General features: G+C 66.8%; 52 protein-coding genes (2 of these 52 cut by a window edge). 23 read left to right on the top strand and 29 right to left on the bottom strand.

The window, feature by feature from the left end; translation table 11 throughout:
* The 3 genes from QRM96_RS15435 to QRM96_RS15425 form a co-directional block, all read left to right on the top strand.
* Positions 1-17 carry the 3' portion of a metallophosphoesterase family protein gene (locus QRM96_RS15435; RefSeq protein WP_285320156.1) on the top strand. It extends 1000 nt beyond the left edge of the window, so only the last 17 of its 1017 coding nucleotides appear in the window; the start codon falls outside the window, past its left edge; its stop codon occupies positions 15-17.
* 96 nt (positions 18-113) lie between these two features.
* Entirely contained in the window at positions 114-1151 is a 1038-nt protein-coding gene (locus QRM96_RS15430) for an AAA family ATPase (protein ID WP_285320155.1), read from the top strand.
* Between the two features lie 420 nt (positions 1152-1571).
* A complete protein-coding gene (locus tag QRM96_RS15425; RefSeq protein ID WP_285249239.1) occupies positions 1572-2414 on the top strand; it encodes an esterase/lipase family protein in 843 nt (280 codons plus the stop codon).
* 93 nt (positions 2415-2507) lie between these two features.
* Here QRM96_RS15425 and QRM96_RS15420 read toward each other — a convergent pair whose 3' ends face one another.
* Positions 2508-3233 carry a hemerythrin domain-containing protein gene (locus QRM96_RS15420; protein ID WP_133832062.1) on the bottom strand — a complete coding sequence of 242 codons (726 nt, stop codon included), beginning with the start codon at positions 3231-3233 and terminating at the stop codon, positions 2508-2510.
* Between the two features lie 127 nt (positions 3234-3360).
* Complete coding sequence (locus tag QRM96_RS15415) at positions 3361-4950, bottom strand: alkaline phosphatase D family protein (protein ID WP_285320154.1); 1590 nt, start codon at positions 4948-4950, stop codon at positions 3361-3363.
* 202 nt (positions 4951-5152) lie between these two features.
* Between QRM96_RS15415 and QRM96_RS15410 the strand changes: the two genes are divergently transcribed.
* From QRM96_RS15410 to QRM96_RS15400, 3 genes are all read left to right on the top strand, one after another.
* Positions 5153-5860: a hypothetical protein gene (locus QRM96_RS15410; protein ID WP_285320153.1), complete on the top strand. Its 708-nt coding sequence runs from the start codon at positions 5153-5155 to the stop codon at positions 5858-5860.
* A gap of 109 nt (positions 5861-5969) precedes the next feature.
* On the top strand, positions 5970-8717 hold the full coding sequence (gene mgtA, locus QRM96_RS15405) for a magnesium-translocating P-type ATPase (RefSeq protein ID WP_285320152.1): 2748 nt from the start codon (positions 5970-5972) through the stop codon (positions 8715-8717).
* Between the two features lie 95 nt (positions 8718-8812).
* Complete coding sequence (locus QRM96_RS15400; protein WP_285320151.1) at positions 8813-10489, top strand: GAF domain-containing sensor histidine kinase; 1677 nt, start codon at positions 8813-8815, stop codon at positions 10487-10489.
* Positions 10490-10508: 19 nt separating this feature from the next.
* Here QRM96_RS15400 and QRM96_RS15395 read toward each other — a convergent pair whose 3' ends face one another.
* Positions 10509-11192, bottom strand: a complete 684-nt coding sequence (locus QRM96_RS15395) for a response regulator (protein WP_285320150.1) — start codon at positions 11190-11192, stop codon at positions 10509-10511.
* Positions 11193-11444: 252 nt separating this feature from the next.
* On the opposite strand from QRM96_RS15395, the gene QRM96_RS15390 reads away from it, so the two are divergent.
* Positions 11445-12149, top strand: a complete 705-nt coding sequence (locus QRM96_RS15390) for a hypothetical protein (protein WP_285320149.1) — start codon at positions 11445-11447, stop codon at positions 12147-12149.
* A 59-nt stretch (positions 12150-12208) separates the two neighbouring features.
* Here QRM96_RS15390 and QRM96_RS15385 read toward each other — a convergent pair whose 3' ends face one another.
* The gene (locus tag QRM96_RS15385) at positions 12209-13474 is read right to left on the bottom strand and encodes a flavin-containing monooxygenase (protein WP_285320148.1); all 1266 of its coding nucleotides are present in this window, start codon (positions 13472-13474) and stop codon (positions 12209-12211) included.
* Between the two features lie 2 nt (positions 13475-13476).
* Entirely contained in the window at positions 13477-13878 is a 402-nt protein-coding gene (locus QRM96_RS15380) for a TfoX/Sxy family protein (protein ID WP_285320147.1), read from the bottom strand.
* A 353-nt stretch (positions 13879-14231) separates the two neighbouring features.
* Here QRM96_RS15380 and QRM96_RS15375 point away from each other — a divergent pair, with 353 nt between their 5' ends.
* The gene (locus QRM96_RS15375; RefSeq protein WP_009372930.1) at positions 14232-14435 is read left to right on the top strand and encodes a cold-shock protein; all 204 of its coding nucleotides are present in this window, start codon (positions 14232-14234) and stop codon (positions 14433-14435) included.
* Positions 14436-14640: 205 nt separating this feature from the next.
* Here the strand turns inward: QRM96_RS15375 and QRM96_RS15370 are convergent, their stop codons facing one another.
* Both QRM96_RS15370 and QRM96_RS15365 read right to left on the bottom strand, forming a co-directional pair.
* On the bottom strand, positions 14641-15075 hold the full coding sequence (locus QRM96_RS15370) for a YdeI/OmpD-associated family protein (RefSeq protein ID WP_285320146.1): 435 nt from the start codon (positions 15073-15075) through the stop codon (positions 14641-14643).
* Between the two features lie 134 nt (positions 15076-15209).
* Positions 15210-16475 carry an MFS transporter gene (locus tag QRM96_RS15365; RefSeq protein WP_285320192.1) on the bottom strand — a complete coding sequence of 422 codons (1266 nt, stop codon included), beginning with the start codon at positions 16473-16475 and terminating at the stop codon, positions 15210-15212.
* A 387-nt stretch (positions 16476-16862) separates the two neighbouring features.
* Between QRM96_RS15365 and QRM96_RS15360 the strand changes: the two genes are divergently transcribed.
* Both QRM96_RS15360 and QRM96_RS15355 read left to right on the top strand, forming a co-directional pair.
* On the top strand, positions 16863-17816 hold the full coding sequence (locus QRM96_RS15360) for a plastocyanin/azurin family copper-binding protein (RefSeq protein WP_018761997.1): 954 nt from the start codon (positions 16863-16865) through the stop codon (positions 17814-17816).
* 190 nt (positions 17817-18006) lie between these two features.
* Complete coding sequence (locus tag QRM96_RS15355; RefSeq protein WP_285320145.1) at positions 18007-18831, top strand: SDR family NAD(P)-dependent oxidoreductase; 825 nt, start codon at positions 18007-18009, stop codon at positions 18829-18831.
* A 22-nt stretch (positions 18832-18853) separates the two neighbouring features.
* On the opposite strand, the gene QRM96_RS15350 is transcribed toward QRM96_RS15355, so the two are convergent.
* The 4 genes from QRM96_RS15350 to QRM96_RS15335 all read right to left on the bottom strand — a co-directional run bounded on the left by QRM96_RS15350 (position 18854) and on the right by QRM96_RS15335 (position 24238).
* The gene (locus tag QRM96_RS15350) at positions 18854-19525 is read right to left on the bottom strand and encodes a hypothetical protein (protein WP_285320144.1); all 672 of its coding nucleotides are present in this window, start codon (positions 19523-19525) and stop codon (positions 18854-18856) included.
* Positions 19526-19888: 363 nt separating this feature from the next.
* Complete coding sequence (locus QRM96_RS15345) at positions 19889-21607, bottom strand: phospholipase C (RefSeq protein WP_285320143.1); 1719 nt, start codon at positions 21605-21607, stop codon at positions 19889-19891.
* Between the two features lie 61 nt (positions 21608-21668).
* Positions 21669-22685 carry a DUF6454 family protein gene (locus tag QRM96_RS15340; protein ID WP_285320142.1) on the bottom strand — a complete coding sequence of 339 codons (1017 nt, stop codon included), beginning with the start codon at positions 22683-22685 and terminating at the stop codon, positions 21669-21671.
* A gap of 140 nt (positions 22686-22825) precedes the next feature.
* Positions 22826-24238 carry an aminotransferase-like domain-containing protein gene (locus QRM96_RS15335; protein ID WP_285320141.1) on the bottom strand — a complete coding sequence of 471 codons (1413 nt, stop codon included), beginning with the start codon at positions 24236-24238 and terminating at the stop codon, positions 22826-22828.
* Here QRM96_RS15335 and QRM96_RS15330 point away from each other — a divergent pair.
* Positions 24237-25166 carry a DMT family transporter gene (locus tag QRM96_RS15330; RefSeq protein WP_285320140.1) on the top strand — a complete coding sequence of 310 codons (930 nt, stop codon included), beginning with the start codon at positions 24237-24239 and terminating at the stop codon, positions 25164-25166. The two genes, QRM96_RS15335 and QRM96_RS15330, sit on opposite strands and share 2 nt — an antisense overlap.
* 17 nt (positions 25167-25183) lie before the next feature.
* Complete coding sequence (locus tag QRM96_RS15325) at positions 25184-25807, top strand: FMN-binding negative transcriptional regulator (protein ID WP_285320139.1); 624 nt, start codon at positions 25184-25186, stop codon at positions 25805-25807.
* Between the two features lie 12 nt (positions 25808-25819).
* Here QRM96_RS15325 and rlmC read toward each other — a convergent pair whose 3' ends face one another.
* Positions 25820-26947 carry a 23S rRNA (uracil(747)-C(5))-methyltransferase RlmC gene (gene rlmC / locus QRM96_RS15320; RefSeq protein WP_285320138.1) on the bottom strand — a complete coding sequence of 376 codons (1128 nt, stop codon included), beginning with the start codon at positions 26945-26947 and terminating at the stop codon, positions 25820-25822.
* Positions 26948-27158: 211 nt separating this feature from the next.
* Between rlmC and QRM96_RS15315 the strand changes: the two genes are divergently transcribed.
* Together QRM96_RS15315 and QRM96_RS15310 are read left to right on the top strand one after the other, a co-directional pair.
* A complete protein-coding gene (locus QRM96_RS15315; RefSeq protein WP_502934895.1) occupies positions 27159-28589 on the top strand; it encodes an amino acid permease in 1431 nt (476 codons plus the stop codon).
* On the top strand, positions 28586-29362 hold the full coding sequence (locus tag QRM96_RS15310; protein ID WP_285320137.1) for an IclR family transcriptional regulator: 777 nt from the start codon (positions 28586-28588) through the stop codon (positions 29360-29362). The genes QRM96_RS15315 and QRM96_RS15310 overlap by 4 nt, the downstream gene beginning before the upstream one ends.
* Here the strand turns inward: QRM96_RS15310 and QRM96_RS15305 are convergent.
* Positions 29359-30117, bottom strand: a complete 759-nt coding sequence (locus QRM96_RS15305; protein WP_285320136.1) for an IclR family transcriptional regulator — start codon at positions 30115-30117, stop codon at positions 29359-29361. The two genes, QRM96_RS15310 and QRM96_RS15305, sit on opposite strands and share 4 nt — an antisense overlap.
* Positions 30118-30206: 89 nt before the next feature.
* On the opposite strand from QRM96_RS15305, the gene mmuM reads away from it, so the two are divergent.
* Together mmuM and QRM96_RS15295 are read left to right on the top strand one after the other, a co-directional pair.
* Positions 30207-31151, top strand: coding sequence for a homocysteine S-methyltransferase (gene mmuM, locus QRM96_RS15300; protein ID WP_285320135.1), 945 nt, complete (start codon positions 30207-30209; stop codon positions 31149-31151).
* Between the two features lie 85 nt (positions 31152-31236).
* Entirely contained in the window at positions 31237-31587 is a 351-nt protein-coding gene (locus QRM96_RS15295) for a DUF3846 domain-containing protein (RefSeq protein ID WP_285320134.1), read from the top strand.
* A gap of 1 nt (position 31588) precedes the next feature.
* Here the strand turns inward: QRM96_RS15295 and QRM96_RS15290 are convergent, their stop codons facing one another.
* On the bottom strand, positions 31589-32140 hold the full coding sequence (locus QRM96_RS15290; RefSeq protein ID WP_018761976.1) for a dihydrofolate reductase family protein: 552 nt from the start codon (positions 32138-32140) through the stop codon (positions 31589-31591).
* Between the two features lie 220 nt (positions 32141-32360).
* On the opposite strand from QRM96_RS15290, the gene QRM96_RS15285 reads away from it, so the two are divergent.
* Positions 32361-32801: a hypothetical protein gene (locus QRM96_RS15285; RefSeq protein ID WP_109863506.1), complete on the top strand. Its 441-nt coding sequence runs from the start codon at positions 32361-32363 to the stop codon at positions 32799-32801.
* A gap of 11 nt (positions 32802-32812) precedes the next feature.
* On the opposite strand, the gene QRM96_RS15280 is transcribed toward QRM96_RS15285, so the two are convergent.
* Together QRM96_RS15280 and QRM96_RS15275 are read right to left on the bottom strand one after the other, a co-directional pair.
* The gene (locus tag QRM96_RS15280) at positions 32813-34984 is read right to left on the bottom strand and encodes a putative bifunctional diguanylate cyclase/phosphodiesterase (RefSeq protein ID WP_231369869.1); all 2172 of its coding nucleotides are present in this window, start codon (positions 34982-34984) and stop codon (positions 32813-32815) included.
* A gap of 172 nt (positions 34985-35156) precedes the next feature.
* Complete coding sequence (locus QRM96_RS15275; protein WP_018761973.1) at positions 35157-35426, bottom strand: GlsB/YeaQ/YmgE family stress response membrane protein; 270 nt, start codon at positions 35424-35426, stop codon at positions 35157-35159.
* 203 nt (positions 35427-35629) lie between these two features.
* On the opposite strand from QRM96_RS15275, the gene QRM96_RS15270 reads away from it, so the two are divergent.
* Complete coding sequence (locus tag QRM96_RS15270; protein ID WP_285320133.1) at positions 35630-36493, top strand: HAD hydrolase family protein; 864 nt, start codon at positions 35630-35632, stop codon at positions 36491-36493.
* Positions 36494-36496: 3 nt separating this feature from the next.
* On the opposite strand, the gene QRM96_RS15265 is transcribed toward QRM96_RS15270, so the two are convergent.
* Positions 36497-37864 carry a UDP-glucose dehydrogenase family protein gene (locus tag QRM96_RS15265; RefSeq protein ID WP_285320132.1) on the bottom strand — a complete coding sequence of 456 codons (1368 nt, stop codon included), beginning with the start codon at positions 37862-37864 and terminating at the stop codon, positions 36497-36499.
* Positions 37861-39015 carry a glycosyltransferase family 4 protein gene (locus QRM96_RS15260; RefSeq protein WP_285320131.1) on the bottom strand — a complete coding sequence of 385 codons (1155 nt, stop codon included), beginning with the start codon at positions 39013-39015 and terminating at the stop codon, positions 37861-37863. The genes QRM96_RS15265 and QRM96_RS15260 overlap by 4 nt, the downstream gene beginning before the upstream one ends.
* A 255-nt stretch (positions 39016-39270) precedes the next feature.
* Between QRM96_RS15260 and QRM96_RS15255 the strand changes: the two genes are divergently transcribed.
* Complete coding sequence (locus QRM96_RS15255) at positions 39271-39738, top strand: PRC-barrel domain-containing protein (protein ID WP_018761969.1); 468 nt, start codon at positions 39271-39273, stop codon at positions 39736-39738.
* 380 nt (positions 39739-40118) lie between these two features.
* The gene (locus QRM96_RS15250; RefSeq protein WP_018761968.1) at positions 40119-41435 is read left to right on the top strand and encodes a cell division protein PerM; all 1317 of its coding nucleotides are present in this window, start codon (positions 40119-40121) and stop codon (positions 41433-41435) included.
* Between the two features lie 16 nt (positions 41436-41451).
* On the opposite strand, the gene QRM96_RS15245 is transcribed toward QRM96_RS15250, so the two are convergent.
* Complete coding sequence (locus QRM96_RS15245) at positions 41452-41883, bottom strand: hypothetical protein (protein ID WP_285320130.1); 432 nt, start codon at positions 41881-41883, stop codon at positions 41452-41454.
* A gap of 39 nt (positions 41884-41922) precedes the next feature.
* Here QRM96_RS15245 and purN point away from each other — a divergent pair, with 39 nt between their 5' ends.
* Entirely contained in the window at positions 41923-42498 is a 576-nt protein-coding gene (gene purN / locus QRM96_RS15240; protein ID WP_018761966.1) for a phosphoribosylglycinamide formyltransferase, read from the top strand.
* A gap of 9 nt (positions 42499-42507) precedes the next feature.
* Here the strand turns inward: purN and QRM96_RS15235 are convergent, their stop codons facing one another.
* Positions 42508-43860, bottom strand: coding sequence for an MFS transporter (locus QRM96_RS15235; RefSeq protein WP_018761965.1), 1353 nt, complete (start codon positions 43858-43860; stop codon positions 42508-42510).
* A 143-nt stretch (positions 43861-44003) separates the two neighbouring features.
* Between QRM96_RS15235 and purH the strand changes: the two genes are divergently transcribed.
* The gene (gene purH, locus QRM96_RS15230; RefSeq protein ID WP_018761964.1) at positions 44004-45689 is read left to right on the top strand and encodes a bifunctional phosphoribosylaminoimidazolecarboxamide formyltransferase/IMP cyclohydrolase; all 1686 of its coding nucleotides are present in this window, start codon (positions 44004-44006) and stop codon (positions 45687-45689) included.
* A 109-nt stretch (positions 45690-45798) separates the two neighbouring features.
* On the opposite strand, the gene QRM96_RS15225 is transcribed toward purH, so the two are convergent.
* The gene (locus tag QRM96_RS15225) at positions 45799-45972 is read right to left on the bottom strand and encodes a hypothetical protein (protein ID WP_285320129.1); all 174 of its coding nucleotides are present in this window, start codon (positions 45970-45972) and stop codon (positions 45799-45801) included.
* Positions 45956-46918, bottom strand: a complete 963-nt coding sequence (locus tag QRM96_RS15220) for a trypsin-like serine peptidase (RefSeq protein ID WP_018761962.1) — start codon at positions 46916-46918, stop codon at positions 45956-45958. Before QRM96_RS15220 ends, QRM96_RS15225 begins: the two co-directional genes overlap by 17 nt.
* Before the next feature lie 325 nt (positions 46919-47243).
* Here QRM96_RS15220 and QRM96_RS15215 point away from each other — a divergent pair, with 325 nt between their 5' ends.
* Positions 47244-49463: an NADP-dependent isocitrate dehydrogenase gene (locus QRM96_RS15215; RefSeq protein ID WP_018761961.1), complete on the top strand. Its 2220-nt coding sequence runs from the start codon at positions 47244-47246 to the stop codon at positions 49461-49463.
* 88 nt (positions 49464-49551) lie between these two features.
* Here QRM96_RS15215 and QRM96_RS15210 read toward each other — a convergent pair whose 3' ends face one another.
* From QRM96_RS15210 to QRM96_RS15180, 7 genes are all read right to left on the bottom strand, one after another.
* Complete coding sequence (locus QRM96_RS15210; RefSeq protein WP_285320128.1) at positions 49552-50043, bottom strand: hypothetical protein; 492 nt, start codon at positions 50041-50043, stop codon at positions 49552-49554.
* Positions 50040-51236: a serine/threonine-protein kinase gene (locus tag QRM96_RS15205; protein ID WP_285320127.1), complete on the bottom strand. Its 1197-nt coding sequence runs from the start codon at positions 51234-51236 to the stop codon at positions 50040-50042. The genes QRM96_RS15210 and QRM96_RS15205 overlap by 4 nt, the downstream gene beginning before the upstream one ends.
* Before the next feature lie 272 nt (positions 51237-51508).
* Positions 51509-52468: an LPXTG cell wall anchor domain-containing protein gene (locus QRM96_RS15200; RefSeq protein WP_285320126.1), complete on the bottom strand. Its 960-nt coding sequence runs from the start codon at positions 52466-52468 to the stop codon at positions 51509-51511.
* A gap of 91 nt (positions 52469-52559) precedes the next feature.
* Positions 52560-53366 (bottom strand): hypothetical protein, encoded by an 807-nt coding sequence (locus tag QRM96_RS15195; protein WP_285320125.1) that lies wholly within the window; start codon positions 53364-53366, stop codon positions 52560-52562.
* Between the two features lie 270 nt (positions 53367-53636).
* The gene (locus QRM96_RS15190; protein ID WP_018761957.1) at positions 53637-54707 is read right to left on the bottom strand and encodes a Gfo/Idh/MocA family protein; all 1071 of its coding nucleotides are present in this window, start codon (positions 54705-54707) and stop codon (positions 53637-53639) included.
* A gap of 119 nt (positions 54708-54826) precedes the next feature.
* Entirely contained in the window at positions 54827-55534 is a 708-nt protein-coding gene (locus tag QRM96_RS15185; protein WP_018761956.1) for an ABC transporter ATP-binding protein, read from the bottom strand.
* A 2-nt stretch (positions 55535-55536) separates the two neighbouring features.
* On the bottom strand, positions 55537-56424 hold the 3' portion of the coding sequence (locus tag QRM96_RS15180; RefSeq protein WP_285320124.1) for an ABC transporter permease. It continues 546 nt past the right edge of the window; the window shows 888 of its 1434 coding nt (coding positions 547-1434); its start codon lies beyond the right edge, outside the window; it ends in the stop codon at positions 55537-55539.

Below are 56424 nucleotides of genomic sequence, written 5' to 3'. Positions count from 1 at the left end.
CGCGGTCGGCACCCTGATCTGTCCGCCAGGCAGAACCCCGCGCGTGCTCCCCATCCTCCAGCGCACCCATGACCCATCCGCCCCGGTGGCGAATCGAGGTCTACAGTGGAGGCATGGCTCTCAGCCGCAATCCGCTCGATGACCTGCGTGAAACCATCGGCCACCTCGCCGATCAACTCAAGCTGCCCGGTTCGGAACGCGTCGACGACCTCGTCGGCGATCTTATGGGTGCCAGGCCCGGGCCGGCGCGGCCGCTGTCCGAGCTGCAAGCCGAGCTCGATGCGTTGGTGGGACTGGAGACCGTCAAGGAACAGGTGCGTGCCCTGGTCGCGCTGCTCCAGGTCCAGGCACGCCGCAAGGCGCACGGCCTGCCGGAAGTGGCCACCTCTCAGCACCTGGTGTTCCTCGGAAACCCGGGTACGGGCAAAACCACCGTGGCGCGGCTCCTGGCCGAGATGTACCGGGCGGTTGGCCTGCTGCAGAAGGGCCACCTGGTCGAGGTGGACCGTTCGGGCCTGGTGGGGCAATACGTCGGCCAGACCGCGATCAAGACGGACCGGGTGATCCGGCGCGCACTGGACGGCGTCCTGTTCATCGACGAGGCCTATGCGCTGGCCCCGGAGGACGGCCGGATGGACTTCGGCCCGGAAGCCATCGAGGTCCTGCTCAAACGCATGGAGGACCACCGCCACCGCCTGGTGGTGATCGTGGCCGGGTACCCGCGGCTGATGGAGGCTTTCCTGCTCTCCAACCCCGGACTCCGCTCCCGGTTCGCCCGCGAGATCACGTTCCCGGACTACTCCGTGGACGCACTCCTGGCCATCTTCAGCCAGATGCTGGCCCAGCACGAGTACATCCTGGAGCCGGACGCGGACCAGATGCTGCGCCGCATCTTCACCGGGCTCCACGCCGGCGAAGACTCCGGCAACGCACGGTTCGCCCGCACGCTGTTCGAGCAAGCGCTCAACAGGCAGGCGCTGCGGCTCTCCCTGGACGAGGACCAAAGCCTCGACGCGCTCGACCGGGAGGCCGTCATGACGCTCACCGCTGACGACCTCGTCCAGGCCGCGATGGCGTTGGGCGAGGAGCCGGAACCGGAACCGACGCCGCCACCCGAGCAGCCACGCTGGAAACGCTGGCTGTTGGCCTGACGCAGTTTCAGCCCCGCCTGGATCCCGGCCGCCCTGAATCCGCCAGCCCTCGAGATCGCCGGAGCGGTGCGTGCCCGCCGGAACGTTCCGGCGAGTTCGCACCGCTCCGGCGACCCGGACACCCCTCCGGCGATCTCGGCGCCGGCCGCAAAACTGCACATTTGTGCAAACGCCCCTGAGAGCCCGTCCACGCCGCGATAAGACCAAAAATAGCTACTAACCAGTAACAATACCTGTGCCGTGGGTCACATCAGGTGTACATGGCCGCGCTGCAGGAACGGGATTTTGGCCGCACATCCGTGCAGTTCCGCTGTGCCGGGAAGGCATCGCTGCAAGCATGGAAAACCTCAGCCGGGCCTCATGGGTCCCCCAAAACCGTGAGGCCCGGCGCCCCGCAGACAGACGAACAAAGAGGTTTCCATGTCCTTCCTAACCCGGGCCCTGTCCGTTGCAGCAGCCGCTGTCCTTGCCTCCTCCCTGGTGGCAGTCCCTGCCCAGGCCGTTGATGTCTCCCCGCCGGGCGCCAACGACTGGACCTGCAAGCCATCTGCAGAGCATCCCTATCCGGTCATCCTTGTTCCCGGCACGTTCGAGAGCATGGAGAAGAACTGGTCCACCATGTCGCCCTACCTCAAGAGCCAGGGCTACTGCGTCTTCGCCCTCAACTACGGCGCCACCAACGGTGTTTACGCCACCGCTCCAGTCAAGGATTCCGCCAAGGAACTCGCCCCGTTCGTGGACTCTGTCCGCTCCGCCACCGGCGCCAAGCAGGTGGACCTGGTGGGCCACAGCCAGGGCGGCATGATGCCCCGTTACTACATGGGGTTCCTCGGCGGCGCCAAGTACGTCCACCAGCTCGTCGGCATCGCCCCGTCCAACCACGGCACCAAAGGCGTGATCCTTCCGCCGCCGGACCTGGTTCCCACTCCTGACTACACGGCCGCCGGCTGCGCCGCCTGCGCCGACCAGCAGGCAGGCTCGCCGTTCATGCAGGAACTCAACTCCATCGGCGATACCGTGGCCGGTCCCGCCTACACGGTCATCTCCACCACCCACGACGAGGTGGTCATCCCGTACAACAGCCAGTACCTCAGCGGTTCGGCGCGGCAGGTCACCAACATCACCATCCAGGACAAGTGCCCGGCGGACGTCATCGAACACGACCAAACGCCCAATGATCCCGTGGTCCACCAGCTCGTGGGCAACGCCCTGGGCCAACCGTCCGGCCCCGCTGACCCGGCGTTCCAGCCCGTTTGCCTCTAACCCCTGAAGCAACGCCTGACCCCTGAAGCAATTGACGACGGCGGGCGGCCGGCACCCACGCCGGCCGCCCGCCGTCGTGCCCGGCAAAGAGGCCTAAAGCGTCGGGGGAATGGGCCGTCCCGGAAAGAGCGCGGCATACTGTTTCCGGTACATCCGCCGCCCAACCAGCTTGTAGGCAAGCCGGACGGGTGCGGGGATTTCCTTGAACAGTTCAACCTGGTCTTCCCGCGGATTCGTCGCAAGCACCATGCCGAGGTACCCCACCAGGAATTTCTTGTCGAGTTCCTGGATCCCGTGTTGCCCCACCGCGGCAGCTTCCTTCTCCGTCATCACCCTGTCCGCAACCGGCATCATCTCCGTGACCTCGCGGCGCAGATGTACATTGAGGACGCCGGACAGGTCTTCATAGCGGGCCGCGAGTTCCGCGCCGGACTCCTCATCCGCCGTCTGCATCCAGCGCAGCCGGACCGGCTCTATGGCCTGCAGCCTCTGCGTGACCTGCCTGTGCTGCTCGAGCATCTGCCCCACATGAAGTGCGCATGCCGGTGCCCGCTCCTTCAGTTGCGGGTACATCAGGAGGTCTTCGCCTTCGTGGTGGATATGCAGCACCTTGTCGAAGTTGCCCAGCACTTCGCCCACGTAGGCTGCCCGCGCAGTGTCGCCGGGGGCGGCGGAGCGCACCAGTCCCGGTGCCTCGCCGTAGGCCCAGAGGAAGAAGCGGTGGATGCGGCGCATGGCAGCGGTTCCGGTGCACAGCACCGGTCCGGGCGGCAGCGGAGCTGCGGTCTCACCGGGCTGCATGGTGAAGAAGTCGGTCATGAGCGTGGCCCTTTCCAGTCTCGCGAGACTAAGGACCTCTCCCCGCGAGCATCCTAGTCCTGCGCCCCGGCGCACACAATGCGCACCGCAACGGGCTCCAGGCGGCGACGGCGTAGTTTGGGACCCGTCAGGCCCGCGCCTGCAACCCGGGAACGCCGTCGCGGATTTCGAAGGAGGCTTTCGTGGACACCGGTGCGCCGGGCGTGGTCACGTGGTCCAACACCCGGAAGTCCGCGGTGATCGCGTCCCTGGTGATGCGGCTGGCCACGTAGCCGCGGTTGTCGTTGTAGAACTTCAGGTGCGGGTTCCAGGCCATGGTGGCATCCGTGGTGGAGCCGGTGCCGTCACCGGTGGAGGTGATCGAGGTGCACACCAGTTCCGAACCCACCACGGGGGAGGCGGGGTCCTTGTAGTCCACTTTGACGTCGTTGGCCCAGTTGCGGTGCACATCGCCCGTCAGCACCACGGCGTTGCGGACGTTCGCGTCCACCCACCCCTGGGTGATGCGGCGGCGGGAGGCGGCGTACCCGTCCCAGCCGTCCATGGAAACGTCGTCGATGTCCGGGGCCTTGTTCCGGTCGCGCTCCGCGAAGAAGACCTGCTGGCCCAGAATGTCCCAGCGCTGGGTGGAACTGCGGAACCCGTCCAGCAGCCACTTTTCCTGCTCGGCGCCGGTGATGGTCCGGTCCTCGGCAAGCCGTTCGGCCACATTCTTCTGCCAGCCGTCGCCTGCCAGCTGGTCGTCCCGGTACTGCCTGGTGTCCATCATGTGGAAGTTGGCGAGCTGGCCCCACTGGACCCTGCGGTAGATCTTCATATCCGGTCCGGCCGGCAGCGAGGACGGGCGCAGCGGCATGTTCTCGTAGTACGCCTGGAACGCGGCGGCGCGGCGCTGGCGGAAATGCTCCACGCTGTCATTGAGCTGGCCGGCGTCCTTGTTCTCCGGAACGTCGTCCGCCCAGTTGTTGTCCACCTCGTGGTCATCCCAGACCACCAGCCACGGCGCGGCGGCATGCGCAGCCTGGAGGTCGCCGTCGGCCTTGTACTGCGCGTGCCGCTGGCGGTAGCTTGCCAGCGAGACCGTCTCCGGGCCCTCGTGGTCGCGCGGGTTGCCGCCGCCGATCACGTAGCTGTCCTTTTTGTACTCGTACAGGTAGTCGCCCAGGTGCAGCACCAGGTCCGGGTGGTCCTCCGCCAGGCGCCGGTACGCGGTGAAGTAGCCGTGCTCGTACTGCGCGCAGCTGGCGAACGCCATGGCCAGCGCCGCGGGGGTCTCGTGCAGGGCCGGGCTGGTGAGGGTCCGTCCCACCGGGCTGACGTGCTTGCCGGTGCGGAACCGGTAGAAGTATTCGCGGCCCGGCTTCAGGCCCCGCAACTCCACGTGCACCGAGTGTGCGGTCTCGATCCTGGCCTGCTCCACGCCGCGGGCCACCACGCTGCGCATGCCTGCGTCCTCCGCAACTTCCCATTGCACGGCCACCGGCCGGGACGGCATGCCGCCCAGCCCGTCCTCCGCTACCGGGTTGACGGCCAGCCGGGTCCACAGGACGAAGCCGTCCGGCCAGGGCTCGCCCGACGCGATGCCGAGCATGAAGGGGTCGGTGCGGAGTCCGGCGTCGTCCGCGGTGGAAACGGCGACGGCGGCACCCGGCAATGCGGCGACCAGGCCGGCCCCGAGGCCGGCGGAGATAAGGGATCGGCGGGAAATGTTGTCCATGGCTCCCACCGTATTTCGAGCCCTTGTACAGGATTTTAGGAGCATATGAATGGCTGGTTAACGGCATGACAAGAAATGACAGCTAGTTCGGGCGGATCTCGGAAGGAGCCGCCGGACTTTAGTCCCTGTTCTGGAGTAACCCCCGGGAGTACCGTCGAAAGTGGATCCTGCGACTGCGGGAACCGCGTTAGTAGGGGGCATCATGGCCAAGGCCGGGCTTTCGGTTCTCAGTGTTTTGGGGCTTACCGCCTCGATCATGCTGACAGGGTGCTTTGGCCCGCCGGCCCCGTCCCCCAGCACCAGTTCCGCGGCACCAAGTACGACGACGGCCCCCACCCCGAGTGCCACGGCAAGCCCTTCCGCCGCGCCAACCTCCACAGCCGCCACCACAACGCCCGCCACGACGGCGGCCGCGCCGGGCACCACCGCCGCCGCGCCGCCGTCGTCCGCCCCTGCCAGCCCGACGGCTACGCAGGAACCCAGCCCAACCGGCCTCCCGGAGCAGGTGGGCCCGCTGACCATCTACTACGTGGCCGTCGATGACAACGGTGTGTCCGGTCCCAAGATCGGCTGCGGCGACAGCCTGGTGGCCACCACCACCGGGCCCGTCCGCTTCACGGACCAGGTGGGCCCCAGCGTTGGGACCCTGCTCGCGAACAAGAGCCGGGACGTGGGCATGTCCGGACTGATCAACGCGCTGTACCAGTCGAACCTGACGTACGTGGCCGGTGAGCTGGACGGCAGCACCATCACCATCTGGCTGACCGGGCAGTTCATGCTGGGCGGCGTGTGCGACATCCCGCGGGCGAAGGCCCAACTGGAGTACACCGCCATGGCCGCCTCCGGTGCCACCAGCGCGCAGGTGTTCGTCAACGGCCGCCCCATCGATGAGGTCCTCAGCCTTAAGTAGCACCGTCAGCCCCGACCGCTTAAAGGCACAGGAGCACGTGCAGCGCCACTGTCGGCCCGGCGTCGTACTCTTGGATCCATCCACTACCTAAGTGTGCGAACGGACCCAGATGCCAGAGCTGAACGTGCAGGAGCGGACATCCCTCCTGCTGCCCATTACCGAGGCAGCGGGCCTGACGACGGACCAGGCACTCGCACGGCTGGGATCCGGTCCGGGTGGGCTCACCGGTGAGGAAGCGGAACGGCGCCTGGCGGAGATCGGGCCCAACGCCGTCCGCACCCACCGGGCCAACGGGTGGGCCGTGCTGGGCCGCCAGTTCGCCAGCCCCATCCTGATCCTGCTGCTCATCACCGCCGGGCTGTCCCTCTTCCTGGGGGACGCCACCAACTCGATCGTCATCGGCGTGATCCTCCTGGTCAGCGTTGGCCTCGGATTCACCAACGAGTTCCGGGCCGAGCGCGCGTCCGAGGCCCTGCACGACCGCGTCACCCACCGTGCCGTGGTGCTCCGCGACGGAGCCACCACGGAAGTGGACGTCACCGCGCTGGTGCCCGGCGACGTCGTCCATCTCTCCCTGGGTGCCATCATCCCGGCGGACATCCGCCTCCTGGCCACCGGCAACCTCCTCTGCGACGAAAGCATCCTGACGGGGGAGTCCCTGCCCGCCGCCAAGGACCCCGCCGCCGTGCAGGCCGGCGCGGCGCTGGCGGACCTCTCTTCCTGCGCGTTCATGGGCACCGTCATCCAGTCCGGCAACTGCACCGGCGTGGTGGTGGCCACCGGCGGCCGGGCCGAATTCGGCCGGATCGCCCTGGGCCTGGGCGAACGGCAGCCGCAAACTGAATTCCAGCTGGGCCTCAAACGGTTCTCCTTCCTGCTGCTCCAGGTGGCCATCGGACTCACCACGCTCATCTTCATCGCCAACCTGCTGCTGCAGCGGCCGCTGATCGAATCGCTGCTGTTCTCCCTGGCCATCGCGGTGGGCATCACTCCGCAGCTGCTCCCCGCCGTCGTCAGTACCTCCCTGGCCACCGGAACCCGCCAGCTCGCGAAGCGGAAGGTCCTGGTCAAGCGGCTGGTGTGCATCGAGGACCTGGGGGACATGGACATCCTGGTCACGGACAAAACCGGCACCCTCACCGAAGGGAAGATCAGCTTCACCGCTGCCCTCCCCGCCACGGCGGAGCTGCCCGGCGACGCCCTGCTCACCCTGGGCCTGCTGGCCACCGAGGCGGACTACACCGACGCGAAGCTCACCTCCGCCGGGCAAAACCCGCTGGACGCCGCCCTCTGGGACAGCCCGGGCGCCTCCGGGTTCGACCCCGGCCGTTACGAGCGGCTGGACATGATCGGCTTCGACCACCAGCGCCGCCGCACCACCGTGCTGGTGCGGGAAGCCGGCGGCCCGCCGCAACTGGTCACCAAGGGCGCCCCCGAGGACGTCCTCGCCCTGTGCGGCCCGGTCGCCCCGGCCGTGCAGGCCCTGCTGGATGAACAGTTCGACGCCGGATCCAGGGTGGTGGCCGTCGCCACCCGCCCGGCCGACGGACCGGGCACGCTGACCGCGGCCGATGAACGCGGCCTCACCCTGGCGGGTTTCCTGGTATTCCTGGACCGGCCCAAGGCCAATGCCCGGCAATCGCTGGACCGGCTGGAGGAACTGGGCATCTCGGTCAAGATCGCCACGGGTGACAACGCCAAGGTGGCCGAGAAAGTCTGCGCCGACCTGGACGTCATCTCGGGTGGCACACTCACCGGGGCGGATATCGACGCCCTGTCCGACGCCGACCTTGCCGCCTCCGCCCGCACAGCCACCATCTTCGCCCGGGTATCGCCCGAACAAAAAGCCCGCATCATCGCCTTGCTGCGCCAAAGCGGCGGCTCCATCGGGTTCATGGGCGACGGCGTCAACGACGCCCTCGCCCTGCACAAGGCGGACATCGGCATCTCCGTGGACAGTGCCACGGACGTCGCCAAGGACGCCGCCGACGTCGTCCTCCTCGACAAGGACCTCGGCGTCCTGGCCGAAGGGGTGATGGAGGGACGGCGGATCTTTGCGAACACCATCAAGTACGTCCTGATGGGCACCTCCAGCAACTTCGGAAACATGTTCAGCGCCGCCGTGGCGTCCGTGGTGCTGAGCTTCCTGCCCATGCTCCCCGGCCAGATCCTGCTCAACAACCTGCTGTATGACAGCGGCCAGCTGGCCATCCCGGGCGACCGCGTGGACAAGGAACAGCTCCGCGCCCCCTCGCACTGGAACATCGCCTTCATCCGCAGGTTCATGTTCCTCTTCGGGCCCATCAGTTCGCTGTTCGACTTCGCCACGTTTGCCCTGATGCTGTTCGTGTTCGATGCCGTACCGGGGGAGTTCCGGGCCGGCTGGTTCATCGAGTCCATCGCCACCCAGACCCTGATCATCTTCGCCATCCGCACCCGGCGCGTTCCGTTCGTGCGGAGCCGGCCGTCCGCCGGGCTGATCACGGCGTCCTTGGGTGTGGTGGCGCTGGGCATCCTCCTGCCACTGTCTCCGCTGCAGGGCGTGCTCGGCTTTGACCCCCTTCCCGTCCCGTTCTTCCTTGCGCTGCTGGGCATGATCGTGCTGTACCTGGTGCTGGTGGAGATCGCCAAGGCGTGGTTCTTCGCCCGCGCCGCCCAGCAGGTGCCAACTGTCCCGGTCCGGCGCCGGGCGGACACCCACCACATCGCCCGCCGCGCCTTCCGCTTCAGCATCCCCGTCAAAATGCCCCCCTTCACTCCGAGTCCTGGGGGACTCCGGCGTCCCGGGAAGCGGCGGACGGAGCGGATCCGATCCGCCTCGCCAGAACAGGGAACGATGCGGCGCTCCGGGGGCTAACATGGCTGGAAGAGGGATTTTAGGCTGTCTCATATGGATTCAGGCGATGAAGCCCGCCATGGATCATGCTGATCATTTGACCGAGGTGTCTCACAGTGTGGCGTGAACCTATCAGGCGACGGACCCGCGAACTTCTCCGCGAGTTCGTGGACAGGGCGGACGAGCTGGTACGGACGCAGGAGCATGTCGAGGGGCTGCTGGGGGCCGTGGTGTCCCTTGCGGAGGACCTCAGCCTCGAAGCGGTCCTTGACCGGGTAGTGCAGTCGGCGTGCGAACTCGTCGGCGCGCGGTACGGGGCGCTGGGCGTCATCGGCGACGACCAGCAGCTCAGCCACTTCATCACCGTCGGCATTGACGACGACGGCATCCGCGTCATTGGTGAGCTCCCCACCGGCCACGGGGTCCTTGGGCAGCTGATCCGCGAACCGAAGCCTTTGCGGCTCCATGACCTGGGCGAGCATCCGATGGCTGTTGGCTTCCCGGCCAACCACCCGCCCATGAAGACCTTCCTGGGTGTCCCGGTCCGGGTGCGGGACACCGTCTTTGGGAATCTGTACCTGACCGAGAAGATCGACGGCCAGGATTTCACTGCCGAGGATGAAGACCTGGCAGTCGCGCTCGCCTCTGCGGCAGGTGTGGCGATCCAGAATGCGCGGTTGTACGAGGACAGCAGCAGCCGCCAACGGTGGCTCGAAGCAGGGATCGAGGTCAGCGACCGGTTAAAGGCCAACCCGCGCTCCGACACCGAGAATTTGGAGATGATCGCGGAAGCGTCAATGCACGCCTCCGCCTCCGCATTGGCCCTTATTGCATCGGTTTCGGGGGACGGAAGCCTCAGATGCCGGACCTCCCTGGGGGTGCAATCGATACCCGCAGGGCAGGAACTCCCGCCCGCAGCAGTCTTCAGCCAGGTCCTCTCGTCCAGGCAGTCGAAGTCCTTCACCGATCCCCGGAAGGTATTCGACCCGGAATCGGCAGAAAAACTCGGCCCTGTCCTGGTGGCGGCCCTGGGCAGCGACACGGACGGCCAGCGTGACACGGTGCTCATCCTGGCCAGGGCTGCCGGCGGAGCACGCTACACAGACCTGGATCTTGAACAAAGCGCAGTGTTCGCTTCCCGGATCGGGCTGACGCTTGAACTGTTGAAGGCCAATCAGCTGCGGGAAGAACACGCATTGTTCATCGACCGTGAGCGGATTGCGGCGGACCTGCACGACCTCGTCATCCAGCGGCTGTTCGCGGCCGGACTCAGCATCCAAAGCCTGCGCCGCTACACCTCTGACCCGGATGCCCATGAACGCCGTATTGCCGGCATCACCGCAGAGCTTGACGACTGCATCCACCAGCTCCGCGACACCATTTACTCGCTCCAGGCCAGGCAACCCGACCGGGAACTGCTCAGCGGGCGGGTCCTGCGCGCCGTCCTGGAAGCCGCCAACGCCGCCGGATTCCTGCCGAGAGTCCAGCTCTCCGGACCCATCGACCTGGTGGGGGATGAGGTTGCCGAGCAGCTCCTGCCGGTGCTGACCGAAAGCGTCAGCAACGCGGTGCGCCATTCCGGCTCCGAGGATATCCATGTGCTGCTGGCCGCGCAGGACGGCGAAGTCGTCCTCACCGTGCGCGACCATGGGAACGGGTTCGACCATCCTGTGAGGGTCAGCGGGTTGGAGAACATGAAGACCCGTGCCTCACGCCTTGGCGGGACCTGCATCGTTGACAGCGCCCCGGGGAAGGGCACCAGCGTGGTCTGGACGGTGCCCGTGGTGGTGTGACGGTCACCGTTTGCGGACGTCAGGACACCACCTCCCAGGCCCTGGGGATAGGGGCCGGGATCAATGGGCTCCGGCGCCGGAAACCCAGCTTCTGCAGGACAGAGGACACGCTGCCGATGACGGCATCGTCGGGCAGCCGCAGCTCTTGCCCGATCTGCCCATTGGTCAACCCCCGCGCCATGAAGGCGAGCACGTTCCGTTCCACGTCAGTGAGACTCTTCAGCCACGATGCGTGGGACGCGGCGTACAGGCTTTCGGCTACCCTCTCCCTGATATCGGTGGTGAACAAGGTGTCGCCTTCGGTGGCCCGCCGGATGCGGCTCAGCAGTTCCTTGTGGTCCTTTACCTGTTTGAGGAGGTACCCGGAGGCGCCTGCCAGAACCGTGGCGCGCGCCGCATGCTGTTCGTCCCAGCCGGTCAGGATCAGGGATTTCACATCCGGGGCCGTGGCGCGGAGGTCCCGGCAGACCTCTATCCCGGTACCGTCCGGCAGCCGGTCGTCCAAGACAGCCAGGTCCGGGCTCAGGCTGGGGATGAGGCGGCATGCCTCCGCCGCCGAACCACTTTCTCCGGCCACGGCGAAGCCATCGTTTTCGAGCAGGTCCCGAAGGCCCCGCCGCACCGGTTCGTGGTCGTTGAGGATGAAGATCCGGGCGGACCCGGGGGACCGGAACACATCCCGGGGTGCTGCGGGTGTTTCCATCTGTATGCTCTCGTCGGCTCGTGGCCCTTCCCGGCCGCCGGTTTGACTCAGCCGCCCCTGGTGGAAGGAACCTCAATTATCATCCCGCAGCATCGTCCCCAGCTGGCAGGGTCCAAAGTCCATAGCCGGTTTCTTCACCGATCAAGAGGGCGGCAAGCGGGGGCTTTGTGCCCTGTTTCGGCCTATGCGGCCGCCCTAGCCTGAGATGAGCAGGGCGGTGCCGCGCCGCCTGCCTGATCCGGGAGGCGCACGGTGAAATCGACAAATGCAAGCATCATCGCAGGCATCGTCCTCATCGCGTTGGGTGGGTTGCTGCTGCTGGACCGGCTTGGCGTCACGGACAGCGGGGCCTTTGTGGCACCACTGATATTCGCGGCGGTGGGGGTCCTGTTCGCTTCCCTGTTCGTGCGACGCCGGGAAAACTGGTGGGCGGCCATCCCGGGCTCGGTCTTCCTTGGGCTGGCGGCCGTCATCGTCGCGACCCAACTGACGGACGGTGCCTGGGGCGCGGCCTTCCTGTTCGTCTTCATGGGCGGTGGATTCGCGGCCGTTTACCTGCGGGAGCGCGCCAACTGGTGGGCCCTGATCCCGTCCGGAGTCATGTTCACCCTGGCGGCCATCGTGGCCCTTCCGCAGGCGATGCAGGGCACCCCCACCGCCGCCGTGCTCTTCCTCGGCCTGGCAGCCACGTTTGGCGTGCTGTCCCTGGTTCCGGTCCATGCAGCGGGCCCTGCCGGCAACCAGGCGGAACGGATGAAGTGGCCGCTGGTCCCGGCCGGAATCCTCGCGGCCATGGGCGCAATCTTCATCCTCCAGTCCGCGGCGGTGCTCATCCCGTTGGACTTCGCGTTCCCGGCGGTCATGATCCTGGCAGGGCTCGCCTTGATGGTCTACGCCTACCTCGCCCACCGCGACGGACGGCAGAAGGCGCACGGTCCCGGCCCCACGGCAGGATAAGGCTCAGCCGGCCGCTCCATCCGGAGCGGTGGCCAGTTCAAGCAAGGTCGTGGATCCGGTCAGCCCCGCGCTGCCAAGTGTTCAGTCACGTATTCGGCGTCCGGGCCCACCCCCACCAACGTGGCGGAAATATGCCGGGTAAGCCAGGGAAGCCCGACGGCGTACAGGCCCGGGTGCTCCGTCACGCCTTTGCTGTGGCGCGGGTAGTTCCACTCGTCCACGAGCGGAAGGTCCAGCATGCTGAAGTCCAGCCCATACCCGGTGGACCAGATGATGGAGGTAATTCCTTCCTCCCGGAGGTCCAGCCGGGAACCCGGCCCGTCCGGCCGCCAGCTGTCCGGTTCCGCCGGCTCGGCCTTGGGGGCGTCGATCCCCGCGGCGTCGATGTAGGCGTCAAAGAGCTTCTTGAACCGCTGGCCGAACCCCGCCTCCGCGGCAGCCAGGCGCTGGGCGAGGTCGTCAGTGAAGACGGGCACACCGTCGTCGACCCCCTCAAACCGGCCGTGCAGCCGGACCCCGCGCCGGCCCAGTCCGCGCAGCCGGACGCTGTGCCCGCCCCCGGTGCCGGACAGCAGCGGGTTGCACAGGAACCGCCCGGCGGGGGAGGGCAACTGGTCCACCAGCAGCGCGTTGATGCCGAAGTCGGGGCCATGGACGTTTACCTCCCAGATCCAGTGGAAGATGTCCTGGCCGCGGTAACGGCGCGGTGCCTCCGGGCAGGACGACACGGACAGGTGCACGGTCCGGCCGGCGTCGAGCAGGTCCTCCGTGATCTGGCCGCCGGACTGCCCCGTCCCCACCACCAGGACGGCCCCGGGCGGCAGTTGGTCCGGGTTGCGGTAGTCATGGCTGTGCAGTTGCAGGACCTCCGGGGAGATGCCGACGGCGGCGGCAGGGATCCGCGGGCGCTGGAACGCGCCGCTGGCGAGCACCACATTCCGGGCCGTCCAGGTGCCCTGGCTTGTCAGGACGTCGAAGCCGCCTTCCGTCGGGGTGATCCGGGTAACCCCGGTGTCCAGTTCCACCGGGGCCTGGATGTCCCTGGCGTAGCCGCGGAAGAACCCGATGGTGGCGTCCTTGGTCAGGAACCCGTCCGGGTCAGGCCCTGCATAGGGGGACCCCGGCAGGGCGACGGAGAAGTTCGGCGTGTTCAGGTAGAAGGAATCCCACCGGTCCTGCCAGGCGCCGCCGAGGGCGGGCCGCTGTTCCAGGATGCGGTGTTCCACGCCGCGCTGCGCCAGCCAGTAGCTGGTAGCCAGGCCCGCCTGGCCCGCACCCACCACCAAGGTGTTGGTGTCCTGCCGGGGAACTGCGGAGGCGGACACGGCTACCGCGCCGCTGTCCCGCGGCCGCTGGTCCGGGGCGTCCGGGTTTTGGGTTCCTTAGGCGGCAGGGTGGCCACGTAGTCCAGGGCTTTCCCGGCCCAGGCACGCGCCCGCGTGTCGTCGCCGTCGCCCTCTTCGTTCCAGACTTCAGGCAGCCCGGTGTAGCCGCCCATGGGCCGCTCCGCGGGCCCGAACGGAACTGTCCGCTCGGAGGACTCCAACAGTTCCTTGTCCTCGCGGGAGAGCTTCAGCCCGATGGTGGAGCCGAACAAGCCCGCAAACATGTTGCCGTTGACGAACGCGCCAAGGTTGCCGAACATCGGCTTCACCACCACGCCCGGATGGTCCGGCACAAGGCGCCGGAAGCGTTCCTTTTCTTCCTCCGTCGCTTTGGGCATTTCCATGGCGTGATCTCCCGGTGGCAGCGTGGTTGTCCGCGGATATGGATGCAGGATATGCCTGTTTGGAACACTGGTCGAGGGGCGGCTGCCCTCCGTTTCGGCGGCCCATTCGTCGGGGGACACTCCGGCAAGAGTCCGGTCCCGGATGACGGCGCACGGCGGTGACCCCGGCTTAATTAGGCGTGGGCCGAATCTCCTGTAGTGTTGAACCTGTTGTTGTGTTTATGCAGTTGGTAGTTCAGGCAGTACGCGCGGTCGAAAGTCCGTGTTCTTCTGAAGTAGCGGTTTTTGAACACCCCACACCGGAGGGCCCGAAAGTCGGGATTTTCCCTCCACCTTCACGAAGGACAAAAATAATGGCTACTGGTACCGTCAAATGGTTTAACGCTGAAAAGGGCTTCGGCTTCATCTCCCCGGACGACTCCTCGCAGGATGTTTTCGCGCACTACTCCGCGATCAACTCCAACGGCTTCCGCTCCCTCGAAGAGAACCAGAAGGTTTCCTTCGACACCGAGCAGGGCCCCAAGGGTCCCCAGGCCACCAACATCCAGGCTCTCTAATTTCTTAGGGTTCCGGGACCGTTAGGTTTCCAAGCAGGGCTTGCCGTCACCGGCAAGCCCTGCTTTGTGTTAACCCGGGTGTGCGAACTCCCGGTGCCTTCTGCGGCTCACCGGCCGCCAGTGCGGTCCGGGACGCCCCGCCGTCAGTGCCGCCCAGGCTGGCGGATGCGCCCGGTCCGCCGTTCCGTGGCCGGGCAGCGGTGGGCTATCCGAGTTCGGCGAGGACCGCGGCGATCCTGCGGGAGCGCGTTTCCTCGGTGCGCGCGCCGGTCACCGCGAGCACATGGCGCCGCTGGTTGCTGTAGGAGAGGGACTGGAAGCGTTCCGCCGCGGCTGTATCCGCAGCGAGGGCGGCGGCAAGGTCCTTAGGAACATCCACCGAGCGCGGCTTGTCGTCCGCAGAGAGCTCCACTGTGACTTCATCGCCGGCCTTGATGCCGGCGAGCTTGCGGATCTCCGAGCTCACCGGGACCTTGGGCTCGCCCTTCATGGTGGCCACCGTGCTCGGGTAAGTAACCCCGTTGATCGTGACCTGGACAGGGAAACGCTTGCCTCCGCCGAGGGCGGCGACGACGTCGTCGGGGACGCGGATTCCGGTTGCGGTGGCGCCGTCGAGCTGGAGGATGGTCGTGAACTTCATGGCTGGCTCCTGTCAGGCTTGCGGGCAGGGAATGCTGCTGGAACCAAGTTCAGCATGGAGCACGCCGCCATGGCCATCAATATCCACGCTTTTCAAGAATTGGGAGCCGCCGGGCCGGCACCCGGCCATGCGGCTTACGGTGCTCCCCCGCGACGCGACGATTCCCGTGGACCTGCCGGGTAGCCGCCCTTGCCGCTGGCTGCAATGATGGCCAGGGCCGCGGCCACCGGGATGGCGGCGGCGTACGGCACCAGGCCGGCACCGAACGCAGTGAACGCAAGGCCGCCGTAGGAGGCGCCGACGGCGATGCCCAGTTGGATGGTGACCACCGTCAGGCTGTTGGCGGCGTCCCGGTGCTCGCCTCCCGCGCGGAGGATCGCTGCCTGGTTGTAGATGCCGATGGCGCCAAACGCTATTCCCCACAGTGACAGCAGGACCATGGCTCCGGGCCAGGTGGCGCCCAGCAACGGGAGCAGGCCGAAGACCGCCAGCAGTCCGGCCACCGTCACGAGAAGGGAGCGCCGTGGCCTGGAATCGGTGGTGACGCCCGCGATCCAGATTCCCACCAGGCTGGCCACTCCGATGACGGACAGCGAAATGCTGACCGCGCCGGCCGGCAGTCCGGAGGCCAGCAGGAACGGCGCGATGTAGGTGAACAGCGTGAAGTGCGCCAGGACCAGGAGCGGCCATGCAACGGCAACAGCAATCACTCCGCGCACGGCAAGGGCCGCACGCAGCGACGGCCGTGCTTCCCGCCCGGAATCCGTGGCCGCCGGCAGCAGGTACAGGGCGAGCAACGCGAGGAGTGCCGCGACTCCGGCCAAGGCCAGGAATGAGCTGCGCCATGACAGCACGGCACCCATCATGGTGCCCAGCGGCGCACCGACGGCCAAGGCAATGCTGTTGCCGCTGAACACGATGGCCATGGCCTTGCCCACGGAATGCGCCGGCACGATTCTCGATACGTAGGGCGCCATGCTGGACCACAGGAGCCCGTGGGCCACTCCGCCCAGGAGCCTGGCAGCAATGGCCAGCGGCAGCGTGGGGCTGGCCGCGAGCAGCACGTTGCTCAGGCCAAACGCAAGGATCGTGGCGATCAGCAGCGTCTTCCGGGGGACGCCACCGGCGAGCAGCCGCGAGAGCGGGAGCGCCGTGAACACGATGACGGCAGCGTAAACCGCTGTCAGTGCGCCCACAGCTGATTCCTGGACGCCAAGGTCACGGCTGATTTCCGGCAAGAGGCCCGAGGGCAGCAGCTCGGTGGTGACCGCGGTGAAGCCTGCCGCGGACAGGACAAGAAGCCCCGCGCGGGGGATCCTCGCGGGGCGCCCCGGAACGGGGACAGCCGCCGGCCCGCTGGTTGGTTCCGATGCCGGGCCGCCGGACGATTCGGTCTGCAACTCGTTGTCTTCCTTGGGGACTGCCACGCCTACAACCCAACCAGCTAATGCGGCAGCGATGGGAGTCCCTGCTGGAACCCCCATCCGCCGAAGGTTTTCCTTCTCGACAAAGTTCGGTTGAAGGAGCAATCTAAAAGGTGCGGGCCTCTTCCGCGTGGCAAGCCACGGCGGCGGCGCGTGGACAAACCATATTCAACCTCTGCGACACCAGTTGGGGTGGTGCATGTCCGGCGTGTTGATGCGCCGGAACCGGGTCCCGTGCTCCCCAGCCCGGGCGTCCGGCACCTTTTACTCCGAAATCAGTGGCCTGTTTGGCCCGTGGGTTGAGTTGAACCGGCCACCGCTGCATCGGCTTTTCGGCCGAATACCGTTCAAGAGAGCGTTGCCATGAAGCAAAACCGGGGAAACACCACAAGATTCAACAAACTCGCACTTATTGTCGCCTTCGCCGTTGCGCTGCTGGCCTCACTGGCCGCTGCCGGTCCGGCATCGGCCAGCGGCTGGGGCCATCGGACCTGGCAGGTCCAAGTGGGCTCCGAGTCCCGTGACCAGGAAATCCAGGGAATGTCCTTCCTCCCTTCGGAGATCTTCATCAATGAGCATGACACCATCGACTGGGCGGCAAACGCCGCCGAGATCCACACGGTGACATTCCTGGCGGCCGGCCAGTCGCTGCAGCCGTTCAATCCGTTCAACGAGGATGAACTTCTCAAGCGCGGAGGGGACAGCTACGACGGGCACTCGTACTACAACTCAGGCCTCCTTTCGAACGTGGAGGTGCCGGGGTTCCCTGTCACGACGAGCTACAGCCTGACCTTCCCGCGGGAGGGCGACTTCACCTACTACTGCCTGGTCCACGGCGAGATGATGAAGGGGACCGTCCACGTCCGCGAGCAGGGCACGGACTACCCTTATAGCCAAGCGGACTACAACAAGGCATCACGGGCCCAGGCGCGGGCCATCCTCCGGGACGGGCACCAGCTTGACGCCTCGCTGGCCGAACAAGCCAGCAACCACAGGGTCCTGGCAGGCGGTGACGACGGCGTTGCAATGGTCATGCGCTTCGTCCGGCCCAGCGTGACGGTGCATGTCGGCGAAACAGTGGTGTTCGCCAACACCGGCATGGGAGCACCCCACACGGTCACCTTCGGCACCGAACCGGCGAATGTCTTTGCGCCGTCGGGTACGCCGTCCAACTTCACCGGTGGCGACCTCAACTCCGGCATCATTCCGCCGGGCGGGGAGTTCTCGGTGACCTTCAAGACGGCAGGCACGTTCAAGTACATCTGCGCACTCCATGACTTCATGGGCATGGTGGGCCAGGTGCGGGTGGTCGACTGACACCATTGACTGACACCAACTGACGGATGCGCTGGCCCGGCCGAAGCGGAGGCTTCGGCCGGGCCAGCCGTGTTTCAGGCCGTTTGGGAAGTCCCGCCACCTGCAGTCCGGGGAACACCTGGCGCCCCGCCGTCGTTGTTTCCCTTGGTGTGCCCTCCCGGTGCGCCGCCCGCCGACCGAAGGACACCCCTTGACTCCTCGCACCATCGTGATCACCGGCGCCAGCGACGGCATCGGCGCGGCAGCCGCCAGGACGCTGGCCAAGGCAGGGGAGCGGGTGGTCGTCGTCGGCCGGTCTGCGGAGAAGACCCGCGCCCTGGCTGCTGAGATCGGCGCGGACCACCACCTCGCCGACTTCGCGGACCTGGCCCAGGTCCGCGCGCTGGCCGACACCCTGCGCTCCACCTATCCGCGCATCGACGTCCTGGCGAACAACGCCGGCGGCATGATGGGCAAGCGCACGCTTACCGTGGACGGCCACGAGCTGACGTTCCAGGTCAACCACCTGGCGCCGTTCCTGCTCACCACCTCCCTGATGGACACGCTGACCGCCAGCCACGCGAAGATCATCAACACCGCCAGCGCCGCGAACTTCTCCGGCAAGGTGGATTTGTTCGACCTCAACGCCGAGCACGGGTATCGCACCTTCCGTGCCTACGGCACCGGCAAGCTGGCCAACATCCTCTTCACGTCCGAGCTGCACCGCCGCTTCCACGACCAGGGAATCACGACGGCGGCCTTCCACCCGGGCGTGGTCCGCACCAACTTCGCGGCGGGTTCCAGCAGCCCGTTCCGGCACTTGTACAAGAGCGTGGCCAACCGCTTCATGCTCAGCCCGGACCAGGGTGCCGACACCATGCTGTGGCTGATCAACGGGACGGCCGGCACCGACTGGATCTCCGGGGCCTACTACGCCAAGCGAGCCCTGGCCAAAGCCAACCGCCAGGCGTATGACGCCGACCTGGCACGGGGGCTGTGGGAGAAGAGCGAGGAGCTGGTCAAAGCCGCCGCCTGACCCGCGGCTCGGGCCGTGGGGCCTACTCGCATCCCACGCCGTCGTGGTCCGCGTCCAGTCCATAGATGTCGCGGCCGATAACCTGCACCGGGCCCCGCACGTACGCAGGTCCGTTGCCGCTTCCGCCGGCACAATCGACGTCAGAGGCGATGGGAACGCATCCTGAATAGTTGGGATCGCAGCCGGGGTTTGTTCCGGGAACGGCGGGGGCCGGCGGTGCAGCTGCCTTCGCAGCTGTTGCCGCAGCGGCCGCCGCAGCTTGGGCTGCGGCGGCCTGCGCGGCCTGCGCGTCGGCGGCCCGCTGGGCAGCTGCGGCCGCATCGGCAGCGGCTTTGTCTGCGGCAGCCTTGTCAGCGGCCGCCTTCTCCGCAGCGGCTTTATCGGCAGCGGCTTTGTCGGCTGCCGCCTTTGCCGACGCTGCGGCGGCCGCAAGCTTCTCCGTCAAGCGCTTGGACTGGGTGGCTTCGAGCCACACCAACCGGCCCGATTCGTCCTTGGTGCAAACATAAGTAGTGCCGTTTGAGGTCTGCTGCTCCGTGACAGAACTGCAAGACGTGCCGGCAATGGGTGTTGCCGTAGGGGTTGCAGTGGCGGATTCTGTGACCGGCCCAGCGGCGGCTGTCAGGGAGGTGCTGGATCCGCCGCAGCCCGCCAGCACAATAGCGATTGCGGCGGCAACCCCTGCAGCGAGCATCTTGTTCCGCCCCTTCTGCGGCAGGGCACCCCCATGCGTGCGGTCCCGTCGACTGCTCGATGGCATGGAAGAGTTGGGCGTTGCAGGCATGGTTCCCCCGAATGCTTGTGCTGGATGCGAATGCACGGCCAGCGTAGCGCTGCAAACTTTGGCACAGCGGATTAAGCGTTAATCTTGACGTTTTCCTTGGATAAAGCTGGAAATCACTCGCCTCGGGGACCGGAAATGTCGGACGACGCAGAAATGCGCCACTTATCAGCGCCCTGGCAGGTCATGGCCCCACGAAGACGGGTGCCATGTCCTGACCTTGGCTGATAAGTGACGCATTGCCGGCGCCGCGGACCTTTAGGCCTCGCGGGAAGGTCAGTGGCCGGAGTTGTCCGCTCCGCCGCCCTGGACGTTGCCGTTGTGGCTGATGGAGGCCACGGCGCCGGACTGTTCGTCCAGCAGCACCTTGTCGTTGCGCTCGTGGTGGAAATTGAACATCGCGTCCACGGATCCTGCCGTCGCGTCGGCCGAGGAGTCACCGATCTGGCCGGTGTGCCAGTTGTCCTCGATGAACCGCAGGATGGAGGCCTGGTCCGTCTCGGTGTGGTCCACGAAGTTCTTCTTCGCGTACGGGGAGATGACCACCAGCGGCTGGCGGGGGCCGGGGCCGCACCGGTCGGCGTAGCCCCCTGCCACCGGCACACCGTTCGCTGCGGCATTCAAGCACCATGCGGCGTCGTCGGACCCGGTGGACGCGTTCTTCGGCTGGGCCGCGACGTGGTCGTACCAGCCGTCGGAGTCGTCATACGCGAGCACGACGGCGGTGTTGTCCCAGTTCTTGGACTGCTGGATCTGGTTGACGGTCTTGGTGATGAAGTTCTGTTCGTCCACCGGATCCGAGTACGCGGCATGGCCGTCCTGGAACTCGGAGGCCTTCAGGAAGGACACGGCAGGCATGTTGTCGCTGTCCACCACCTTGCTGAAGTCGGCGAGGTCGTACTGGTGGTTGGCCCGGCCGTTGTGCCCGATTTCCGCGTCCGAAGCGGGCGGAAGGTGGTGCGGGTTGGCGGTGGAGGCGTAGTACTGGAACGGCTGGTGGTGCGGGGAGTAGTCCACCACGGAGGCGCCGGCGGCGTTGGTGTGGGCGGCCAGGCACGAGGCGGGAGCGCTGCCGGTGGCCGCGGTGGTGGGGGCGAAGCCGCCCTGGAACCAGCCCCAGGATGTTCCCTGGGCGTTGAGCAGGTCGCCGATGTTCCGGCCGGTCATGCCGGCAAGGTTGTTGGCCTTGGCGTGGCTGCTGTTGGAGCAGTCGTCGTAGACAGGGTCGGGGTCGTTGATCACGGTGCCCACGCCGTTGGCGTCCGGCTGGCGGACGGCGCTGGTCCCGGCGGCCGGCGTGGCCACGGGTGCCCCGGCGGCGTTGTATTCCTTGGCGCCGTGGGTTTGGCCCGAGATCAGGTTGAGCGCGCCCGGAGTCGAGGGGCCGAAGACGGTGCTGAAGTGGTTGTCGCTCATCGCGTAGTTCTGGGCGTAGTTCCACATTCCGGTGACGGTGTTCCCGTCGTAGTAGTCCATGGTCAGGCCGGGGCGTCCGTACTGGTTGGTCCCGCACGCGTCACGGCTGGTGAACTGGACGAACTTGTCCATCGCCCCGCCGCTGTAGGCGTTCTGTTCGGCGTTGTAGCCGTGGTCCTGGTCGCATGTGACGGCCTGCATCGGGGACAGCCGCGAGGGCTGGACCGAATTGGGGTTCTTCGGTGCCAGCAGTCCTGCATTGGCCAGGGTGTTGATGTCCTTGGGCGTGTCCGTGGACGCGGTGAATTTGGCCGCCGGGGCACCGGAGCCCTGCTGGGTTTCGCCGGGGGTGTTGGCCGCGTTGGGGTAGGTGGCGAAGTAGTGGTCGAACGAAACGTTCTCCTGGAAGAGCACCACGACGTGCTTGATCGGCGTCGCCGTGTCGTTGTGGGTGCCGGCGCTCGCCGGGGCGGCGCCAAAGCCGACCAGTCCGGCCGTCAGGGCGGTGGCCGCCAGGGCGGCCGCACCGGTGGCGGCGGTGACGCTCTTCCTGGTGAATCTGGGTGCCGGATAAGGCATGGGGTATCCAATCATTCCTGGTGGGTGCACCGCCGCGGCCTGCAGCGGGCGCGGGGGAGTGCTACTTTGCGGGGGCGGCGTCGGCTTCGTAGGTGAGGATTTCGGTGCCGTTGCCCTCATCGCCGTTGTCCGGGGCCACCGTCATGGTCAGGTGCCCGCCGTTGGCGGTCATCTTGAACGGGTTGCGGGTGGCCACGTGCCCGGCGGTGGACCACTGCTGGAACGGGACCTCGCGGGTCACCTCATGGGACTTCAGGTCGATCATTGCCATGCCGCCCAGTTCGTAGGTGGCTGCGGTGCCGCCGGCCGGCGGGGTTTGCGGGAGGTTGGTGACTCCTCCGCAGAGCATTTTGGCGTTGGGGACGTACTGGCAGTCCTGGTAATCGATGAAGTAGTTCGGGTTTTCCCAGGTGGACACTTCCTTGCCCTGCAGGTCCCACTCCGCGAACCGCCGGGAGCCCCAGGTGTTCCCGACCAGGTGGCCGGTCTGTTTGTCCAGCACGATGCCGCCGAAGTGGTCCTTGACCTCGAACTGCTTGTGGACGTCCAGGGTTTCCGCATCAACCCTGTAGATGATGGCGCTGCTGTCCGGCCGGTATTGGGCTACCGGCACCCAGACGTTGGTGCCATCGAAATCGAGGCCGCCCGGGTGGTACGTGTCGCCTTCGCCCAGGATGATGTCCTTCTGCAGGTTGCCTGCCTTGTCCATGACGAACAGGTGGCCGATGCCCTTGCCCGGTGTGCGGTCGTAGCCGTCCTGCGGGGCGGGGTACTTGACCGTGGGTTCGAGGATCTGGACGGCGGAGAGGAAGATGTGGTCCTGGCTGTAGGCAATTCCCTCGGTGTGGTACGTGGGGAAGTTCAGTTTCAGCTTGGACGTTTGCTGCCAGGCTGTGGTCCGGCTGACGGAGTCGAAGGCGTCCGCCAGATCGGTGTTTGTTTCGTGGCGGGTCCCGGAAGCGGGGCTGCCGTTGTCCGGGGTGTCCGCTTGTGCGGCCGCTGTACCGGCGGCCGCACAGGCTGCAACGATCAGGGACGCGGCAACGGTGAGGGCGCGCCGCGTGGGAGTGGAGCTCATGGGGCCTCTTAAGGTTGGGGTCTCAACAGGAGCTCTCAAGTTACTAATGGGTAATGAACCCGGCATGGCGCCCCGGTGAACTGCCGTTGGCGCCGGACTGTCCGGTTGGCGCGTTTCCGCCGGGAGTCCCCCGCAAGCCCTTAGCGGTCCTGCCGGGCCAGCGCCTCGCCGATGACTCGTGCACCGTCCGGATACGCGCCTGGGTTGGGGCCGGAAAAGTTCAGCCTGATGAAGGCCCCGGCGGGCTCCGCGGGGAACCACTCGGTGCCGGCGGCGATGATGACGCCGGCATCTTCGCAGTCGCGCGCCAGCCGCGGGAGGTCCGTGCCATCGGGCAGGCGCACCCACAGGTTCAATCCGCCGCGGGGCAGGTTGTCGATGTGTGCTTGCGGGACGTGTTCGCCGATGCTGGTGGCCAGCAGGTCCCGGCGCGACTGGAGCTGCTGGCGGAGGCTGCGCAGGTGTGTGTGCCAGCCGGGCTGGGTGACCACATCCAGGGCTGCGGCCTGGAGGAACCCGCTGACGTACATGGATTCCGCCGCGCGCTGGCCGAGGATGCGTTCCCGCGCCGGACCCCGGGCAATAACTGCCGCGATGCGGATGGCAGTGGAGACGCTTTTGGTCAGCGACCGGATGTACACCACATGCCCGGAATCATCCCGGGTGGCCAGTGGCACGGGATCGGAGGTGATGCCGAAGTCGTGCGCCCAGTCGTCCTCCACCAGGAACGCGCCGTGCCGGCGGGCCACGTCCAGGATTTCGCCGCCGCGTGCCGCCGCCCACTGCGTGCCGGTGGGGTTGGCGTAGTTGGGTTGCACATAGAAGGCCCGTGCCCCGGTCTCGGCGAAGGCGCGGTCCACGTCCGCGGGGTCGGGTCCGTCCGGCCCGGTGGGAACCGGCACCAGGCGCACCCCGGTCTGCGCGGCGGCCAGGATGGCGCCCCAGTAGGACGGCGATTCGATAAGCAGCGGCTGACCGGCCCCCACCAGGGCACGGAAGATGGAGCTGAGGCCGCTCTGGCTGCCCGGCAGCACGATGACGTCATTGGGCGTAGGCGGGGTGACCCCTACCGGTGTTGCCTGCCCCAGCTCGCGGGCGAACCATTGCTGCAGCTCCGGCATGCCCGCGGCGGGCGGGCGCGACAACGCGGCATCCCCGCGGGCAGCACGGGCCAGGGCTGCCCGCACCAGCCGTTCGGGCAGCAGCTCCCGGTCCGGGTACCCCGAATGCAGCCAGATGGCATCGCCGGGAACGTTGCGCATGGTGCTCGACGACGACGGCAGCGGCGAGGACGGGGACCGCAGCGCTGCGGTCTGCCAGGCATAGTCGGACGGCCGGGCCGTCCTGACCGCGCGGACGAAGGTTCCCACGCCGGGCCGGCTTTCAATCAGTTCCTGGGCGGCCAGGGCCTGCAGGGCTTTCTGCACCGTCACGGGGCTTGCCTGGTGTTCGGCCACCAACTGGCGGGTGGACGGCAGCCGCGCACCGGGAGCCGCACTGCTGATCCACTGACGGAGTGCCGCAGTGATGCGCGAACTGCTATCGTTGTTCATGAAAGAACATAGTAGCGCTACTGTCCTTGAGCGCCCAGCGATACCGCTGGGAATGTCGGCCGGAGTGTGGTGGGGACTCCTCGGCGTGGCAGCGTTTTCCTTCACCGTGCCCTTCACCCGTGTGGCCGTTGCCGGGATCCCGCCACTGTTCATCGGCTCGGGCCGTGCCGTCGTCGCGGCACTCCTCGCCGCCGCAGCGCTTGCCGTGACCCGGCAGCGGCTGCCCCGGCGCGGCACCTGGCTGCGCCTTGCCCTCGTGGCCGGGGGCGTCGTCGCCGGCTTCCCGCTACTGACGTCCTACGCCCTCACCGCGGTTCCCGCAGGGCACGGTGCCGTGGTCATCGCCCTCCTGCCGGCGGCGACGGCGACGGCAGCCGTGCTCCGCACCGGCGAGCGGCCGGCCGCCGCCTTCTGGGTGGTCATGGCGCTTGGCTCGCTGGCGGCGATCGCCTTCGCCTTCCTGCAGTCCGGGGGAGTGGGGCACCTGCAGTGGGCAGACCTGCTGCTGCTGGGTGCGGTGGCCTGCGCCGCCGTCGGATACGCCGAAGGGGGACTGCTGGCCCGCGAACTCGGATCGTGGCAAACCATCGCCTGGGCACTGGTCCTCGCCGCCCCGGCCATGCTGGTCCTGGCGGTTGCCTCCGTCCTCAGCCAGCCGCCGTCGGCCACGCCCGTCCAGTGGGCGGCCTTCGGCTACCTGGCAGTGGTCAGCATGTTCCTGGGATTCGTCGCCTGGTACCGCGGGCTGGCCATCGGGCCCATGGCGCAGGTCAGCCAGATCCAGCTGCTGCAGCCGGTCCTCAGCATTGGCTGGGCGGCGCTGCTGCTGGGGGAGGCGCTCACCTGGACCACCCTTCTGGGCGCCCTTGCCGTCATCCTCTGCGCCGCCGCGGCCGTCCGCGTCCGCCTCAACCGTCCCGCCCGCTAGCCCGAAAAGGAGCGCCCATGTACATTCCTGCGCACTTCGCTGCCGCCCCCGAAACCGTCCACAGCCTGCTGGCAATGCCCGGCGCCGCCAACCTCATCACCATGACGGACCACGGCCTGCTGGCCACGCTGCTGCCCTTCGCCTTCAACCCCGGCGTGGGGGCGCACGGTTCCCTGCAGGCGCACATGGCGCGGAACAACCCGCAGTGGACCGCCCTGCCCACCGGCGAAGCGCTGGCCATCATCCAGGGCCCCGACGATTACATCTCGCCGTCGTGGTACGCCGCGAAGGCCGAGCACGGGCGCGTGGTGCCCACCTGGAACTACGCCACGCTGCATGTCTACGGCGAATTAGTGATCCATGACGACGCCGGCTGGCTGGCACGGCACGTCCGGCACCTGACCGGCCTGCACGAGGACGGCCGGGAGCATTCCTGGGCCGTGGACGACGCCCCGGAGAAGTTCGTCGCCGGCCAGCTGCGGGCGGTGGTCGGCGTGGAATTGCTGGTCAGCCGGATCGAGGCGAAGGAAAAGATGAGCCAAAACCGGTCCGACGCCGACGCTGAAGGAGTGGCAGCGGGTCTTCGGGCCGAGGGGCGCGAAGCCGGGGCGGCCGCCGTCGAACGCGCCCGCCGAAACTGACGCCTGAGGGCCCTATGCTGCCCGTTCCAGGAGCACCATCACCTCGTAGTGAGTGGTCTGCGGGAACATGTCCAGGACGCGGGCCCGGCGCGCCGTGAAGGACGGAAGGTTCGCCAGGTCGCGGGCCAGTGACTGTGCATTGCAGCTGGAGTACACCACGTGCTGCACGTCCGAGGCTTCCAGCCAGCCGCACAGTTCCTTGCCGATGCCGCGGCGGGGCGGGTTCACAATCACCAGGTCCGGCGACTCATCAGCAGCCAAGGCGAAGGCGGTGGCGTCGCCGGCCTGGAACTCCATTCCCTCCAGGCCCGCCTCCCCGCTGCTGAGCCGGGCGGACACGATTGCCTCGCCGCTGGTTTCAATGCCGGTGACGGTGCGGGCCGGGGCGGCGCAGTGCAGGGCGAAACCGCCCACCCCGCAGTACAGGTCCCAGACGGATGCGGGCGCGAGCTCGGTGACCCACTCGCGGCCCTGCCGGTACAACGCCGCGGCCATCTCGCTGTTGGTCTGGAAGAAGCTCTGCGGGCGCAAGTGCAGGGTGACGTCGTTGACGCGCATGGCCAAGGTTTCCTGGCTGGTCAACAGGATCTCCCGGTCACCTTCCAGGACGGCCTTGTGCTCCGGATGCAGGTTGACCGACACCACTTTCACCTGGGGAAGCGCCGCCAGCAGTTCCGGCAGGTGTTTGCGGATACGCGGCAGCACCTGTTCGGAGCGCAGGACCAGGCGGAGCATGATCTCGCCATCGGGGGATTCGGTGATAATGACGTGCTTGAGTTCGCCGGCCCGGCGCGGCACATCGTAGGGCGTCAGGCGGATCCGGCGGATGAAGTTCGCCAGGACCGGGAAGCAGGCCAACAGGCCAGGGGAGCAGACGCCGCACCGGCGCAGGTCCACGCCGTGGCCGTCGGCGTCGAGGATTCCGATGGTGGGGTTCTGGGCCGTCCCGCCGATTACCATCTTGGCCTTGTTGCGGAAGCCTGACTCCCGGCTGGCCACCGGGGGCAGCCATTCCAGTCCGGTGTGGCCCGACAGGAGGCCCTGGCAGTGGCGTTGCTTGCCGGCCAGCTGCTCGCCGTAGGGCATGCCCATATGGGTGCAGGAACGGCAGGCGCCGGCATCGAAATAGGAGCAGTCCATGACCGGACAAGTTTACCCGGTGCCTTTCGCAGCCTCGAAGTGCACGGACGACGGCGGCACTTGGCTCAGCGCCGCCGTCGGCTTTCCAAGCCGGTGACCCCGAGTAATACCGTGCAATATGTGCATACGAAAATGCTTTTGATGATGAAAAATTCGGTTGCCATGCTAGCTTCGCAAGGGCAATCGTGCATTTCTTCGTTTGGAGACACCCGTGGAACCCTCACCGCTCATGCTGGATCCCAAACTGGCAACCCCGCCTGCGCCGGAGTCTGCCCTCCGTCGCTCCATGGGGGCGCGGCACCTGGTGATGATCGCCATGGGGGGCGTCATCGGCTCCGGGCTCTTCGTCAGTTCGGGCTACACCATCTCCCAGGCCGGCCCCCTGGGCGCAGTGATCGCGTATTTGGTCGGAGCGTTCGTGGTGTACCTGGTGATGGCGTGCCTGGGGGAGTTGGCCATCGCCTATCCCGTATCCGGGGCATTCCACATCTACGCTGCCCGGTCGATCGGCCCAGCCACGGGCTTCGCCACCGCCTGGCTCTACTGGCTATGCTGGGCCGTTGCCATCGGCTCGGAGTTCACGGCCTCCGGACTGCTGATGCAGCGATGGTTCTCAGGCGTGGACGTCTGGGTCTGGTGCCTGGTCTTTGCCGCCGTTCTTTTCGGCTTCAATGCCGTGTCGTCGCGGTTTTTCGGCGAATCAGAATTCTGGTTCGCCATTGTCAAAGTGGCCGCCATCATCGCCCTGATCATCTTGGGCGGTGCCGCGCTGGTTGGCATCCACCCGCTGGGTGGCGGCAACCACCCCGTCCTGTTCCAGAATTTTGCCACCGAATCCGGGCTCTTCCCCCATGGCTTCACTGGCGTCCTTGTCACCGTTCTGGCCGTCTTCTACGCTTTCTCCGGGTCCGAACTTATTGGCGTCGCGGCCGGCGAAACCAAGGACCCTGCCACCGCAGTCCCCAAGGCGGTGAGGACCACCGTCGTCCGGCTGCTCATCTTTTTCGTGGGCGCCATCACCGTTCTCGCAGCCACGATCCCTTACACCGAGGTGGGCCTTGATGAGAGCCCGTTCGTGACTGTGTTCTCCGCTGCGGGACTGCCCTTCGCTGCGGACATCATGAATTTCGTGATCATTACGGCGCTCCTGTCCGCGGGCAACAGCGGGCTGTTCTCTTGCGCCCGGATGCTCTATTCACTGGCGGATGAGGGCCACGCCCCGCAATCCCTGAAGAAGGTCACGCGCCGCGGCATTCCGCTCATTGCATTGTCGGTGAGCATGGTGGGAGGCCTCGCGTCGCTCCTCAGCAGCGTGGTGGCGCCGGAAACGGTGTACCTGGTGCTGGTGTCCGTGGCGGGCTTTGCCGTGGTTGGCGTCTGGATGTCCATCACGGCCTCGCACTACTTCCATCGCCGTGCCTTTGTCCGCGACGGCGGGGACGTGGCGGCCCTCGCGTATAAGGCGCCGCTGTTTCCGCTGGTGCCCATCTTGGCGTTCGTGCTCTGTGTGGTTTCGCTGGTCGGTATCGCACTGGACCCGGCACAAGCCGCGGCCCTCTATTTCGGCGTCCCGTTTGTCGCCGCCTGTTACGCCTACTTCCACTTCCGCCACGGGCCCAAGACGGCGGGGAGGGTTAAGTGAGCACGGATTCTGCTGCGGCTGAGGCTTCATCCCTGGCGCAGGGCTTGCGGCTCGTGCGCTTCGTGGCCGACCGCGAGAAACGGGGCCGCGAGTTGCTCGGCGTATCCCAGTTGGCCGCGGAACTGCGCATGGAGCAAAGCCGGGTATCCCGGCTGACCCAAGAACTCTGCGAGCTCGGGCTGCTGGAACGCGGGGAGAGGGGCTTCCGGGCAGGCCCCGGGTTTTTCGGCCTTGCCGCCTCCCTGAATGTGGGCTGGATCCGGGAAGCCGGAGCCGAGCTGGAAGCGCTCGTGGCGTCCCTGGGCCTGCGGGCACGCCTCTCGATTCGGGAGGGCTTTCGCGTGATCCTGCTTCGGAACTCCACCAATGACGCCGTGCCAGGCAGTTTCGCGGCACCCGGCATGGTGACCCCGGTCTGGTGTACAGGCGCCGGGCGGGCGCTGCTGTGGGACTTTGACCGCGCAGCCCTGGACGGACTGCTGGCTGATGTGAACTTCATCGGCATCGGCGGCCCGGGGGCGGCCCACTCGACGGATGCAATCTGGCAGCTGCTGGTACGGGACCGGGGCGCCGGCTTTGTTGGTGCGCATGAGGAATTCGAGCACGGTGTCACCGAGCTCGCCGTACCGGTCCGGGACGGAGGGGGCTCGGTTGTCGCCGCGTTGAGCGTACTCGGCAGCCGGGACAGGGTGACGCCGAAGGCCGCACTGGCAGCGGATGCGCTCAGACGCTCAGCTGACCGCCTGGCGGCGTTCGTTCCGGTTCACGACTAGGGCAGGAACCCGAGCCTGGATTCCAGCCAGCGGCCCTGTGCCACCAGCGCCGCGGCGCAGCGCTCCCGGCGCGGTTCCAGCCGTGCCTTGATTCCGACGATCTGCAGGGCTGCTGCCACATCGCCCTTGAAATCCCGGACCGGGACGGCCAGGGAGTACAGGCCCGGTTCAGCCTCCTCGTCAACAATCGAATAGCCCCGTGCCTTTGCCGCGTCGCGCCGGGCGAGGAATTCATCGACGTCCGCCGGGGTGTTCGGGCCGTGGCGGGCAAACTCGACGTCAGAGAAGACCCTGCGGACCTCGGGTTCCGAGGCCTCCCACAGGACGGCCTGGCCGGCGTCGCTGCAGTAGGCCGGGTAGGGCCGGCCAAGCCAGGAGCCGACAAGGTTGCTGCTGGCGGGAACACTTTCGCCGATAGTCACCGTGCTGTCGCCGTGCAGCACGCCGAGGAAGCATGCCTCATCGGTTGCTGCCGCAAGGGCATCCAGTGCCGAGCCGCCGTCGGATTTCAGTCGTTGGACGGTGATGAGTTGGGCGTCCGTGAGGACCGACCAGTCCAGGCTGTAGGTGCGGCCCGTGCGGGTTAGGAAGCCCCCCTGTTCGGCGGTCCGAAGGCTGCGGGAAACCTGGCTGCGGTCCTTGCCGAGGTCCGAGGCGACCTCCGAAACTGACCCACCGTTACGTCCCGCAGCCTGGCGGCTGCCGACAGCCAGGACGGCCATGATTCCACGGCCCATGCTGGAGGTCTTCGACATGGTCCGAGTCTAGCCAGGGCGCATCCAGCCAATTGTCATGGGGAAGGTAACAATCTATTTAGGCATAGCTTCATGCTTATAGTGAACAGATGGCCCTACAATCCTCACTGACAGCCGTCCTGGAAACCGGCAGGACCCTAGTCTCCGATGGCGCCCTCGCCACCGAACTTGAAGCGCGCGGCTGCGACTTGAACGATCCGCTGTGGTCCGCCAAGGTCCTCCTGGAGCAACCCGAACTCATCAGGGACGTGCACCGGGACTACTTCGCCGCCGGGGCGAACATCGCAACCACCGCCAGCTACCAGGCCACGCCGCAAGGATTTGCTGCCCGGGGGATCGGCCGGCAGGAGGCCTTGGACCTTGTTGGTTTGTCGGTCCGGCTCGCGGAGGAGGCCCGGCGGGAGCACCTGGCGGACCACCCTGACGCCGGTCCCCTGCTCATCGCTGGATCGGTCGGTCCGTACGGCGCCTACCTCGCAGATGGGTCTGAGTACCGCGGCGATTACGTCCTCAACCCCGCGGAATTCCGTGCTTTCCACGCACCCCGCATCAACGCCCTGGTTCAGTCCGGCGTCGACCTCCTGGCCTGCGAAACGCTGCCCTCCTTCGCCGAGGCGGAGGCCTTGCTGGCGCTCACTGCGGAAGCCGGCGTCGAGGCCTGGTTTTCCTTTACGCTGCGCGACGGCGCCAGCATCAGCGACGGCACACCCCTGGCGGACGTGGCCAGGCTTCTCGATATGCACCCTCACGTTGCCGCAGTCGGGGTCAATTGCGTGCCCCTGCACCTGGTGGCTCCGGCACTCGCAGCCTTGCGGCAGTACACGGACAAGCCCCTGCTGGCTTACCCGAATTCCGGCGAAACGTACCACGCGGACACCAAGACGTGGGGTGCGCCCGGAATCGGCGGGACGCCGGACGGGGCACCACAGGACCTCGCCGGCGGAGCCCCTGCCTGGCGCGAAGAGGGTGCCCGGATCATCGGGGGTTGTTGCCGGACCACTCCGGGTGACATCGCCGCCGTCGCCGCTTTGTAGTCGGCCGGGCACGGTCCACTCGCCCGCGCCCGGCCCGGGAACACCACACCCTCCCCGCATGTTAAACCCTGTGGAGACATCAATCATGGACAGCAGAACGTACCAAGCACTCGTTGTACCGGCCAACAACGCCGAGCCCATCCGCATGGAGCAGGTGGGAGCGGACCCGCAGGCCCTGGAATCCCTGGTGGACGGGCCCCTTGAATCCGTGATCCGCGGCGACTGGCACGTGTACCTGAACGCCGAAAGCGTGGCCATGCTGCTGCCGGTGAATTTCCGTGCAGGCCAGCTCATGCACGAATGCGGCCTGGACCTGGACGGGATCCGCGGCACCGCCGTCTTCCTCGGCCGCGGCGAACACGGAACCGAAGCGGACGTGCCGGAACACCTGCCCCGGCTCGCGGAGGAGCTGTTCGGGGCACGGCTGGCGGCATGACCTAGCCGGCGCGGACTCCGTACGTGCTGAGCACGTTCCCCTTACTGGTCCGGGACTGCTCCTGCAGCTCCAGGCGGGTCAACGGGTCGCCGTCCTCAAACAGGCGGCGGCCGGTGCCCGCAATGACCGGGTGGGTCATCAGTTGAAGCGAATCCAGCAGCCCGGCAAACAGCAGCTGCCGCACCACGGAGATGCTGCCGCACACGGCGATCTCCCCGCCTTCGCGCTCCTTCAGGGCCGCCACGAAGTCCTCGAGCGGTGCATCCATCAGCCGGGAGTTCTCCCACTCCAGCGGCCCCGCCAGTGTCCGCGACGCCACGTACTTCTCCACGGGGTTGATGAAGGCGGCAAAGTCCTGGTCGGCGGAGGCGTTGGGCCAGTAGCCCGCCCACTCCTGGTAGCTGACACGGCCCAGCACCACCGTGTCCACAGTGTTCATCATCCGGGTCAGCCCGTGGCCGAGTTCCTCATCGAAGCTGTCGAACTGGAACTTGAATGGTTCTGACACCACCCCGTCGACCGAGTGGAACAGGCCGGCAGTGACTTTGCGCATGGGTCCTCCATTGATCGAGTGGTCAGCCCTACGCTATGTGTCCGGAGGCGCCGGGCGGAAGGGTTCTGCAGGGCTTCTTCGGCCCGGAAATCCGTACGACGCCGGGCGGCCGGGTTAGTTTGGTCACTCGCCGTGGCGTCTTGCGCAGTTTCGCACGGGCCGGGCCCCATACTTGTCTTGAACGGCCTTTGCCGTCCCCGGGCCAGGCAGGAGGAAGTGCATGGAAACCCTGAAGAAAATCGTGACCAACCAGTATTTTCCTGCCGGATCCGTGCTGGCGGCCGTGCTGCTCTTCTGGGTGGTGGGATTGCTCGGCGGGCTGTCGCTGCTGAACAACAACCAGCCGCCGCTGACCACCCTGACCTGGCTGCTGTTCGTCTACTCCGCTGCCGTCCTCAGCCCCGTCGCCGGACTGGTGGCCGGCATCGACCTGGTCCGCCGCTGGCGCCGCAACCGCGCCGCCGCTCCTGAAGCCCGCACTGAATTCGAGGCGGAGATCTTCAGCGGTGAGGCACCGTCGGAATCCACTACTGCGCCCTCCGCCGTGCCTGCGGGCCCAGCGGAGGCAGATGCCGTGACGCCTTCTCCCGCTGCGGCGCAAGCCTCACGCCCTCCTCTGCCCGCGAAGAAGCCGCGGCAATCCGGCCGGGAAGCGGCCTAGGCCTTCCCGCCCTAACGCCCTTTCAAAGCATTCAGCGCCTCTTCGGCGTGATGCAGGGCCGGTATCAGCCGGTCGCCCGGCTCCGGCAATGAGAACAGGTAGCCCTGAAGGGAGTCGCAGTCCAGGGCGGTCAGATAGTCCGCTTGCGCCGCCGTCTCGATCCCTTCCGCGGTGACGGTCAGGCCCAGGCTGTGGGCCATGTTGATCATGGAGCTGAGGATCGGCAGCCGCTCGTTTCCGGTCCGCACCATTGAGACAAAGGTTTTGTCGATCTTGACCGTGTCCACGGGCAGGTCCTGCAACCGGCCAAGCGAGGAATACCCAGTGCCGAAGTCGTCCAGCGCCACCCGGGCGCCGGCGGCGCGCAGGGTTCCCAGCTGGTCGATCAGGTCGCCGTCCGCGTCGAAGAAGACACTTTCGGTGACTTCCAGGACAAGCTGGTAGGGGGCCACCCCGCTGGCTTCCGCGAGCTTGAGGACCGTCTCGGCAAAGTCCCGCTCCTGCAGTTGGACCCCGGAGACGTTCACGGCGAGCGACCGGGACGGATCCTCGCTCAGCCAGCGCGCCAGCTGCACCATGCCGCTGGCCATCACCTCTGCTCCGATCTCATTGATCAGGCCGGTGCGCTCGGCGAGCGGAATGAAGATCGACGGCGGCACCCGTTCACCGCCGCGGTCCCACCGGGCCAGCGCCTCCAGCTGGACTACCTGCCCCATGCGGTGCGAAACGATCGGTTGGAAATCGACCGTGATCTCGCCGCGCGGAACCGCCAATTGCAGGCCGCTTTCCATGTGCGTCCGCTGCACCAGCGCCTGCATCATGTCCGGGTGGAAGCGCAGGAAACGGTTCTTGCCCGCAGCCTTGGCCGCGTACATGGCGATGTCCGCGTGCCTGAGCAGTTCGGAGGGACCCACGCTGTCCTGCCCCAGGGAGGCAAGCCCCAGGCTCAGGCTCGGACGCAGGACGGTGCCACCGATGGTCACCGGCACATGCAGGCAGCGCACAATGCACGCCGCGATCTCGTCGGGGTCGGGGCAGGCCGTCAGGAGCACCACGAATTCGTCGCCGCCAAGGCGTGCCACCACGTCCGCCGTGGGTGTACAGCCGCGGAGCCGGCGCGCCACCTCCACCAGCATGTCGTCGCCGGCCTGGTGGCCAAGGATGTCATTGACCTCCTTGAAGTCGTCCAGGTCAAGGAGCAGGACGTCGACCGTCTTCAGCCGTGGCTCCGCCAGCGAGTTGGCCAAGGCCTCGTTGAACACCGCCCGGTTGGCGAGCCCGGTCAGCGGGTCCTGGAAAGCCATGGCCCGTAGCTTCTCGGCCTGTTCCGCGAGGTCCTTCAACGCCTGGTGCACCTGTTCCTGTGCCTTCCGCCGGGGCGTCGCATCCCGGAAACTCCACACCCGGCCTACGATCTTCTCACCCACCCGTTGCGGGCGTGAGTACCGTTCAAAGGTCCGCCCGTCGAGCAACTCGACGACGTCGTGGCTTTCGGCAGACGGGTCCTTCTGGACTTCGTTCAGCCGGGCCGTGAAGGAAACAGGGTCGGCCACCTGGGCCATCACCACTCGGACCGCAGGCTCCTCGCTGTCCGCTTCCAACAAGGCGGGCGGGATGCCCCACATGGTGAGGAACTGCTCGTTGAATCCGGCCACACTGCCATCAACGCCCATCACCAGGATTCCGTCCGCCGTGGATTCCAGGGTGGCCGTGAGCAGTGACATGGCTTCGCGAAGGCTTTCGTTGGTGGCTTGGCGGTGTGCTGTGCCCCGGGCGGAGAGCAGGAGGCGTGCTCCGGCAGGGCCGGTGTCCCCGGCAGGAATGAGGGCGGGATCGGACAGCGGCCCGGCGGGGAGGACCGCAGCGGCAACCTCCAGGGGGAACTCGGATCCATCGCTGCGGAGGCCCGCGATCTCACGCGGCGGCTGCGGTTGGTCAGGGTGGGCCAGGAGCTGCCGGAACAGGTTCGCCACCTCACCGCGGAATCCTTCGGCGATCAGGGGCCGGTGGTCCAGGCCGGCAAACGCGTCCTGGGGCAACCCAAAGAGCCGGGCCGCAGCGGCGTTGGCGCAGAGAACCATGCCGTCGGCGTCCAGTGCCAGGAGGGCGTCCGGACTGGCATTCATGGCCGCGCCAAAAATTTGTAATGCCACATCATTGCCACGGCCCGAAATACCGGTCATAACACCACCCCTTGGCCATCATAAAGGGCAGATCCCCAAATTGGGCGGCTCACCGGCAAAGCTGTTGGGCGGGTTTCCCTTTTGCGGATGCGTTCTTCGGGAATGTGAAAAGGCGCCGGTCTCCTGCGCGGAGTCCGGCGCCTTTTTACTGATGGTAAAGACGGTGGTGCGGCTATGCCCTGCGGCCGCTGCGGTTGGTGATTGCTCCGTAGACCAGCAGCACGATGATCGAGCCGAGGATCGCCAGCAGCCATGTCCGAAGGTCGAAGAATTCGGCCAGTCCGCCGCCGAAAATCAGCGATCCGATCCAGCCGCCCAGGATGGCCCCCACAACTCCGAGAACCATGGTTACCACCCAGCCGCCGCCTTGGCGGCCCGGAAGGATGGCCTTGGCAATAGCGCCGGCGATCAGGCCCAAAATGAGAAATCCGAGAATGCCCATGTTGTCACTCCTTGTCAGTAAGTTGTGCCGGGCCCCCATTTCCGGTTCCCTTATTCAATCAGCAGGCTTATTTGTTGTGCAAGGCTTTGAATATCACAGGATGGCTGTCACTTAAGGCGGAGCAGGCCACCGTAGTCCACCCTGGTGAACCAGGGGCCGGGGATAGGATTTGGATGTCCCGCAATTGACCAAGGAGCCCAGGCATGCCAAGCCAGACCGCCAGGCCGCGTGCCGTGTTCCTCGATATCGACGGTACGTATGCGGACCACGGCCTGGCCCCGGATGCCCACGTGGACGCGGTCCGGACCGCCCGCGGGCTGGGCCATCTGGTGTTCGTCTGCACCGGGCGCCCGCTGTCCATGGTGCCCGGCCACATGCTGGACGCCGGCTTCGACGGGACCATCACCGGGGCCGGCGCCAGGGTGGAAGTCAACGGTGAGGTCCTTCGGGACCAGCGCTTTGAGCCGGACCTGGGGGCGCTCATCGTGGAAACCCTCGATGCCCACGGGGCCGCCTACATCCTGGAAGCACCCGAGGCCCTGCACGGCCGCACCGGCGTGGACCAGCGGCTGAGGGAGGTCCTGGGGCCCGTCTTCGCCGGCCGCCCCCGGCACGATGGAGTCCTCAGCACCGACGTTGATCCGCTGGAGGACATCCTGGGGCCGATGCAGTACAGCGACGACCTCCGCAGCACCTCCTATGCCAAGATCTCGGTCTTCGATTCGACGGTCCCGCTGAGGCGGCTGATGGATAAGCTCGGTCCCGGCGTCGGGCTGATCCCCAGTTCGCTCTCGGCGCTGGGAGACCGCGCGGGGGAGATCTTCATGGCGGGCACGCACAAAGCGGTGGGCATCCAGGTGGTGGAGGCCCGGCTTGGCCTCCACCGGGCGGACATTGTTGCCATCGGTGACAGTGCCAACGATATTGAAATGCTCGAATACGCCGGGGTGGGCATCGCTGTCGAAGGCGGCCACCCGGCAGTCCTCGCCGTGGCCGACAGGACCACCGCCGGACCGGCAGGGGCAGGTGTCGCATTGGCGTTCGCCGATCTGGGGCTCCTGGGCTGAACCTCAGCCGGCCGCAGCTGCGGCCATGACCGCGGCGGACGTTCCAAGCCCCCGCACGGTCCAGCCGTCTGCCTGCCATGCCGCGGCGTCCAGCACGTTCCGCGCGTCCAGGACCGCCCGGCGTCGGACCAGCCTGCCGGTGGCGGCAGGGCAAAGCTGCCGGTACTCGTCCCATTCGGTCAGCAGCAGCACCAGCTCTGAGTCCTGGAGTGCCCGCCTGGTGGACACCTCGAACCGGAGCCCGGGGTAGCGGCGCCACGCGTGGTTCACCGCCTTGGGGTCCGTCACGGTAACGTGCGCGCCGGCGGCGGCCAGCCGGTCCGCCACGTCCAGGGCGGGGGAGTCGCGGATGTCATCCGTGTCCGGCTTGAAGGAGGCTCCGAGCACTGTGATGGAACGCCCTGCCAGCGAGCCTCCGCACATAGCCGCTGCCAGGCCCACCGTGCGCGCCCGTTGGTCCAGGTTCACCGAGTCGACCAGGCCCATCCAGTCCTCCACGGCAGGGACGCCCAGCGCCGCGGCCTGGGTCCGGAAACTGCGGATGTCCTTGGGAAGGCAGCCTCCGCCGAAGCCCAGGCCCGCGTGCAGGTAGCGGCTGCCGATCCTCGGATCCAGCCCCATGGCTTCGCCGAGTTCGCTGACATCGGCTCCCGCGGCGTCGCACAATTCGGCGACGGCATTGATGAAGCTGACCTTGGTGGCAAGGTATGCGTTCGCGGCCGACTTGATGAGTTCCGCCGTGGCAAAGTTGCAGACCAGCCGGGGGATTCCGGCGCGAAGCAGCGGTTCGTAGACGGCGTCCAGGGCCGCCGTCACGCCCAGCGGCGCGCCGGTGTCGCGGTTGAAGGCGGCGGTCCGGCCCCCTTCCACGCCGTACACCAGCCGGTCCGGCACCAGGGAATCCTTGACGGCGGTTCCCTGCCGCAGGAACTCGGGATTCCAACCCACCAGTACGTCAGGCCGGGGCGCCAGCACACCGCGGAGCATGTCCACGGTGCCCACGGGCACGGTTGATTTGCCAACGACGACGGCGCCCGCGGCCAGGTGCGGCAACAAGGCTTCCGAAGCGGAGACGAGGAAGGTGAGGTCGGCGGCGTCGGACGTCTTCTCCTGCGGCGTCCCCACGCACAGGAAGTGCACCTGCGCTGCCTTGGCCCCGGCGGGGTCGGTGGAGAAGCGCAGCCGGCCGGTGGCGAGGCCGTCCCGGAGGAGCTCATCGAGTCCGGGCTCGTGGAACGGTGCCGCGCCGCTGGACAGTTGCGCCACCTTGCGGGGATCGACGTCGATGCCCACCACGGTATGGCCCATGGAAGCCAGCGTTGCAGCGTGGACTGCTCCGAGGTAACCGCAGCCGATCACGGAGATTTTCACAGGGTTGCTCCCTTGCTGTTGACCGCCGTTGCCATCTGGACGTCCGCGATGACGTCGGCGTAGTGCTGCACCAGTTCGGTGCAGAGGGCGGGCCAGGTTCGGTCCTGTACGGAGGCGTGTGCGGCGGCGGCGAACGCGCGGCGCTTGGCATCGTCGCCCATCAGGTCCTGCACACGGGCACGCATGGCGGACAAGTCGCCCGGCTCGTACAGCCAACCCGTCCGTGAATTCTCGACCAGATCCAGGGGGCCGCCCCGGCCCGTGGCCACCACCGGCACGCCCGATGCCATGGCCTCCTGGATGGTTTGGCAGAAGGTTTCGAACTCGCCCGGATGGACGAACAAGTCGAACGACGCCACGGCGCGTGCCAACTCATCACCGCCCAGGAATCCCGTGAAGGCTGCACCGGGAAGCGCGGCTTCCAATGCGGCCCGCTGCGGCCCGTCGCCCACCACCACCAGCTTCGAGTTGGAGAGCCCGGCCAGCGCGGCAAGGTCTTCCACCTGCTTTTCCACCGCGAGCCGGCCGACGTAGCCGATGATCCGCTCGCCGCCGGGGGCAACCGAAGCCCGCCACCCGTCGTCGCGCTTTCCCGGCGAGAACCGCGCGGTGTCCACCCCGCGGCGCCACATCCGCACCCGGGGGATCCCCCGCCCGCGCAACTGGTTCAGCGCGAACGTGGACGGCACCAGGGTGCGGGTGGCCAGCAGGTGGATGTTCTCGACCCGGTTCCAGGCCCAGTTCTCCAGGAACGGCACTCCGTACCGGGCGGCGTAACTGGGAACCTCGGTCTGGTAGATGGCCACCGACGGGATGCCGAGCTGATGGGCAGCCTGGGCGGCCCGCCAGCCCAGCACGAACGGCGAGGCAAGGTGCACCACGTCAGGGGCGTACTCGGCAAGGATTCGCTTGACCCGGTACACACCTCCCAGTGCCACCCGCACGTTCGTGTATCCCGCCAGCGGAACCGCGGGAAGCCGGTGGACCGCAGCGCCCTTGACTCGTCCCGGCGCCTGTCCGTCATGGGCGGACGGGGCGATGACCAGGACGTCGTCGCCCCGGTCCTGGAGGTGGTCCAGGACCCGCAGGATTGAATGGGTGACGCCATTCATCAGCGGCAAAAATGATTCGGCAACGATTGCGATCCTCACCCTTCAACCGTGGGTGGCCGCCTTGAAATGGCGGGGGAGGGGGCATGACCCGCAGGGAAAGGTTGGGTGAACAGCTGCCCCCTCAACCAGGAAAACTACTAAGTAAGCTTGGCATTTGATGCTAAGCATGCTTACGTTAAACGGGTAGCCAGCACTAGCCTCAAGCAGCCGGGGCAGGGGCCGGACACCGGGGTGACCCGGTGCCCGGGCTCCGGGCTGGCAAACCCGGTACGAAGACACAACCAAGGAGACGTCATGCTCAACAGGGAAAACCTCGAAAGCCTGCTTGCCAAGGGCGGCAACGTCGTGGGTACCGATGGGGCGAAGATCGGCTCGATCGGCCAGCTGTACGCTGACGACGACACGGGCGAGCCCACTTGGGTCACCGTCAAAACCGGCCTCTTTGGCACGTCTGAGACCTTCGTCCCGGTCGAAGGGGCCCGCAGCGAGGGAGAGGACCTGGTGGTCCCGTTCACCAAGGAGCACGTGAAGGACGCTCCCCGGGTGGACGCTGACGGCCACCTCACCCCCGAAGAAGAGGACCGGCTGTACACGTACTACGACCGCGGCGCACGGACGTATTCGGAAGCCCGGACCGGCATGGACTCCGACGCCGGAGACGTGGACCTGCAGGGCGACGCCGACCTGAACGCCGGCACCCCCACCGCCGGAATCAGCTCCGAACGGGACACCGCACCCCGGCTTCGGAAGTACGGCCACTGACCTGGCCCCTTTGGCAGTGAACGGCGCCGGGAACCTTGGGGGTTCCCGGCGCCGCACCGTTAAGCGCTGGTGCAACCACGCTGTATGCCGTGGGTGCACCAGCCAGTAGGACGAATATCGTCAGAACTTACGGTTCATCTCTCATTCGCGGCTCCTGTTTCCCGGTTTACGGATCCGGGTCATTGGCCGGCGCGGCAAATGTCCGGCGCCGAAACACATCGCACTGCGCCCGGGTGGGCGGGTGTTGGTTTAGATACCAATTTTACGGCGAGGCCCTTGGAAAAGCGCCGGTCGCATCCCCACTTGATTGTTCACCCAGTGCCGCCGCGGAGCCTGTCGTTCGCGGGCAGGAGGCACCCGGCGTGACACCATGGAAGACGATGAAACTGCGTGCTGATCAGACCGGAAACCGTGGCCTCCCCATGCCGTTGTGGCTGCAGGGCGCCCTTGAAACAGCACAGGCGGCCGTCATTTCCGCGCTGGTGGTGATAGCCCCCATTGTCGCCGTCTGGGCCACTGCGGGTTTCCAGAACGGGCAGTTCGAGGTATTGGCCCGTTTGGCCGGCCAGTCCTGGCTCCTGGTCCATGGCGTGCCACTGGAACTCACGGGAGCGGGGCCGGCCCCGGCAGCTCATGCCGGCTCGGACATCCTGAACCTGATTCCCCTCGGCCTGACCCTGATCCCCTTCCTGCTGGCCTGGCGCGCCGGCCGCCGCCTGGCCCGGGCCTCCTACACCGACCAGCTATGGCAGGCCCTTCTGGGCTCATGGCTGGTTTACGCCGCCTTCGGTGCAGCCACCGGTTTCGTGTGCCGCAGCACCGACGTCGTCATCAATCTCTGGTATGCCATGCTGGTGCCGCTCATTCCCTACGGACTCGGCATGGTGATCGGCGCCCGCAGGGAAGCAGGCTCCTGGAGCCGGCTCATCGGCGTCGACGCGGTGGACTGGATTTCGCGCACCAGCCAGCACTCCCGCTGGGCGGGCTCATACTTTGGCTCTGCCGCGAAGGCCGGCTTCGTGGCCGTGGTGTCGGCCCTTACCTTGGCCGCAGTGCTGCTGGCCGTGGACCTGTTCATCCACTGGAACCTCGTGGTTTCTGTCTATGAGGCGCTCGACGCCGGTCCGGTAGGAGGCGCCGCCCTCACCATCGCGCAGCTCGGCTTCCTGCCGAACCTGGTGGTTTTCGCCCTCGCCTGGACCTCAGGCGCCGGTTTCGCCATGGGCGTGGGGTCCCAGGCGGGGCCGCTGGGCACCGCGGTGGGGCCCATGCCATCCGTTCCGGTCCTGGCGGCCATCCCGTCCGGCCCCATGGACTACGCGTTCGTGGCGTTGCTGGTACCGGTGCTGGCCGGCGTCGTGGCCGGGTGGTGGTTCCTTCGGGAGGGGGAGAACCACTTCGACGAATGGCTCGCCATCAAGATCCATGCACGCTGGTTCACCGCCACCGTTTCCACCCTGGTGCTCGGGGCACTCACCGGGCTGGCCGCCGGGGTGTTGACGATGTGCCTTTCCTGGGTGGCGAGGGGGTCCGCGGGACTCGGCCGACTAACGGATATCGGACCCGACCCGCTCTGGACCGGCCTGTGGGTGGCGGCCGAGGTCGGCATCGGCGTCGTCATTGGCTACGCGGCCGGGCCGTGGCTGGAACGTGAGGAAAGCGGGGCCGCGGAACGGGACGCCGAACTCGTCAGCTAGGCGCTTCGCCGGCGCGCTAACCCACTTTGGTGGGTAAGAAATTTTGGAACTGCGTCACGCACGCATTAGTCGCCCGGTCCGTCAGCGCCCGTCCCATGCATCCTTGGTAGTCGCGCACCTGGTTGAAGAAGACCATGGCGGTCACGAGCAGCGGCACCATGACCACGGCCATCACCAGGCCCGAGATGGTGCCAACCAGGACCAGTTTTGATTCCTTCAACCGGATAGCCCTGACCAGCAGGGAGATCCCCAGGGCCAGGCTGGCTGCCGTGAGGACAGTTGACAACCACAGGTAGCTGACGTCCAACTGGTAGACGAACAGAGCGCCGAGGACCGAAACCAGGAACATCCGGAACAGGGCAAAGGTCTTGGTGCGGGAGGCCTTTGCTGCCTCGCTGAGCGGGGGTTTGGCCTGTTGCTGGACGCCCCGGCCCGGTTGGCTGTTCATGTTTTCCAGCGTACGCGAGCGTGCACCTAAGCTGGACCAATGCGTATCGTCGTCCTCGTCTCCGGCACCGGGTCCAATCTCCAAGCAGTCATCGACGCCGTCAAGGCGGGGGAACTCGACGTGGAAATCGCCGCGGTGGGGGCCGACAGGGAGGGGACCTTCGGCGTCGAACGTTCCGCCGCGGCAGGCATCCCCACGTTTGTGGTGGACTTCAGGTCGTACCGGGACCGTGCGGACTGGAACGCCGCCCTGACCGAGGCCGTGGCCGCCTTCAAGCCAGACGTGGTGGTGTCCTCCGGCTTCATGCGGATCGTCAGCCCCGAGTTCATTGACGCATTCAAGGGCAGGTACCTGAACACCCACCCCGCCCTGCTGCCGGCCTTTCCCGGGGCCCACGGCGTACGGGATGCCATGGCCTACGGCGTGAAGGTGACCGGCTGCACCGTGCACTGGGCCGACGCCGGCGTTGACACCGGGCCCATCATTGCCCAGGAGGCCGTGACCATCGAGGACTCGGACACCGAGGAGACGCTGCACGAGCGCATCAAGGTCGTGGAGCGCCGGCTGCTGGTGTCCACCCTGGCCGCCCTCGCCGCAGACCCCTCGTACGCGTAGCAGTCAACCCTACTGGAGGCGGCGCTGGCGGGTTTCCGGGGAGAAGAAAGCCATCCACAGCACCGACAGCAGCACCAGGGCACCCGCCAGCGCAAAGGACGTGGCGAGGCCCAGTTCCGGCCAAAAGTAGTTGGCGAAGATCAGCGGCCCAAAGCCGGCGCCCAGGCGGGAAAACGTTGATGCCCAGCCAAAGCCGCTGCCCCGCAGTTCCGTGGGGTAGAGCTCGGAGACGTACGCATAGAGCACCGGGATGGCCACCTGCACCACGAACCCGAAGACCAGCAGCCAGAACACCGCGGCCGTGGGAATGTCCACCACGAACGCAACGATCACCAGGGTCAGGGCGGACAGCGGTCCGGTGATGGCCAGGATCCACTTGCGCCCCACACGTTCCACGAGCAGGGCTGCCGCCACCACGCCGAGGAAGCCGACGGCGGCCATGGACGCCGTGGTGACGAACGCCTTGTACTCGGCGAATCCGGCGCCGATCAGGATCCTGGGCATCCAGGTCAGGGACAGGTAATAGACCAGCAGGATGCTGAAGAACAGGGCCCAGGCGGCGGTGGTGATTTTCCAGTTGAACTGCCAGACAGAGCGCAGCTGGGTCCAGGCGCTGCCGGCCGAAAGCCTCGGGGCATCCTTGGCATCGGGCAGGCTGTAGGCCCGGGATTCGGCGCCTGTGGCCACCACCAGCCCGTCAATAATCCTGGCCGCTTCTTCCCGCCGGCCCTTTCGGATCAGGAACAAGGGGGACTCGGGGACGCTCCGCCGGACCCAGAACACCAGCAGGGCCGGGAGCACCATCACCAGCATGGTCAGTCGCCAGTCACCGTTCAGGGCCACCAGGCCGGCCGAGACGAACCCGGCCAGGGCCGCGCCAATGGGCCACCAGCCGTCCATGGCCGTCAGGACCTTGCCGCGCTGCTTACGCGGCGTGAACTCACCCACCAGGGCGTAGTCCACCGGAATGCAGCCGCCCAGTCCGAAACCAGCCAGGAACCTGAAGATGCAGAACCACATGAAGTCGGGTGAGAAAGCGCCAAGTACGGTGAAGATGGAAAACAGGAGCAGCGTGGCCGTGAACGCCTTTTTGCGGCCCACGGTGTCCGCAATGGTGCCCCAGGCGAACGCCCCGAGGGCCATCCCGATCAGGTTGGCCGTACCCACCCATGCGGCCTCGCCCGGTGTCAGGGCCCAATGCGTGGACAGCAGCGGGATGAGGATGCCATTAAGGGTCACGTCCCAGGCGTCGAACATGAAGCCGAGGCCCCCGATCAGGAATATCCTGCCCTGGACTTTCCATCGCCAGGGCAGTTCCTGGACCACCTGTTCGCCGCTGGGCACAGTGGTGTAAGTATTCATCGCCGCCTCCTGCTGAAGACTCTATCCGGGCCCGCGGACGTTCACACTCCGGAGCACACAGGGGGTAACCGCTGCCTTCGCGATAAACTGGCCGTATCCCCACCAACCGCGGCCCTGTTCCGCGAGATAAGACGGAGACATTTGTGAGCTTCACGCAGCATGAGCGCGTATCCATTGACCGTGTACCCATCCGCCGGGCCCTCATCTCGGTGTACGACAAAACCGGTCTGGAGGAACTCGCTACGGGCCTGCACGCGGCCGGCGTGAAGCTCGTCTCCACCGGTTCCACGGCCAAGAAGATCGCCGCCGCCGGCATCCCCGTGCAAGAGGTTGAGGAAGTCACCGGTTCCCCGGAAATGCTGGATGGACGCGTCAAGACGCTGCACCCCCGCGTCCACGGCGGCATCCTGGCCGACCGCCGCGTCCCCGCCCACATGGAGACGCTCGAAAGCATGGACATTGAGGCTTTCGACCTGGTGGTGGTGAACCTCTACCCGTTCGTGGAGACGGTGAAGTCCGGTGCCGCGCAGGACGATGTCGTTGAGCAGATCGACATCGGGGGCCCCGCCATGGTCCGCTCTGCCGCGAAGAACCATGCCGCCGTCGCCATTGTGGTGGACCCGACCTTCTACGGTCAGGTGGTTGAGGCCGCTGCCGCCGGCGGCTTCGACCTGAAGACCCGCCGCCGCCTCGCTGCCAAGGCGTTCGCCCACACCGCCGCGTACGACAACGCAGTGGCCACCTGGACCGCCAGCCAGTTCCTGGATGAAGACGGCGACGGCGTCATCGACTGGCCTGCCTACGCGGGCCTCTCCCTGGAACGCTCGGAGGTCCTGCGCTACGGCGAGAACCCGCACCAGCAGGCGGCACTCTACGTGGACAAGGCTGCGCCGGTGGGCATCGCCCAGGCGGACCAGCTGCACGGCAAAGCCATGAGTTACAACAACTTCGTGGATGCCGACGCCGCCCTGCGCGCCGCCTACGACTTCAGCGAACCCGCCGTCGCCATCATTAAGCACGCCAACCCCTGCGGTGTTGCCGTCGGCTCCGCGGACGCCGCCGACCCCATCGCCGACGCACACGCCAAGGCCCACGCCTGCGACCCCGTCTCCGCATTCGGCGGCGTCATCGCGGCCAACCGCACCGTCACCGCCGGCATGGCCAACACCGTCAAGGACATCTTCACCGAGGTCGTCATCGCCCCCGGCTTTGAACCCGAGGCCGTGGAGATCCTGTCCAAAAAGAAGAACATCCGCCTGCTTGCCCTCCCCGAAGGCTACGGCCGGTATCCGACGGAGTTCCGCCAGGTATCCGGTGGCATGCTGGTCCAGGTCAGCGACAAGGTGGACGCCGACGGCGACAACCCCGCCAACTGGACCCTCGCCGCCGGTGAGGCCGCGGATGAGAAGACCCTCGCAGACCTCGCCTTCGCCTGGACCGCGTGCCGGGCCGCGAAGTCGAACGCCATCCTGATTGCCGACAACGGCGCAGCCGTGGGCATCGGCATGGGCCAGGTGAACCGGCTCGATTCCTGTCGCCTGGCCGTTGAGCGGGCCAACACGCTGGGCGTGGAGGTTGCCTCCGACGTCGACGGCGCCGGCGGCGCCTCGAATGCGGACGCGAGCGGCGCACCTGAGCGCGCCCGCGGTGCCGTGGCGGCTTCGGACGCGTTCTTCCCGTTCGCCGATGGCCTGCAGATCCTGATCGACGCCGGTGTCCGCGCCGTAGTCCAGCCCGGTGGCTCGGTCCGCGACGAGGAAGTCATCGCGGCAGCCAACGCGGCCGGCATCACCATGTACTTCACCGGAGCCCGGCACTTCTTCCACTGATCGGCTGCATCGATTGCTCCCCACGGGTACGGAGCAATCGATGGCGGATTGAACCGACGACGGCGCCCGTCCCCTGAGAAGGGGACGGGCGCCGTCGTCTGTTGTGCGGTTAGTCCTGGGCCGCCGGGCCGGGGTCGGGTTCCGGAAGCTTTACCTCCCGGGGCCGGGCTTCAGCCATCCGCTCCTCGGTCCAGTATTCGAGGACTTCCTCGCTGGACTGTTCAAGGTCGATGTGGCTGACGGGGTCCTGGTCCGGTGCGGGTTCTTTAGGATTTCGCTGCATTGGTGTACGTGGCCTCGATGACCGAGCCCCAGTAAGGGCCGTACATGACGGCGGAGCCGTTGTAGCCGTAACTGTTGATCGAGTTCTGCAGCCCGTCGGATCCGATGCCGATGAACCACGGACCGCCCGAGGAACCGCCGGTCATGTCGCACGGAATGCCCTGGGTGCCGAACTGCGGGTTGTTGGGATCGTTGCTGGCCGTGCCGGTGCAGCTCCACAGGGACGTGCCGTCGAACGGTGAGGCCTGCGGGTAGCCGTAGGCCGTGTAGGTCAGGCCGCGGGCCTGGTTAAAGGCAGTGCCCGAGCCGCCAACGACGTCTGTCAGCTTCTGGCCGTTCAAGGGGTTCATGACCGCGAAGCCGGTGTCATAGGTCATGTCCCCGGTTGAAACCCACTGGGTGGGGGCGTAGAGGGCCTTGGCGGTCCACTTGCCGTAGGGGGCTGCGCCGTTGTCGTAGGCGGGCACGAAGACGAAGTTGGTGGCGTAGGCGCCACTTTCGTTAACGCAATGTCCGGCCGTTGCCACAGTGCTGCCGTTCGCGGAGGAGACGGCGTTGCCCGAGCACACGTAGTTGGTTGTGCCCATGGTGAAGAAGACCTTGCCGATGTGGGCGACGGGGTTTTCACTCTTGGCGATGGTGGGCTTTCCCTTGGTTCCCTTGGTGGTGGAGGGCTTGCCCTTCTCCACCACGGCAAGGCTGGAGCGGTTGCCGCGCTCGAGCGCCTTCCCTGCCAGGGTGTCACCCGGAAGGGCGCTTTGCATCCGTTCGGGCGTCCAGTAGTCAGCTGCTCCGCCGGCGTCGACAGAGATGCTGGCAACCGAGGGATTCGACGTACCGTCGGACGGTGCGGGGGTGGCGGAAGCCCCGCCGGCGGACGTAAGTGCCAGCACCGCGGCTGCGGAGAAGGTCAGGAAGCCGGATGCCAGGGACCGGGTACGTGTCATTGTTGTCCTGTCTGAACGGGGTTGGGCCCGGGATCGGGAGTGACTTAGCGAACTTATCGCCGCGCGCGGCGTTTGTACACACTCGTGACCAATCATCAGGCGGCACGAGCCGGGCGGCCGCCCGGTACCGCCCCACCTCTGGCAACGGCGGCGGTGCACCCGGAAGCGTGCCGTCGTCGGGCGTTCTCCATCGCTGTAATGCTGCTCTCACCGGGGTAATCCGGGAGGCCCGTTAAGGTTCAAACCGGCGTCCTCGGGTAAGTTGTACTTGGTGAAATAGACAAAGATTTCACAACCAAGCCGACCTTCAGGGAGACGCCCGCGCATGTCCAAGATTATCTACACCCACACCGACGAAGCGCCGATGCTGGCTACCTATTCGTTCCTGCCCATCATCGAGGCCTTCGCTTCGACTGCAGGTGTGGAGGTGGAGACCCGCGACATCTCGCTCGCCGGCCGCATCATTGCCGTGTTCGGTGACTACCTCACCCCGGAACAGCAGATCGGTGACGCCCTTGCTGAACTCGGTGAGCTGGCGAAGACGCCGGAAGCCAACATCATCAAGCTGCCCAACATCAGCGCCTCCATCCCGCAGCTGAAGGCGGCCATCGCCGAGCTGCAGGGCCAGGGCTATGCACTGCCGGACTACCCGGACAACCCCACCTCGGACGAAGAGACCGCCATCCGCTCCCGCTACGACAAGATCAAGGGCTCCGCCGTGAACCCCGTCCTGCGCGAAGGCAACTCGGACCGCCGTGCACCGCTGTCCGTCAAGAACTACGCCCGGCAGAACCCGCACTCCATGGGCGCCTGGACCGCAGACTCCAAGACCAACGTGGCCACCATGGGCCAGGACGACTTCCGCTCCAACGAGAAGTCCGTGGTCATCGAGGCCGACGGCACCATCGCCATCCAGCTGGTCCGTGAGGACGGCTCGGTCAAGGTCCTGAAGAAGGCCTTCCCCGTCCTGGCCGGCGAGGTCATCGACGGCACCGTGATGCGCGCCGCCGCCCTTGACGAGTTCCTCAAGGCCCAGGTGGCCCGTGCCAAGGAAGAGGGCGTGCTGTTCTCCGCGCACCTGAAGGCCACCATGATGAAGGTCTCGGACCCCATCATCTTCGGCCACGTGGTGAAGGCCTATTTCTCCGAACTTTTCGAGACCTACGGCAAGCAGCTTTCCGCCGCCGGCATCAGCCCCAACAACGGCCTCGCCGCCATCCTGAGCAGCCTCGAGGACCTGCCGGCGGATGTCCGCGATGGCGTCCAGAACCTGATCAAGAAGGGCCTGGAAGATGGCCCCGCGCTGGCCATGGTGGACTCCGACAAGGGCATCACCAGCCTCAACGTGCCCTCCGACATCATTGTCGACGCCTCCATGCCGGCCATGATCCGCACCTCCGGCCACATGTGGGGCCCGGACGGCAAGGAAGCCGACACCCTGGCCGTCCTGCCGGACAGCTCCTACGCCGGCATCTACCAGGTGGTCATCGATGACTGCCGCGCCAACGGCGCCTACGACCCCACCACCATGGGCACCGTCCCGAACGTGGGCCTGATGGCCCAAGCCGCCGAAGAGTACGGCAGCCATGACAAGACGTTCGAAATCCAGGAAGCCGGTACGGTGCAGATCGTTGACGGCAACGGCAACGTCCTGATCGAACACGACGTCGTCCCCGGGGACATCTGGCGCGCCTGCCAGACCAAGGACGCCCCCATCCGCGACTGGGTCAAGCTGGCTGTCACCCGCGCCCGCGCCTCGCAGACCCCCGCCGTGTTCTGGCTGGATGAGGAGCGTGCCCACGACGCCAACCTCATCGCCAAGGTCAACGAATACCTGAAGGACCACGACACCGAGGGCCTGGACATCCAGATCATGTCCCCGGTCAAGGCCATCGCCTTCACCCTGGAGCGGATCCGCAAGGGCGAGGACACCATCTCCGTCACCGGCAACGTGCTCCGCGACTACCTCACGGACCTGTTCCCCATCCTGGAACTGGGCACCAGCGCCAAGATGCTCTCGGTTGTGCCGCTGATGAACGGTGGCGGCCTCTTCGAGACCGGCGCCGGCGGTTCCGCCCCCAAGCACGTCCAGCAGCTGCTCAAGGAAAACCACCTTCGCTGGGACAGCCTGGGTGAGTTCCTGGCCCTTGCCGTCAGCTTCGAGCACCTGGCCACCACCACCGGCAACGCCCGCGCCCAGGTCCTCGCAGACACCCTGGACCGCGCCACCGGCACGTTCCTGCTCGAGAACAAGTCGCCCAGCCGCCGCGCCGGCGAGTTGGACAACCGCGGCAGCCACTACTTCCTGGCCCGTTACTGGGCTGAGGAGCTGGCCAAGCAGACGTCCGACGCCGACCTTGCCGCCGCGTTCAGCTCGGTCGCCAACGAGCTTTCTTCCAACGAGGAAACGATCGTTGGCGAGCTGGCTGAAGTCCAGGGCTCGCCCGTAGACATCGGAGGATACTACCGCCCGGATGACGCCAAGGCCTCCGCCGTGATGCGTCCTTCCGCCACCCTCAACAAGGTCATCGCCAGCCTGGCCTAGCCGCCGCGGCGTCGGCAGCAATGACAGGGGCGGTGCTCCGGATGATTCCGGGGCACCGCCCCTTTGCATGTCAGCGGATGGGTGCCGGCTAGTTCTTGCCCTTGCCCTTGTCGCCGCTGCTCTTTGCGCCGCCGCTGCCGGAACCACCTTGGGCGGGGGCAGGCTGGGGCACGGGCGCATCCGCCGTGGGGGACGCGCTCTGCGCCGCTTGCTGTGCTGCTGTCCGCGCGTCCTCGGCGGCCTTGGCGGCAGCCTGCTGGGCGGCAACGGCCTCGTTGAGGTCTGCCCTGACGGCGCTGGCGACCGTGGTGATGCTGCGGCTCCGCTCCTCGGAGACCTGGCCCTTCGCCGCTGCCGCCGAGAGGTCGGCTTCAAGCCCGTCCAGCGCCTTCAGGGCCGAGGCAGGATCGTCCTGCGAGGCCGCCTGGGTAACCTCGAGTACCCGCGCCTGGAACTGTGTGGCGGCCTCCCGCTGCAGGCCGGAACCGGGCGAGGCACACGCGCCCAGGAAACCGGACAGAAGCAGCGCCGCGGTGCCGGCCAGGGCAATCCGCGCCACTGTGGTCGGGTGCAACGTCACGGGGCCACGCTCTTTTGGAGTTCCTTCAGATGGTCACCCAAGGTGCCTGTGACCGTGGGATAAGGGACGACGTCGGCGGGCCGGGCGGAGACGCTGATCATCACCGCTGCCGCAGCAGCGGCAACCACCAGTACGCCGAGGACCACGGCCAGCCAGATTCGCTTGCTCCACAGGAACCGGCGCAGCGAAGAGGCGCTCTTCTTTACAGGGCGTCGCGCGCTCCCAGGGGCAGCCGCTTCCCGCAGCTCATCCATCGATTCTTCGGCAGTGATGGACGGCGGGTGGAAGGGCATGGCGGGCAGCACCCGGGTGGTCTCCGCAGCCAATTCCCCGGGGGTGGAGGCGGGCGAGACGAGGGCCTGGCGCAACGAGGTCTCGATGTCGGCAGCCGTTGGCCGTTCAAGCGGCTCGATGGACGTCATGGAGCGGATGAGCTCAGCCCATTCGGAGGGCACGTCGTCGGGAATTTCAGGGGCGCGGTGCAGCCGCGCCACAGCCGATTCCACCGCACTGCCGGGATACTCCACGGTGCCCTTAATGCACTCGAGCAACACCAGCCCCAGCGAGTAAATGTCGGTTGCGGGGGACAGGGGCTTGCCGAGTGCCTGCTCGGGGCTGAGGTAGGCGGCGGTGCCCACCATGGTCCCGGTGGCAGTGAGCCTGGTGGAATCCACGATCCTGGCGATGCCGAAGTCCGTGAGTTTCGGGCGCAGCGGCTCGCCGGGACGGATCTGGACCAGCAGGATGTTGCCGGGTTTGATGTCGCGGTGGATGATGCCCAGGCCGTGGACGTAGGCCAGGGCATCGGCGATGCCGGCACCGATGACGGACAATTCTTCCAGGGGCACCCGGCTGTGCCGGATGCGGCTGCGGAGGTCTTGTCCGTCGACGAGCTCCATGGTCAGGAAGGGCCGGGGTTCGTCCGGGATCCGGTCATCAATCCCGGCGTCGAAGAGTGTGACCAGGCCGGGATGGTTGAGCGTGGCAAGGAGCTGGATCTCGGCTTCCTGGCGCTTGAGCTCGTCCGCGTCCGGGGCCTGCGGAGCGAAGAGTTTCAAGGCGACGTCGCGGCCGAGGTTTTCGTCGCGGGCGCAGTACACCGATGACATTCCGCCGCGGCCGATTACTTCGCTCAAACGGTAACGTCCGCCGACCACTTCATTCTTGATGGAGCTAGGCGATTCCGCCACCATGACCGTTCCTCCCGGTGCGCTGCGGCACTGTCGTACCCCAAATTATACGAGGGGCGCGGTTAAACCACAGATTTGGCGGTGCGCATGCCAACGGTCCGGCGGTGTGTTGAAGCATTTCCGCCGGACCATTGGCTACAAGGACATGTGTGCTGATGACATGTTTTGTGTTGTGCTCAGGTTTGTTCCGGGTGGATGTCCTCCTCTCGCCGGCCCGCGCGAGGCAGCCCTTTCAGGCGCCTCCGCGCGGGCGCTGCCTATTGAAAAACGAACCCCTAGGAGACCTTGCGTTTCCGGAGCACCAGAAGTCCTGCCACCAGGAGCAGCAGTGCCAGAGGCGCCAAGGATCCATCCCAGCCGGTCTTGGCGAGGCCGGTGTTCGGGGTTCCCGTGGTGGCGGGGGCGGAACGTCCCTGCGCGGGGTTGCTGAGCGGGACAGTGACAGGTGCGATCGCTCCGCTGACGGCCCTGGAGCCTGCGGAGGCCGCCGGGACGTCGCCGGAGGCAGCATTGCTTGCGCCAGGGGTGCTTGTTCCCGGATCAGCTGTTCCGGCGTCTCCGGCGGTGCCGTCTGTAGTCCCGGTGCCGTTGGTGCCGAGGCCGAGGTTGACGTCGGCTGCGGCGGCGAGGTCGGTGGTGCCGGTTTCGGGGGTGGTGGCGGTGCCGAGGTTTACGGTTGTGCCGAGGTCGGCGGTTGTGCCGTCTGTGGTCCCGGTGCCGTTGGTGCTGAGGCCGAGGTTGACGTCGGCTGCGGCTGCGAGGTCGGTGGTGCCGTTGGCGGGGACGGGGGCGGAGGCGGTGGCGAGTCCCAGGTCTACGGCTGTGCCGAGGTCGGCGGTTGTGCCGTCTGTGGTCCCGGTGCCGTTGGTGCTGAGGCCGAGGTTGACGTCGGCTGCGGCTGCGAGGTCGGTGGTGCCGGTTTCGGGGGTGGTGGCGGTGCCGAGGTTTACGGCTGCCCCGAGCTCGGCGGTTGTGCCGTCTGTAGTCCTGGTGCCGTTGGTGCCGAGGCCGAGGTTGACATCCACTGCAGCGGCGACGCCCGTTGAGCTGGACGGCGTTGGGCCACCCAGCAGGCCCAACGACGTCGAGTCAGCGGGCGCCGCCGAGATCAGGGCGGACGCGGAAAGATCCGTCCCGCTGGTTGTGTCCGCCGCGTTGGCGGCAGCGCAGCCAAAGGCCAGAAGGCCGCCGGCAAAGAGGGTGCAAAGCAGCCCCCTGCGAAGGGTGCAGTTCATGATGGTGACTCCTGAATGGTTGATGTTGTTCGGGCGCTGATCAGCTGCCCGTAAAGCCACGTGCTGCCCGTTAGAGGGCAGGCGGCCTCAACTAGTCAGGGGAAGAACCGGGGTCGAATGACACCGGCGCAGGGGCGTGCTCGAAGGTCTCACCGGCGGGAACAGCGCCGGGACGTTCAAAGCCAAAGTAGGCAGGGCTCAGCCATGCTGCGGCACCGGCTGCACCGCCGGATGATGCACCGCTGCCCGTGCCGGATGCCGGTGCGGCAGGAACCTGGGCAGGCAGCGGTGCCGGATCGACGGGAAGGGGCTGTCCTGAAGCGGGCCCAGCAGGGACAGACATGCCAGCCTGCGGGGCAGACGTGTTCGCCAAGGCTGCGCTGCGTACCGTCACAAAGCCAGCGCTGCTGCTGCCGGCCGGCGCCGTGGGCAACGCCCCTGCTCCCTGATCCGCTTCCGGGAGCATTCCCGGTACATCCGGAAGCGCTTCCAAGGCCTCGGGCCCAGCTGCGGGAACAGGAGCAACCACGGAAGGCAGATCTGCCAGCACGGCGTCGACGGTCGGAACGGGAAGCGGAAGCGGTGTTGCGGTGGCACGGGTCAGAAGATCAGCAACCGGTTGGAGCGCCGGTTCGAGTGCCGGGACGGCCTCGGCTGCAGGGGCCGCAACAACCTCCGCCACCCCGGCCGCTATCTGGTCGGCCATGCCACCAACTGCAGCGGAGACAGCGGAAACGCTTCCCCCCGGAACAAGCTGGTCCACCACGGGAACCGTGGAAATGGTAGTGTCCCCAGCCTCGGATACCGGCGGTGCCACCGTCTGCACCAGTCCGGGTGCTGCAGCAGGTCCGGCCGGAGGGGCCACTGGGGACGCCGGATTCGCAAGATCGTGGGTCATTGCTGAAACCGAGCCGGTCACGTCGCCGAGCACGGGCGGGGAGCCAGGACCGGAATCCGCCGACGCTGGGGCTGACGACAGCGTCAGCCACAAGACTGCGGCCGCTCCGGCGAGGAGCGCAGGGCGCAGGGCACACCATGGCGAACTCCTTCGAGCCATGCGTACCACCCCCCAGTGACCGGCGCAATCGATGCTGCCTAAAGGGTAGGACCGGGCATTCCGGGAAGTCTAGGGGTTGGCGCAAACAATCTGGGAACTCCGCCCCAAGCCCTAGCGGTTGTCGTTCGGGTAGGTGACGCCCAGCTGCGCGCGAACACCGTCGAACAGCCGCATCGTGTTCAGTGAATCCTCCAGAGGCATCACCGGGCTCTCCGTGAGCCCCTGTTGGACGCACCTCATCACCTCGCGCAGCTCGTAGGTGTAGCCCTTTCCGACGACGTCGAACGTTTCCGTCCGGCGGTTCTCCCACCCGTTGGCGATGATGAGTTCGCGCGGACTGTTGATCGACCCAACGCTCTGCAGGAACCCCAGGCTTCCGGCAACGGTGGCGGTACGGGGCCCATGCGCCAGCAGCGATGAGGTGAGCTGGACCTGGGCCGCGTGGCTGTAGCCGAGGGTCATCGCGTTCTGGGCGTCCACGCCGTCGTCGTTCACGAATCCGGTGGCGCTCACGGTCTGCGGAAAACCGAGGGTCCCCAAGGCCCAGAGAAGCGGATAAACCGACAGATCCAGCAGCGCACCCCCGCCGTCTTCGCGCGCCCAGAGCCGGGCGGTGGGGGAGTACGGTGCAGGAAAGCCGAGGTCGGCGCTGATCCAGTGGATGTCGCCCAGTTCACCCGATGCGGCAATTTCGAAAGCCCGCTGCATTGACGGCAGGAACCGGCTCCAGACCGCCTCCATCAGGAAGAGCTTGTGTTTGCGGGCGACGTCGATGAGTTCGGCCGCTTCCCGGGCGTTGATGGTGAAGGCTTTTTCGCACAGCACGTGCTTGCCGGCGTTGAGGGCGGCGAGGACAATCTCGTGGTGCTGCGCATGCGGCGTTGCGACGTAGACGATGTCCACGGCGTCATCGGCGAGGAGCCGTTGGTAGCCGGGCACGCCGTCGTCGTCCCCGTAGGCTTTCTCAAAGTCGTAGGCGACAGCAAACGCGTCCGCAGAGTCCTGGGCCCGGGAACTGACCGCGTACAGCCTGGCGTCCTGAAGCAACGCAAGATCTTGTGAGACGGCGCGGGCAATGCTGCCTGTTGCGATGATTCCCCAGCGCAGGGGCGTTCCGGTGGCGGAGCGGGGGTCCTGGTCAGGCTGGCCGGTCAGCCATGGCGTGGCGATGGGAGCAGTCATAACTGCCATCCTGTCACAGCGCGCTGCGGGGTGGGGGAGTGCGCCGCCACGGGGGAGGACGGCACCAGCACAACGGGCCCAAGGCGGGGCGCGGTGCCCCGCCTCGAGCCCCGGACGCCTCAGGCAGAAGCGGCGACGGCGGCCCGGCCGCGGACGGGTTCCTCCGTCAACTTGCCCTGCTGGAGCCGGAAACGGCGGTCGGTCTTGTTGGCCAAGGCGCGGTCGTGCGTGACCACCAGGATGGTGGTGTTGTGGTCCCGGCTCAGCGAACTGAGGAGCTCGATGATGTGGTCGCCGGTTTGCTCGTCCAGGTTCCCGGTGGGCTCGTCGGCCAGGATGAGCTTGGGTTCGTTGGCCAGTGCCCGGGCAATGGCCACGCGCTGCTGCTCGCCACCGGAGAGCCGGTTGATGCGCCGCTCATGCTTGGAAGGGTCCAGCTGGACCTGCTCCAGCAACTCCTTTGCCCGCTGCAGCCGGGCTGCCTTGCGCATGCCGGCGAACTCCATGGGCAGCATGACGTTGTCCACTGCCGATAAGTTGGGGATCAGATTGAACTGCTGGAAAACGAAACCGATATCGCGCCGACGGTACTCGGTCAGCTTTGCGTCGGGCATCCTGGCGAGGCTGACCCCGTTGACCAGCACGTCACCGCTGGTGGGCTTGTCAAGCGCGCCCAGGAGGGACAAGAGGGTGCTCTTGCCACTGCCGCTCTTGCCAACAATCGAGGCAAGGGTTCCTTGCTCCAAGGCGAAGCTGACATCGTTGACCGGCTTGATGGTGCGGTCACCGGAGTTGAAAGTACGGATCAGGTTCTTGACTTCAATCATGGCTATTCTCCTCGCAGGACTTCGACGGGACGGATACGCGCCGTGAGCAGCGCGGGAACCAGGGCGCCGACGATGGCGACGCCGAAGACGGCCGCAATGCCACCGGCGATGACTCCCGGCGATGCGCTCGCGGTCACGGAGTTCAACAGCTGGGAGGCGCCACCCAGGGGACCGCCCTGGCCACCGGGGAAGCCACCGGCCCCGCCCGGGAGTCCGCGGCCGGTGGTTGTGGCCGCCGTCGTGGTGGTGTTGCTGCTGATCAGGGCAGAGGCAATGCCGCCGCTGGCGAATGATGCGATGCCGGCTCCCACCGCGCTGCCCAGTGCGGCGAGGACCAGTGCTTCCAGCACGAACTGCAGTCCGATGGTGCGGTTGGGTGCCCCGATAGCCTTCAGTACGCCGATCTCGCGGCGGCGCTCGCGGACCAGCATGACCATAATGAGCAGGATGATCAGGCCTGCCGTGCCAAGGGCGGCGATGAATGCGATCAAGGAAATATTCTTGACGCTGTCCAGGGAGCTGACCGCCGTCTGCAGGTTCTGGCCTTGGGTGACGTCAGCCTTGTCGGTGCCGAGAGCCGATTGCAGCGCTGTCTTGGTGGAGGCCACATTGTCCATCGAGTTGACCGTGACAATCATGCTGGACAGCTCATTTTGCGTCCCGGCCAGGGTCTGGGCAGTAGGCAGTGTCACGTATACGGCGTTGTTGCCGAACGCGGTGCCTGCATCGAACAGTCCCGCCACTGTGTAGGCCTGGTCATTGATGGTGAAGGTGGAACCGATCGTGAGGTTGTTCTTCTCAGCCAGTGTGGTGCCGAGCAGCGCGCTGGTCGAAGCGGTTGAGTAGTCTCCGAGTCCGGAGCCCTGCGTGATGTTCAAGGCTTTGCCCGT

The organism is Pseudarthrobacter sp. lyk4-40-TYG-27 (genome assembly GCF_030209295.1).
In the GTDB taxonomy this organism is placed as follows: domain Bacteria; phylum Actinomycetota; class Actinomycetes; order Actinomycetales; family Micrococcaceae; genus Arthrobacter.
Note: the sequence above shows the minus strand (reverse complement) of the source record. Positions and strands in the feature narration are given on the sequence as shown.

Excerpts from the sequence above, each read along its gene's own strand:
- QRM96_RS15205 (WP_285320127.1), bottom strand. The coding sequence starts at position 51,236 with ATGGTGGCGGAATCGCCTAGCTCCATCAAGAATGAAGTGGTCGGCGGA.
- QRM96_RS15395 (WP_285320150.1), bottom strand. The coding sequence starts at position 11,192 with ATGGAAACACCCGCAGCACCCCGGGATGTGTTCCGGTCCCCCGGGTCC.
- QRM96_RS15375 (WP_009372930.1), top strand. The coding sequence starts at position 14,232 with ATGGCTACTGGTACCGTCAAATGGTTTAACGCTGAAAAGGGCTTCGGC.
- purN (WP_018761966.1), top strand. The coding sequence starts at position 41,923 with ATGCGTATCGTCGTCCTCGTCTCCGGCACCGGGTCCAATCTCCAAGCA.
- QRM96_RS15420 (WP_133832062.1), bottom strand. The coding sequence starts at position 3,233 with ATGACCGACTTCTTCACCATGCAGCCCGGTGAGACCGCAGCTCCGCTG.
- QRM96_RS15225 (WP_285320129.1), bottom strand. The coding sequence starts at position 45,972 with ATGCAGCGAAATCCTAAAGAACCCGCACCGGACCAGGACCCCGTCAGC.
- QRM96_RS15270 (WP_285320133.1), top strand. The coding sequence starts at position 35,630 with ATGCCAAGCCAGACCGCCAGGCCGCGTGCCGTGTTCCTCGATATCGAC.
- QRM96_RS15290 (WP_018761976.1), bottom strand. The coding sequence starts at position 32,140 with ATGCGCAAAGTCACTGCCGGCCTGTTCCACTCGGTCGACGGGGTGGTG.
- QRM96_RS15410 (WP_285320153.1), top strand. The coding sequence starts at position 5,153 with ATGGCCAAGGCCGGGCTTTCGGTTCTCAGTGTTTTGGGGCTTACCGCC.
- QRM96_RS15255 (WP_018761969.1), top strand. The coding sequence starts at position 39,271 with ATGCTCAACAGGGAAAACCTCGAAAGCCTGCTTGCCAAGGGCGGCAAC.
- QRM96_RS15335 (WP_285320141.1), bottom strand. The coding sequence starts at position 24,238 with ATGAACAACGATAGCAGTTCGCGCATCACTGCGGCACTCCGTCAGTGG.
- QRM96_RS15340 (WP_285320142.1), bottom strand. The coding sequence starts at position 22,685 with ATGAGCTCCACTCCCACGCGGCGCGCCCTCACCGTTGCCGCGTCCCTG.
- QRM96_RS15190 (WP_018761957.1), bottom strand. The coding sequence starts at position 54,707 with ATGACTGCTCCCATCGCCACGCCATGGCTGACCGGCCAGCCTGACCAG.
- QRM96_RS15330 (WP_285320140.1), top strand. The coding sequence starts at position 24,237 with ATGAAAGAACATAGTAGCGCTACTGTCCTTGAGCGCCCAGCGATACCG.
- QRM96_RS15370 (WP_285320146.1), bottom strand. The coding sequence starts at position 15,075 with ATGAAGTTCACGACCATCCTCCAGCTCGACGGCGCCACCGCAACCGGA.
- QRM96_RS15235 (WP_018761965.1), bottom strand. The coding sequence starts at position 43,860 with ATGAATACTTACACCACTGTGCCCAGCGGCGAACAGGTGGTCCAGGAA.
- QRM96_RS15360 (WP_018761997.1), top strand. The coding sequence starts at position 16,863 with ATGAAGCAAAACCGGGGAAACACCACAAGATTCAACAAACTCGCACTT.
- QRM96_RS15220 (WP_018761962.1), bottom strand. The coding sequence starts at position 46,918 with ATGACACGTACCCGGTCCCTGGCATCCGGCTTCCTGACCTTCTCCGCA.
- QRM96_RS15195 (WP_285320125.1), bottom strand. The coding sequence starts at position 53,366 with ATGACCCACGATCTTGCGAATCCGGCGTCCCCAGTGGCCCCTCCGGCC.
- QRM96_RS15185 (WP_018761956.1), bottom strand. The coding sequence starts at position 55,534 with ATGATTGAAGTCAAGAACCTGATCCGTACTTTCAACTCCGGTGACCGC.
- QRM96_RS15305 (WP_285320136.1), bottom strand. The coding sequence starts at position 30,117 with ATGTCGAAGACCTCCAGCATGGGCCGTGGAATCATGGCCGTCCTGGCT.
- QRM96_RS15275 (WP_018761973.1), bottom strand. The coding sequence starts at position 35,426 with ATGGGCATTCTCGGATTTCTCATTTTGGGCCTGATCGCCGGCGCTATT.
- QRM96_RS15350 (WP_285320144.1), bottom strand. The coding sequence starts at position 19,525 with ATGCTCGCTGCAGGGGTTGCCGCCGCAATCGCTATTGTGCTGGCGGGC.
- QRM96_RS15245 (WP_285320130.1), bottom strand. The coding sequence starts at position 41,883 with ATGAACAGCCAACCGGGCCGGGGCGTCCAGCAACAGGCCAAACCCCCG.
- QRM96_RS15380 (WP_285320147.1), bottom strand. The coding sequence starts at position 13,878 with ATGGAAATGCCCAAAGCGACGGAGGAAGAAAAGGAACGCTTCCGGCGC.
- QRM96_RS15280 (WP_231369869.1), bottom strand. The coding sequence starts at position 34,984 with ATGACCGGTATTTCGGGCCGTGGCAATGATGTGGCATTACAAATTTTT.
- QRM96_RS15200 (WP_285320126.1), bottom strand. The coding sequence starts at position 52,468 with ATGAACTGCACCCTTCGCAGGGGGCTGCTTTGCACCCTCTTTGCCGGC.
- QRM96_RS15430 (WP_285320155.1), top strand. The coding sequence starts at position 114 with ATGGCTCTCAGCCGCAATCCGCTCGATGACCTGCGTGAAACCATCGGC.
- mmuM (WP_285320135.1), top strand. The coding sequence starts at position 30,207 with ATGGCCCTACAATCCTCACTGACAGCCGTCCTGGAAACCGGCAGGACC.
- QRM96_RS15295 (WP_285320134.1), top strand. The coding sequence starts at position 31,237 with ATGGACAGCAGAACGTACCAAGCACTCGTTGTACCGGCCAACAACGCC.
- QRM96_RS15345 (WP_285320143.1), bottom strand. The coding sequence starts at position 21,607 with ATGCCTTATCCGGCACCCAGATTCACCAGGAAGAGCGTCACCGCCGCC.
- QRM96_RS15285 (WP_109863506.1), top strand. The coding sequence starts at position 32,361 with ATGGAAACCCTGAAGAAAATCGTGACCAACCAGTATTTTCCTGCCGGA.
- QRM96_RS15425 (WP_285249239.1), top strand. The coding sequence starts at position 1,572 with ATGTCCTTCCTAACCCGGGCCCTGTCCGTTGCAGCAGCCGCTGTCCTT.
- rlmC (WP_285320138.1), bottom strand. The coding sequence starts at position 26,947 with ATGGACTGCTCCTATTTCGATGCCGGCGCCTGCCGTTCCTGCACCCAT.
- QRM96_RS15215 (WP_018761961.1), top strand. The coding sequence starts at position 47,244 with ATGTCCAAGATTATCTACACCCACACCGACGAAGCGCCGATGCTGGCT.
- QRM96_RS15415 (WP_285320154.1), bottom strand. The coding sequence starts at position 4,950 with ATGGACAACATTTCCCGCCGATCCCTTATCTCCGCCGGCCTCGGGGCC.
- QRM96_RS15325 (WP_285320139.1), top strand. The coding sequence starts at position 25,184 with ATGTACATTCCTGCGCACTTCGCTGCCGCCCCCGAAACCGTCCACAGC.
- mgtA (WP_285320152.1), top strand. The coding sequence starts at position 5,970 with ATGCCAGAGCTGAACGTGCAGGAGCGGACATCCCTCCTGCTGCCCATT.
- QRM96_RS15250 (WP_018761968.1), top strand. The coding sequence starts at position 40,119 with ATGAAACTGCGTGCTGATCAGACCGGAAACCGTGGCCTCCCCATGCCG.